The 56684-nt window shown below is 54.5% G+C and carries 53 protein-coding genes and 10 pseudogenes (2 of these 63 cut by a window edge); 28 read left to right on the top strand and 35 right to left on the bottom strand.

Annotation, left to right across the window (positions count from 1 at the left end):
- From AC6I8M_RS13720 to AC6I8M_RS13695, 6 genes and pseudogenes are all read right to left on the bottom strand, one after another.
- Positions 1-1537 (bottom strand): annotated as a pseudogene (locus AC6I8M_RS13720) (Na/Pi cotransporter family protein) (it extends 90 nt beyond the left edge of the window).
- Positions 1538-1645: 108 nt separating this feature from the next.
- Positions 1646-2641, bottom strand: a pseudogene (locus AC6I8M_RS13715) (ABC transporter ATP-binding protein).
- A 2-nt stretch (positions 2642-2643) separates the two neighbouring features.
- Positions 2644-3429, bottom strand: coding sequence for an ABC transporter permease (locus tag AC6I8M_RS13710; RefSeq protein WP_010616621.1), 786 nt, complete (start codon positions 3427-3429; stop codon positions 2644-2646).
- A gap of 1 nt (position 3430) precedes the next feature.
- A pseudogene (locus AC6I8M_RS13705) lies at positions 3431-4272 on the bottom strand (ABC transporter permease).
- On the bottom strand, positions 4272-5084 hold the full coding sequence (locus AC6I8M_RS13700; protein WP_010616620.1) for an alkaline phosphatase family protein: 813 nt from the start codon (positions 5082-5084) through the stop codon (positions 4272-4274). The pseudogene AC6I8M_RS13705 and the gene AC6I8M_RS13700 overlap by 1 nt, the downstream one beginning before the upstream one ends.
- Before the next feature lie 153 nt (positions 5085-5237).
- Positions 5238-6261, bottom strand: a pseudogene (locus AC6I8M_RS13695) (ABC transporter substrate-binding protein).
- Positions 6262-6523: 262 nt separating this feature from the next.
- Between AC6I8M_RS13695 and AC6I8M_RS13690 the strand changes: the two are divergent.
- From AC6I8M_RS13690 to ubiA, 4 genes and pseudogenes are all read left to right on the top strand, one after another.
- Positions 6524-7223: pseudogene (locus tag AC6I8M_RS13690) on the top strand (UTRA domain-containing protein).
- 70 nt (positions 7224-7293) lie between these two features.
- Positions 7294-7704 (top strand): phosphate-starvation-inducible protein PsiE, encoded by a 411-nt coding sequence (gene psiE / locus AC6I8M_RS13685; RefSeq protein WP_010616618.1) that lies wholly within the window; start codon positions 7294-7296, stop codon positions 7702-7704.
- Between the two features lie 92 nt (positions 7705-7796).
- Complete coding sequence (ubiC, locus tag AC6I8M_RS13680; RefSeq protein ID WP_010616617.1) at positions 7797-8315, top strand: chorismate lyase; 519 nt, start codon at positions 7797-7799, stop codon at positions 8313-8315.
- A 24-nt stretch (positions 8316-8339) separates the two neighbouring features.
- Positions 8340-9206: a 4-hydroxybenzoate octaprenyltransferase gene (gene ubiA, locus AC6I8M_RS13675; RefSeq protein WP_010616616.1), complete on the top strand. Its 867-nt coding sequence runs from the start codon at positions 8340-8342 to the stop codon at positions 9204-9206.
- Positions 9207-9341: 135 nt separating this feature from the next.
- Here the strand turns inward: ubiA and plsB are convergent, their stop codons facing one another.
- Complete coding sequence (gene plsB, locus AC6I8M_RS13670; RefSeq protein WP_010616614.1) at positions 9342-11765, bottom strand: glycerol-3-phosphate 1-O-acyltransferase PlsB; 2424 nt, start codon at positions 11763-11765, stop codon at positions 9342-9344.
- Between the two features lie 104 nt (positions 11766-11869).
- Between plsB and AC6I8M_RS13665 the strand changes: the two genes are divergently transcribed.
- The 4 genes and pseudogenes from AC6I8M_RS13665 (at position 11870) to AC6I8M_RS13650 (ending at position 14782) form a co-directional block, all read left to right on the top strand.
- Positions 11870-12238, top strand: a complete 369-nt coding sequence (locus tag AC6I8M_RS13665) for a diacylglycerol kinase (RefSeq protein WP_010616613.1) — start codon at positions 11870-11872, stop codon at positions 12236-12238.
- Between the two features lie 105 nt (positions 12239-12343).
- Positions 12344-12958, top strand: a complete 615-nt coding sequence (gene lexA, locus AC6I8M_RS13660) for a transcriptional repressor LexA (RefSeq protein ID WP_010616612.1) — start codon at positions 12344-12346, stop codon at positions 12956-12958.
- Between the two features lie 128 nt (positions 12959-13086).
- Positions 13087-14410 (top strand): annotated as a pseudogene (gene dinF, locus AC6I8M_RS13655) (MATE family efflux transporter DinF).
- A 159-nt stretch (positions 14411-14569) separates the two neighbouring features.
- Positions 14570-14782, top strand: coding sequence for a CsbD family protein (locus tag AC6I8M_RS13650; protein ID WP_010616611.1), 213 nt, complete (start codon positions 14570-14572; stop codon positions 14780-14782).
- Positions 14783-14852: 70 nt separating this feature from the next.
- Here AC6I8M_RS13650 and zur read toward each other — a convergent pair whose 3' ends face one another.
- A complete protein-coding gene (gene zur, locus AC6I8M_RS13645) occupies positions 14853-15374 on the bottom strand; it encodes a zinc uptake transcriptional repressor Zur (protein WP_010616610.1) in 522 nt (173 codons plus the stop codon).
- Between the two features lie 448 nt (positions 15375-15822).
- Here zur and AC6I8M_RS13640 point away from each other — a divergent pair.
- The 4 genes and pseudogenes from AC6I8M_RS13640 to istB all read left to right on the top strand — a co-directional run bounded on the left by AC6I8M_RS13640 (position 15823) and on the right by istB (position 19545).
- Positions 15823-17083 (top strand): annotated as a pseudogene (locus tag AC6I8M_RS13640) (conjugal transfer protein TraF).
- Positions 17084-17394: 311 nt separating this feature from the next.
- A complete protein-coding gene (locus AC6I8M_RS13635) occupies positions 17395-17619 on the top strand; it encodes a DinI-like family protein (protein ID WP_498013460.1) in 225 nt (74 codons plus the stop codon).
- 124 nt (positions 17620-17743) lie between these two features.
- The gene (gene istA, locus AC6I8M_RS13630) at positions 17744-18772 is read left to right on the top strand and encodes an IS21 family transposase (RefSeq protein ID WP_498013459.1); all 1029 of its coding nucleotides are present in this window, start codon (positions 17744-17746) and stop codon (positions 18770-18772) included.
- The gene (gene istB / locus AC6I8M_RS13625; RefSeq protein ID WP_498013458.1) at positions 18769-19545 is read left to right on the top strand and encodes an IS21-like element helper ATPase IstB; all 777 of its coding nucleotides are present in this window, start codon (positions 18769-18771) and stop codon (positions 19543-19545) included. Before istA ends, istB begins: the two co-directional genes overlap by 4 nt.
- Positions 19546-19584: 39 nt before the next feature.
- On the opposite strand, the gene AC6I8M_RS13620 is transcribed toward istB, so the two are convergent.
- From AC6I8M_RS13620 to AC6I8M_RS13505, 24 genes are all read right to left on the bottom strand, one after another.
- Positions 19585-19836 (bottom strand): hypothetical protein, encoded by a 252-nt coding sequence (locus tag AC6I8M_RS13620; RefSeq protein ID WP_498013457.1) that lies wholly within the window; start codon positions 19834-19836, stop codon positions 19585-19587.
- Entirely contained in the window at positions 19833-20204 is a 372-nt protein-coding gene (locus AC6I8M_RS13615; RefSeq protein WP_498013456.1) for a hypothetical protein, read from the bottom strand. Before AC6I8M_RS13615 ends, AC6I8M_RS13620 begins: the two co-directional genes overlap by 4 nt.
- A complete protein-coding gene (locus tag AC6I8M_RS13610) occupies positions 20201-20731 on the bottom strand; it encodes a lysozyme (protein WP_498013455.1) in 531 nt (176 codons plus the stop codon). Before AC6I8M_RS13610 ends, AC6I8M_RS13615 begins: the two co-directional genes overlap by 4 nt.
- Complete coding sequence (locus tag AC6I8M_RS13605; protein WP_498013454.1) at positions 20728-20973, bottom strand: hypothetical protein; 246 nt, start codon at positions 20971-20973, stop codon at positions 20728-20730. The genes AC6I8M_RS13610 and AC6I8M_RS13605 overlap by 4 nt, the downstream gene beginning before the upstream one ends.
- Before the next feature lie 138 nt (positions 20974-21111).
- Positions 21112-21753, bottom strand: a complete 642-nt coding sequence (locus tag AC6I8M_RS13600) for a tail fiber assembly protein (protein ID WP_498013453.1) — start codon at positions 21751-21753, stop codon at positions 21112-21114.
- On the bottom strand, positions 21753-23273 hold the full coding sequence (locus tag AC6I8M_RS13595; RefSeq protein ID WP_498013452.1) for a tail fiber protein: 1521 nt from the start codon (positions 23271-23273) through the stop codon (positions 21753-21755). Before AC6I8M_RS13595 ends, AC6I8M_RS13600 begins: the two co-directional genes overlap by 1 nt.
- A 9-nt stretch (positions 23274-23282) precedes the next feature.
- Positions 23283-24893, bottom strand: coding sequence for a phage terminase large subunit (terL, locus tag AC6I8M_RS13590; protein WP_498013451.1), 1611 nt, complete (start codon positions 24891-24893; stop codon positions 23283-23285).
- A complete protein-coding gene (locus AC6I8M_RS13585) occupies positions 24890-25228 on the bottom strand; it encodes a hypothetical protein (RefSeq protein WP_498013450.1) in 339 nt (112 codons plus the stop codon). The genes terL and AC6I8M_RS13585 overlap by 4 nt, the downstream gene beginning before the upstream one ends.
- Positions 25229-25413: 185 nt before the next feature.
- Positions 25414-25737 (bottom strand): hypothetical protein, encoded by a 324-nt coding sequence (locus AC6I8M_RS13580; RefSeq protein ID WP_498013449.1) that lies wholly within the window; start codon positions 25735-25737, stop codon positions 25414-25416.
- Between the two features lie 76 nt (positions 25738-25813).
- Positions 25814-28291, bottom strand: a complete 2478-nt coding sequence (locus AC6I8M_RS13575) for a hypothetical protein (protein ID WP_498013448.1) — start codon at positions 28289-28291, stop codon at positions 25814-25816.
- A complete protein-coding gene (locus tag AC6I8M_RS13570) occupies positions 28288-29571 on the bottom strand; it encodes a hypothetical protein (protein WP_498013447.1) in 1284 nt (427 codons plus the stop codon). Before AC6I8M_RS13570 ends, AC6I8M_RS13575 begins: the two co-directional genes overlap by 4 nt.
- Positions 29571-31703, bottom strand: coding sequence for a hypothetical protein (locus AC6I8M_RS13565; RefSeq protein WP_498013446.1), 2133 nt, complete (start codon positions 31701-31703; stop codon positions 29571-29573). The genes AC6I8M_RS13570 and AC6I8M_RS13565 overlap by 1 nt, the downstream gene beginning before the upstream one ends.
- A complete protein-coding gene (locus tag AC6I8M_RS13560; protein ID WP_498013445.1) occupies positions 31703-32233 on the bottom strand; it encodes a hypothetical protein in 531 nt (176 codons plus the stop codon). Before AC6I8M_RS13560 ends, AC6I8M_RS13565 begins: the two co-directional genes overlap by 1 nt.
- Before the next feature lie 2 nt (positions 32234-32235).
- The gene (locus tag AC6I8M_RS13555) at positions 32236-32682 is read right to left on the bottom strand and encodes a GNAT family N-acetyltransferase (RefSeq protein WP_498013444.1); all 447 of its coding nucleotides are present in this window, start codon (positions 32680-32682) and stop codon (positions 32236-32238) included.
- A gap of 2 nt (positions 32683-32684) precedes the next feature.
- On the bottom strand, positions 32685-34661 hold the full coding sequence (locus tag AC6I8M_RS13550; RefSeq protein WP_498013443.1) for a phage tail protein: 1977 nt from the start codon (positions 34659-34661) through the stop codon (positions 32685-32687).
- A gap of 2 nt (positions 34662-34663) precedes the next feature.
- Positions 34664-35227, bottom strand: coding sequence for a phage connector family protein (locus tag AC6I8M_RS13545; protein ID WP_498013442.1), 564 nt, complete (start codon positions 35225-35227; stop codon positions 34664-34666).
- Between the two features lie 56 nt (positions 35228-35283).
- Complete coding sequence (locus tag AC6I8M_RS13540) at positions 35284-36189, bottom strand: phage capsid protein (protein ID WP_498013441.1); 906 nt, start codon at positions 36187-36189, stop codon at positions 35284-35286.
- Positions 36190-36396: 207 nt separating this feature from the next.
- Entirely contained in the window at positions 36397-37227 is an 831-nt protein-coding gene (locus tag AC6I8M_RS13535; protein WP_498013440.1) for a hypothetical protein, read from the bottom strand.
- Positions 37214-37447 (bottom strand): Bbp19 family protein, encoded by a 234-nt coding sequence (locus AC6I8M_RS13530; RefSeq protein WP_498013439.1) that lies wholly within the window; start codon positions 37445-37447, stop codon positions 37214-37216. Before AC6I8M_RS13530 ends, AC6I8M_RS13535 begins: the two co-directional genes overlap by 14 nt.
- Complete coding sequence (locus AC6I8M_RS13525) at positions 37444-39075, bottom strand: portal protein (RefSeq protein WP_498013818.1); 1632 nt, start codon at positions 39073-39075, stop codon at positions 37444-37446. Before AC6I8M_RS13525 ends, AC6I8M_RS13530 begins: the two co-directional genes overlap by 4 nt.
- A 235-nt stretch (positions 39076-39310) precedes the next feature.
- Positions 39311-39733, bottom strand: coding sequence for a hypothetical protein (locus AC6I8M_RS13520; RefSeq protein WP_498013438.1), 423 nt, complete (start codon positions 39731-39733; stop codon positions 39311-39313).
- 270 nt (positions 39734-40003) lie between these two features.
- Positions 40004-40243, bottom strand: coding sequence for a helix-turn-helix domain-containing protein (locus AC6I8M_RS13515; RefSeq protein ID WP_498013437.1), 240 nt, complete (start codon positions 40241-40243; stop codon positions 40004-40006).
- A 527-nt stretch (positions 40244-40770) separates the two neighbouring features.
- A complete protein-coding gene (locus AC6I8M_RS13510; RefSeq protein WP_498013436.1) occupies positions 40771-43062 on the bottom strand; it encodes a VapE domain-containing protein in 2292 nt (763 codons plus the stop codon).
- Positions 43063-43065: 3 nt separating this feature from the next.
- The gene (locus AC6I8M_RS13505) at positions 43066-43320 is read right to left on the bottom strand and encodes a helix-turn-helix domain-containing protein (RefSeq protein ID WP_498013435.1); all 255 of its coding nucleotides are present in this window, start codon (positions 43318-43320) and stop codon (positions 43066-43068) included.
- A gap of 98 nt (positions 43321-43418) precedes the next feature.
- Here AC6I8M_RS13505 and AC6I8M_RS13500 point away from each other — a divergent pair, with 98 nt between their 5' ends.
- The 11 genes and pseudogenes from AC6I8M_RS13500 (at position 43419) to AC6I8M_RS13450 (ending at position 50260) form a co-directional block, all read left to right on the top strand.
- Complete coding sequence (locus AC6I8M_RS13500; RefSeq protein WP_498013434.1) at positions 43419-43871, top strand: helix-turn-helix domain-containing protein; 453 nt, start codon at positions 43419-43421, stop codon at positions 43869-43871.
- Between the two features lie 435 nt (positions 43872-44306).
- Positions 44307-44606: pseudogene (locus AC6I8M_RS13495) on the top strand (KilA-N domain-containing protein); the annotation flags it as partial.
- A 168-nt stretch (positions 44607-44774) separates the two neighbouring features.
- Positions 44775-45080 carry a phage antirepressor KilAC domain-containing protein gene (locus AC6I8M_RS13490; RefSeq protein WP_498013433.1) on the top strand — a complete coding sequence of 102 codons (306 nt, stop codon included), beginning with the start codon at positions 44775-44777 and terminating at the stop codon, positions 45078-45080.
- A gap of 4 nt (positions 45081-45084) precedes the next feature.
- Positions 45085-45228, top strand: coding sequence for a hypothetical protein (locus AC6I8M_RS13485; RefSeq protein ID WP_498013432.1), 144 nt, complete (start codon positions 45085-45087; stop codon positions 45226-45228).
- A gap of 8 nt (positions 45229-45236) precedes the next feature.
- Positions 45237-45581 carry a hypothetical protein gene (locus AC6I8M_RS13480; RefSeq protein WP_498013431.1) on the top strand — a complete coding sequence of 115 codons (345 nt, stop codon included), beginning with the start codon at positions 45237-45239 and terminating at the stop codon, positions 45579-45581.
- Positions 45582-45584: 3 nt separating this feature from the next.
- Positions 45585-46826, top strand: a complete 1242-nt coding sequence (locus AC6I8M_RS13475) for a DUF2800 domain-containing protein (protein ID WP_498013430.1) — start codon at positions 45585-45587, stop codon at positions 46824-46826.
- 17 nt (positions 46827-46843) lie between these two features.
- Positions 46844-47392 (top strand): DUF2815 family protein, encoded by a 549-nt coding sequence (locus AC6I8M_RS13470; protein ID WP_498013429.1) that lies wholly within the window; start codon positions 46844-46846, stop codon positions 47390-47392.
- Positions 47393-47471: 79 nt separating this feature from the next.
- Positions 47472-49538 (top strand): DNA polymerase family A protein, encoded by a 2067-nt coding sequence (locus AC6I8M_RS13465; protein WP_498013428.1) that lies wholly within the window; start codon positions 47472-47474, stop codon positions 49536-49538.
- A gap of 5 nt (positions 49539-49543) precedes the next feature.
- Complete coding sequence (locus tag AC6I8M_RS13460) at positions 49544-49774, top strand: ANR family transcriptional regulator (RefSeq protein WP_498013427.1); 231 nt, start codon at positions 49544-49546, stop codon at positions 49772-49774.
- Positions 49758-50027, top strand: a complete 270-nt coding sequence (locus AC6I8M_RS13455; protein WP_498013426.1) for a PDDEXK family nuclease — start codon at positions 49758-49760, stop codon at positions 50025-50027. Before AC6I8M_RS13460 ends, AC6I8M_RS13455 begins: the two co-directional genes overlap by 17 nt.
- On the top strand, positions 50024-50260 hold the full coding sequence (locus AC6I8M_RS13450) for a hypothetical protein (protein ID WP_498013425.1): 237 nt from the start codon (positions 50024-50026) through the stop codon (positions 50258-50260). Before AC6I8M_RS13455 ends, AC6I8M_RS13450 begins: the two co-directional genes overlap by 4 nt.
- Before the next feature lie 3 nt (positions 50261-50263).
- Here AC6I8M_RS13450 and AC6I8M_RS13445 read toward each other — a convergent pair whose 3' ends face one another.
- The gene (locus AC6I8M_RS13445) at positions 50264-50647 is read right to left on the bottom strand and encodes a coiled-coil domain-containing protein (RefSeq protein WP_498013424.1); all 384 of its coding nucleotides are present in this window, start codon (positions 50645-50647) and stop codon (positions 50264-50266) included.
- A 110-nt stretch (positions 50648-50757) separates the two neighbouring features.
- On the opposite strand from AC6I8M_RS13445, the gene AC6I8M_RS13440 reads away from it, so the two are divergent.
- The 3 genes from AC6I8M_RS13440 to AC6I8M_RS13430 are packed head-to-tail and all read left to right on the top strand — an operon-like array spanning position 50758 to position 53179.
- The gene (locus AC6I8M_RS13440; RefSeq protein ID WP_498013423.1) at positions 50758-51525 is read left to right on the top strand and encodes a BRO-N domain-containing protein; all 768 of its coding nucleotides are present in this window, start codon (positions 50758-50760) and stop codon (positions 51523-51525) included.
- Between the two features lie 8 nt (positions 51526-51533).
- On the top strand, positions 51534-52928 hold the full coding sequence (locus tag AC6I8M_RS13435) for an SNF2-related protein (RefSeq protein WP_498013422.1): 1395 nt from the start codon (positions 51534-51536) through the stop codon (positions 52926-52928).
- Complete coding sequence (locus AC6I8M_RS13430) at positions 52925-53179, top strand: pyocin activator PrtN family protein (protein ID WP_498013421.1); 255 nt, start codon at positions 52925-52927, stop codon at positions 53177-53179. Before AC6I8M_RS13435 ends, AC6I8M_RS13430 begins: the two co-directional genes overlap by 4 nt.
- On the opposite strand, the gene AC6I8M_RS13425 is transcribed toward AC6I8M_RS13430, so the two are convergent.
- Positions 53174-54262, bottom strand: a complete 1089-nt coding sequence (locus AC6I8M_RS13425; RefSeq protein WP_498013420.1) for a tyrosine-type recombinase/integrase — start codon at positions 54260-54262, stop codon at positions 53174-53176. The genes AC6I8M_RS13430 and AC6I8M_RS13425 overlap by 6 nt on opposite strands.
- Before the next feature lie 89 nt (positions 54263-54351).
- Between AC6I8M_RS13425 and dusA the strand changes: the two genes are divergently transcribed.
- The gene (gene dusA, locus AC6I8M_RS13420; RefSeq protein WP_498013419.1) at positions 54352-55401 is read left to right on the top strand and encodes a tRNA dihydrouridine(20/20a) synthase DusA; all 1050 of its coding nucleotides are present in this window, start codon (positions 54352-54354) and stop codon (positions 55399-55401) included.
- A 208-nt stretch (positions 55402-55609) separates the two neighbouring features.
- Positions 55610-55876: pseudogene (gene pspG, locus AC6I8M_RS13415) on the top strand (envelope stress response protein PspG).
- A 192-nt stretch (positions 55877-56068) separates the two neighbouring features.
- Here pspG and AC6I8M_RS13410 read toward each other — a convergent pair.
- Positions 56069-56684, bottom strand: a pseudogene (locus AC6I8M_RS13410) (quinone oxidoreductase) (it continues 368 nt past the right edge of the window).

Genomic DNA, 56684 nt, shown 5'->3' with positions numbered 1-56684 from the left:
CAAACCTAAATGCAGCGAACTAGTTTCGATGCTTTGCACATTCTGCCGGTGCAGGCGCTCGACGTGGGCGTGGGAATAACGGCGAATCAGGATGCGGAAACGGTGCTTGGCACGACGCAGGCGCTTGGCGCTGGTGACGTCGTGCGACAAAAACACCGACAGGCTCAGGCGCAGGTTGCTTAACACCTGCTCCTGCAGCGAATTCAGCTCTTCCAGCCCTTCCTGCGAAAACGCCCGGCGCGCCTGCAGCGATTTGTCCGCCACGTCGGCGCTCATGCGTTCGATAATGTCGCCTGCCTGCTCCAGATTCAGCGCCATCTCAATCACCTCGGCCCAGCGGCGTGAATCCTCTTCCGCCAGATCCTCCTTCGGCATGCGCGCCAGATAGAGCTTAATGGCGGTGTACAGCACATCCACATCATCATCCAGCCGCCGCACCGCGCGCTCCTCGCGCAGCTCGCCCATTACCACCTTGTTGAAGCTCTCCAGCATCTGCTCCACCACATCACCAATGCGCAGCGTCTCCCGCGCCGCGTTGGCCAGCGCCAGCGCCGGCGTATCCAGCGCGCTGCTGTCGAGGTGTTTAGGTTTGAGATGAGTCTGGTTTTCCGCATCGTCGGCGATCATGCGGCGGCACAGACGCGCCATCGGCTCGGCAAACGGCACCATCACCAGACAGCGCACCAGGTTGTAGAACACGTGGAAGAAGATCACCATCTTTTCGTCGTTAACCGGCAGCTTATCCAGCAGGTCAGCGATGTAATCGACAAACGGCAAAATGACGATGCTGCCAATCAGCTTGAACAACAGGCTGCCGAGCGCCACCCGCTTGCCGGCAGCATTCGATCCGCTGGCGTTGATCATCGCCAGCAAGCCGCTGCTGAGGTTAGCGCCAATCACCAGACACAGCGCCACTTTGAACGAGATAACGCCGGTGGCGGTCAGCGTGGCGGTAATCAGCACTGCGGCCAGGCTTGGAGTAGCTGATGATGGCGAATACCGCGCCAATCAGCGCATCCAGCATGATATCGCCGGTCAGCGTGGAGAACAGCACCTGTACGCCGGCGGCCTGCGTGATGGGTTTGGCGGCGGCGACAATTAACTGCAGCGCCAGCAGAATCAGCCCGAGGCCGATGGCTGCGCGTCCGATCTGGCCGGCGCGCGTCTGTTTGCGGCTGAGGAAAAACACCACGCCAAAAAAGATAAACAGCGGCGACAGCCAGGAGAGATCGAAGGTCAGGATGCGCGCCATGATGGCGGTACCGACGTCGGCACCCAGCACCACCACCAGCGCGGGCGTCAGGCTGACCAGATTCTGTGCCACAAACGAGGTGACTAATAACGTGGTGGCGTTACTGCTCTGCACCAGCGCGGTAACGCCAATACCGGCAAGAAAAGCCATCGGCTTTTTTTCCACGCTGCGGCTTAACACGCGACGCAGATCGGCACCGTACACGCGCATCACGCCGGTGCGGACAATGTGGGTGCCCCATACCAGCAGGGCGACGGCGGAGAGAAGGTTAAGCAGGGTTAGCACGAATAAAGGCTCCTATGCGCCAGGCAGAAAACAGGCGGCTGCCTGCCTGGCGATAAGCACAGCCGATAAATATCTGCGTCGCGCTGCGTTGCCAATTTTTCGTTTAATTTAAGCGACTTGGCGCAACGTCGACATCTCTAACTGTAGTCCAATCTGCATGCCGGCGAGGTGTAAATCTGCCACGCTGCGGTTGAGCACATCCACCGACAACTCGACCTGATTCGCCAGCACGCGATAGCGGATCACGTTCCCGAGCAGGCTATGGCTGAGAATGGTGGCCGCGATGCCTGCCTGCGGTGCGCACAGCTGGATGGATTCCGGACGAATCGCCACCTAGCTGCTGAACGGCTGGCCGGTCAGCTGCGTTGCCTGTTCGGCGCTCAGCAGGTTGTAGTTGCCAATAAAGCCCGCGGCGAACAGATCCACCGGCTGGGTATAAAGCGTTTCCGCGTTGCCGTTTTGCACAATGCGACCGCGGTTCATCAGCACAATACGGTCCGACAGCGTCAGCGCCTCTTCCTGATCGTGGGTGACAAAAATGGTGGTCAGCTTCAGCTCCTGCTGAATGTGGCGAATCTGCTCGCGCAGATGGCGGCGAATGCGGGCGTCCAGCGCCGACAGCGGTTCATCCAGCAGCAGCAGCAGGCGCGGCCGCGTCACCAGCGAACGCGCCAGCGCCACGCGCTGACACTGACCACCCGACAGCTGGTGCGGATAGCGGCGCGCGAAGTCGGTCAGCTCCACCAGCGCCAGCGCTTCCATCACGCGTTGCTGAATCTCGCCGGCGGGCAGTTTCTGCATCTTCAGGCCAAACGCGACGTTCTTCTCTACCGTCATTTTGGGAAACAGCGCATAGCTCTGGAACACCATGCCAATGGTGCGCTTTTGTGGCGGCAGCGGCACCAGATCCTGGCCCTGCAGCAGAATGGTGCCGCTGTCGACATCGGTCAGGCCGGCGATGCAGCGCAGCAGCGTTGACTTGCCGCAGCCGCTCGGGCCGAGCAGGGTGACAAACTCACCTTCGTCGGCGCTGAAATCAATGTTTTCAAAAATGGTGGTGGGGCCATAACTTTTATTCAGTTGGGTAACGTTCAGGTAACTCATGGTCAGCCTCGTTCAGGATTGAGGGCATTGGCCAGCCAAGTGACCAGCAGGACAACCGCAAAATAAGAGATCACCAGCGCGCTGGTGAAATGCCCGCTGCCGTTGCGCATGTTGTAGAGGTAAACCTGCAGCGTTTCATAGCGGGTGCCGACCAGCAGGTTAGCAAAGACAAACTCACCAATCAGAAAGGAGAAGGAGAGCAGCATGGCAATGAACACCCCTTTGCGCAGATTTGCCAGCACCACAAACAGGGCTGCCTGCCAAGTGCTGGCGCCCAGCAGATGGGCCGCGTCAATCAGCTCTTTCAGGTTGATGGCCTGCATGTTGTTGGCAATGGCGCGGTAGATAAACGGCAACGCAATGGTGAAGTAACAGCCGATGAGAATCCACGGCGTGCCGGTCAGCATCAGCGGGGCCGAGGAGTAGAGCTGCAGCAGCCCGAACGACGAGACCACCGGCGGCACGGCGAACGGCATCAGAATCAGCACGTTCATCACCGCGTCCAGTTTTGGATAGTAGTAAGCGATTACAAACATCGCAGGCAGCACCAGCAGCAGGGAGAACAGTAGCGCACCCACGCAGATCAGCAGCGAATGACCGAGCGCGGTGAGGAAGCGCGGATCGCTCCACAGCTGAGTCAGCCACTTCAGGGTAAAGCCCTGCGGCAGAATGGTATCGCTCCACTCGCTGGAGATGCCGTACAGCAGCGTCGCCAGCAGCGGTGCGGCGAGCACGATCAGCAGCAGCCAGACAATCAGGCGATGGTAGAGTTTTTCGACGCGAGACATGTCAGGACTCCTGTACGCGGGCATGCAGATAGCTGCGACGCACCAGATACTGCTGCACCACGGTAATCAGCGCCGTAATCAGCACCAGCAACATCGCCAGCGCGCCGCCGGTATTGGGATCGAGCGAGATATCGCCTGACACCAGCGCGGCGATGCGCACCGGCACCACGTTGAAGTTGCCGGTGGTCAGCGCGTAAATGGTGGCGTAGGCGCCCAGCGCGTTGGCCAGTAAAATCACGAAGGTGCCGAGCAGCGCCGGAAACAGAATCGGCAGGCCAATATGCCACCAGTAGCGCCAGCGGCTGGCGCCGAGCAGTGCCGCCGACTCTTCCCAGTCTTTCCGTAGCCCGTCAAACGCCGGGTAGAGTAGCAGAATACCGAGCGGAATCTGGAACCAGGTGTAAACCAGCACCATGCCGTCGCGCGAAAACAGCTTAAAGCTGTCCAGCCAGCCGTAGTGGCGCAGCAGCAGCGTCAGGCAGCCGTTCAGTCCGAGCAGGATAAGGCCAGCGGCACGCCGGCGAAGTTGCTGGTCATATTGGTGAACGATAGTAAAAAGCGCTGAAAACGCCCAGTGCCGAGCTTGTGCAGCGAATAGCCCGCCATCAGCGCGATCAGCAGGCCGTAAACGCTCGACCACAGCGAAATATCTAGCGACAGGCGAAAGGCCTGCAGGTAGAACGGTGAAGTTAGGATATCGCTGTAGTTATCGATGCCACAGCGCTCGTTGATATCGCTCCAGAAGCTGTTGATGGCAATCCACAGCAGCGGCGCGAGCTGGAAGGCGATCCAGAACAGCACGAACGGCAGCAGCAACAGCGAGGCCAGGGTTTTGCCCTTCATCAGCGCGGCTCCGCCAGCAGACCGCGACACAGCGGTTTGTCGTGCGCGACGCCGAGCAGGGTGCAGACGGTGCCGCACAGGTCGGTTTGCTGCGGTTCAAGGTCAGGCTGCAGCGAGAAGCCGCGGCCAAAAACAAACAGCGGCACCTGCGTCTCTTCCGGCAGAATACCGCCGTGCGAGCGATCGTCGTTCATGCCGTGATCGGCGGTGACAATCACCTGATAACCGGCGGCCAGCCAGCCGGGCATCCACTGCGACAGATAGCCATCCGCCATACGCGCCCGGTTACGGTACTGCGGTGATGACAGGCTGTGCTTGTGCCCGGCATCGTCAATGTTCATTGGGTGAATCAGCAGGAAATCGGGATCGTGCTGCAGGCGCAGGCTTTCGGCATCCTCGAACAGATGCGAGTCGGGGTAACCATCGTCCCAGTAGAAATGGCCGTACTGGATCGGCAGGTTGGGCGCGTTAGTGTGGCGATCGCGCGCGGCATTGAACGACGAGCGGTTATACAGTTTGCTCACCCAGTGATAAGCGGCAGCGGCGGTAGTGAGTCCGGCGTCGCGCGCGTAGTGGAAGATGCTGCGCTGATTGTTCAGGCGATTGACGCCGTTGTGAATGATGCCGCTGCGCACCGGCGGAATGCCGGTCAGAATGCATTCGTAGAGCGGACGCGATAGCGACGGCAGTTCGCAGGTCAGCGTGTAATAGTAGTGGCCGTTGCCCTGTTTGCATTCGGCAAACAGATAGCCCATGGCGTGCTGCGCCACCTGATTGCTCAGCCCATCGAGTACCACCAGGATTGTTTTCATCCCCGCTCCCTCAGGTGCGCATGAAAGCGCACCCTGTAAAAATTGGTGATATGTACCGGTGCAATGTATTGCGCATTGCCGGAAAAAGGATGCGCGATAAATCGCGCCGCTACGGTATGTGCGATTTGCAATGCGATTTGCAAAATGTCTGCGTTACTGCTTCATGTTAATAACCACATTCTCCTGCCACAGGCGCGGCAGCAGTTTTGAGGTCTTATCCCAGGCAGCCTGATCTTTGATCGGACGGGCATTTTTATATTCCGACTGCGGCAGCAGTTTGGCCTGCACGTCCGCCGGCAGCGTTAAATGTTCGGCGCGAATCGGGCGCGCATAGCCTTTCGCTAGGTTGATCTGGCCTTCATCCGACAGAATGTATTCACGCGCCAGCTTCGCCGCGTTCGGGTGTCGGGCGTATTTGTTGATAATGGTGGTGTAGCCAGAGGTCACGGACCCGTCCGACGGAATCACCACTTCGTAGCGATTTTTATCAATCTGGTCGCGGTAGTTCAGGCCGTTGAAGTCCCACACCACGGCGACCTGAATCTCACCTTTTTCGATGTTAGCGATCACCGGATCGGTCACGCCAAGGCGGCCCTGTTTCGCCAGCTCGCCAAAGAAGGCCAGCGCCGGCTTGATGTTCTTCTCGTCACCGCCCAGCGCATAGCTGGCGGCGAGTACGCCGTTTGCCGCCTGAGCAGCAGTGCCGACGTCGCCGATAGTGACCACATACTTACCTTTTTTCAGATCGGCCCAGCTGTGCGGTGCGTCTTTCACCTGCTGCTTGTCGATCAGGAAAGCGATGGATGCCGGTGTAGGTCAGCATCCAGTTGCCATCGGCGTCTTTCGCCCACGTCGGAATCTGATCCCAGTGAGTCGGTTTGTAGGGTTGCGCCACGCCTTTGGCGACGGCAATCGGACCGAAGGCGGCGCCCACGTCGCCGATATCGGCGCTGGCGTTATCCTGCTCGGCGGCAAACTTCGCCAGCTCCTGCGCCGAAGACATATCGGTATCGCTGTGCTTCAGACCGTATTTGGTGCTGAGATCGTTCTAGGTATCTTTCCAGTTAGCCCTGGTGTCAGGCATACCGACGCTGTTAACCTGGCCTTCGGCGCGCGCGGCTTTTTCCAGCGCGGCAAGATCGTTATCGGCGGCATGCGCGGCAGGCAGCGCAAGCAGAACGGCACTGGCTACTACAGAGAGATAAACGCTTTCATTTCGATTGCTCCGGGTGTAAGTTGTGGGTCGTAGTGGTCTAGTCCAGCAAGAACCGAGCCAATGTAGCCCGGATAGATGAAGGTTTTATGACCGGGGTGTTGAAATGGGATGTGGCGCGTCGTTCCACATGCGGTTACAGCGCGCTAAAGCGTGGGATGTGCCTTGTCACATTGTAGTCATCGAACTGTCATAGTGCAGATTTGCCCCAAAATGAGGCTGAAAAATGTCGTCGAAAACCGCAGATGTGATCGCCGCCGGACTATGCGAACGGATTGAAAACGGAGAGTTTGTCACCAGACGATTACCGGCCGAGCGCGCGTTAAGCGAACAATATTCCACCACGCGCATCACGCTTCGTGAAGCGCTTGGCCTGCTGGAAGCGCAGGGCGTCATCTACCGCGAACTGCGGCGCGGCTGGTTTATCGCGCCGCCGCGCCTCATCTATAATCCGGCACATCACAGCCACTTTCACGCCATGGCGCTGCAGCAGGGGCGCATTGACAGCACTGAGGTGATGGAGGCGCGTGAGGTGCCGGCGCAGCTGGCAATTGCGCGTCATCTGCAACTGCTGGAAGACGATCAGGTGTACCACATTCGCCGCCTGCGCCGCATTGATGGCCGCGCGGTGCTGTGCGTCGAACATTACCTCAATCCGGCCTTCTTTCCCGGTCTGCTGCGTGAAGATCTCACCTGCTCGCTGACCGGATCTGTATGACCAGCGCTACGGCATTCACTACGGTGGCGCACGGTTTACCATTGTGCCCGGTCCGCTTCCGACGCGGGCGGCGCCCGCACTGAACGTGGCGAGCGGTACGCCCGGCCTGCTGATTACGCGTATCAACCGTGACCAGCATAAGCGGGTGATTGACTGCGACTGCGAGTACTGGCGTTATGACGCGCTGTGCGTTGATGTTGAGGTGTGATGTATTGTGATATAGTTCACATTACAGCATGATAGCGCCAGAAGAATCTCATCATCTGAGGCGCAAAATAATGACAACAAAACCAGCGGCGGGGCAGCTTATTGCTTCGGTATTACAGTGGGTACTGAACATTGGCCTGGTGATTCTGGCCGTTATTCTGGTGGTGTTTCTCGGTAAAGAGACCATTCACCTAGCGAATGTGCTGTTCAGCACCGGTGAGCAGGCGTCCTCGTATCTGCTGATCGAAGGCATTGTGATCTACTTTCTCTATTTCGAGTTTATCGCGCTGATTGTGAAGTACTTTCAGTCCGGCTATCACTTTCCGCTGCGCTACTTTGTCTATATCGGTATCACGGCGATTATTCGTCTGATCATTGTCGACCATAAAAATCCTTTCGATACGTTGTGCTATTCGGCGGCCATTTTGATTCTGGTAGTGACGCTATGGCTGGCTAACAGTAACCGCCTGAAACGCGAGTAATTCCTCCCGCTATGCCAGCGTGGCACAAGCAGATGTGTCACGCTGAGCGCGGTGCGCTACACTAGGGCAACTTTTTTACCGGAGATGTCCTGATGTCGCATGACGCGCTGCGCCAGTTACGCGCACTGCACTGGCTGCCAGCCTCTTCCCCGTTACTTTCACCGCCGCTGCTTGACTGGCTGCTGGAAGAAGACTCGATGACGCGCCGCTTTGAGCAGCACTGCCAGCAGGTTACCGTACAACTGCTGCGGGAAGCGTTCATTACCGCCGATGAGATGCCGCAGGAAGCGGCGTTTTTGCCTGCCGACACGCGCTTCTGGCTGCGTGAAATCGTGCTGTGCGGTGACAATGAACCCTGGCTGATTGGCCGAACCGTGGTGCCGGAGAGCACGCTGAACGGGCCGGAACAGATGCTGCAAAATCTTGGCACGCGGCCACTGGGACGCTACCTGTTTTCCTCCTCGACGCTGAGTCGGGACTTTATCGATCCGGGCCAGATTGATGACCTGTGGGGACGCCGTTCGCGGCTGCGCCTGTCCGGCAAACCGCTGCTGTTAACTGAACTGTTTTTACCGGCGTCGCCGCTGTACCGCGCGCTGAAGCAAGGATAACGCCCCGTGCAAAAGACTTTAACCATGAGCAAATGGCAGGCCTATAGTCGCCTGATGCGTATTGATAAACCGATTGGCACGCTGCTGCTGCTGTGGCCGACGCTGTGGGCGCTGTGGCTATCCGGCATGGCGATTCCGCCGCTGTCGGTGCTGGTGGTGTTCGTACTGGGGGTGTTTGTGATGCGCGCGGCGGGTTGCGTGATTAACGATTATGCCGACCGTAACGTCGACGGCCACGTGAAACGCACCGCCGCGCGGCCCTTAGCCAGCGGTGCAGTGACGGAGAAAGAGGCAAAGCTGCTGTTCGCTGGCCTCGGTCTGCTGGCGTTCCTGCTGGTGCTGACCATGAACCGCATGACCATTCTGCTGTCATTTGGCGGGCTGGCGCTGGCGTGGGTTTATCCCTTTATGAAGCGCTATACCCATCTGCCGCAGGTGGTGCTGGGGGCGGCGTTTGGCTGGGCGATTCCGATGGGCTGGGCGGCGGTTAGTGAGTCCTTACCCTTTGTCTGCTGGCTGGTGTTTTTCGCCAATATTTGCTGGACGGTGGCCTATGACACCCAGTACGCCATGGTTGACCGCGACGACGATCTGAAGATTGGCGTGAAATCGACGGCGATTCTGTTTGGGCGTTACGACAAGCTGATTATCGGGCTGTTACAGCTGGCCGCGCTGGGCCTGATGGCGCTGGTGGGCATTTTACTGCATCTGAATGGTGCGTTTTACTGGTCGCCGCTGCTGGCGGGCGGGCTGTTTGTGCATCAGCAGAAACTGATTGCCGGGCGTGAACGTGAGCTGTGCTTCCAGGCATTCCTCAACAACAACTACGTTGGCCTGGTGCTGTTTATTGGCGTGCTGCTTAATACCCAGCCGTTTGTTGCGCTGTTCTGATGGCGTGGTGATTAACCCCGGCGGCGTGTCGGTTGCCGCAGTGGGAAGCGCGTTCTTTTCGCGCCTGAATTCTGACAACGAAAACCGCGGCGCAATCTGGCGTGTGACAGATGCGCCGCGGTTTTCAGTCGCCCATTAGTCGTGCGCCACGGCACTCTCAATGGTCAGACGGACATCGCTGGTGACCAGTTCGGCCAGCATCTGCCACATCATATTGGTACGTTCAGCATCCGCATCACCGGAATCACTGATATAGCCTTCATCACGCAGCGACAGCACCAGCGCGGTAAAGACCGCCTTGTCGAAGAACTCCGGCGCATTGATACCGTGCAGCACTGACAGACGCTGAGCCAGCGTGCGGCTCTCTTTCTCCAGCGTGCCACGGTTAATGGTCAGCTTGGCGCTGAGAATGGCGAAGGTAATGGCGAAACGCTGCAGCGTTTCACGAATCCCAGCCGCCAGCAGCTGCAGCGTACGGTAACGCGCCGCGCTCATTTTCAGCTGACCTTCCTGTACGGTGATCAGTCCCTGCCGCGCCATTTCGGCGCAGAGCGCATTCAGCAAGGCCGGCAGTTCGGCACTGTCCCAGCGCAGGAACAGTTCGCTCTTCAGCATCGGATAGACCAGGCTGACCTGACGCAGCAGCTCCGCCTCGCTGATCTCCCGATGCTGCTGCACGATAGCGGCAATCAGCGACGGCATCACCAGCATATGGTGGATGTTGTTGCGATAGTAGGTCATCAGCACCGCCTGCTCGCGCGGCAGAATGATGATCTCGCCAATACTGTCCTGCTCGGTCTCGAACTTGTTCATGCCCATGGCGTGATCGAGCAGCGCTTCAGCGCTGAGATCCGGCACGGTTGACTCGGGTGAGTACGGCACATTGCGCAGTAGCTGGGTGTAGCACTCCAGCTGTTCCGTCAGCTGTTCACGCGTCAGCGAACGCTGGCGCGATGCCAGCAGCGCGGTCACGCACAGGTTCATGGCGTTGGCCGCGCCGGCTTCGTTGATGCGTACCATCAGACGTGCCGCGATATCGTTCACCACCGGCGTCATCCACGCCGGACGCTGAGGATCGATAGGGTCAATCGCTTCGCGCCACTCCGGTACCTGTTTGTTGAGATAGTTAACCAGCGACAGCGGCTCACCGAAGTTCACATAGCCCTGACCGAGATTGCGCAGCTTGCGCAGGCCGCGCACCATCTGCATGAAGCCCTCTTTCTCTTTTGCGGCACCGCGCAGCTCTTTGGCATAAGTGCCGACTTCCATCACGTGCTCATAACCGATGTAGATCGGCACAAAGGTGATAGGACGGCTGCCGCCGCGCAGCAGCGCCTGTAAAGTCATCGACAGCGTGCCGGTTTTCGGGTCGAGCAGACGGCCAGTACGCGAGCGCCCGCCTTCAACAAAATACTCAACCGAATAGCCGCGGCTGAACAGCTTGCCCAGATACTCGCGGAACACCGTGGAGTAGAGCTTGTTACCTTTAAAGGAGCGACGAATAAAGAAGGCGCCGAGGCGACGGAAAATCGGTCCGGCTGGCCAGAAGTTGAGATTGATACCGGCAGCAATGTGCGGCGGCACCAGGCCCTGATGATAGAGCACGTAGGACAGCAGCAGATAATCCATGTGGCTGCGGTGGCAGGGCACGTAAACAATTTCGTGACCATCCTGCGCCAGCTGACGCACGCGTTCGCCGCCGTGCACATTGATGCCCTGATAGAGCCGACTCCACAGCCAGCCCATCACACGGTCAGTGACGCGGATCGCTTCGTACGAGAAATCCGCCGCCACTTCTTCCATCATTTCGATGGCGTTCTGCTGCGCTTTTTCATGCGAAATCTTCTTGCTGCGCGCTTCGTCTTCAACCGCTTTCTCAATCGCTTTGGACTGTAGCAGCTTGTTGAACAGATCCTGGCGTGCCGGCAGACGCGGGCCGACGGCTGCCAGCCGCTGTCGGGCAAAATGAATGCGCGCGACACGTGCCAGCTTCTGCGCGATCGACTGATCGGTACCGTGTTCGGTGGCCATCTGACGCAGTGAAACCGTGGGCGAGAAGCGGACAAAGCTGTCGCGACCATGCCACAGGATGGCAAAGAACTTCTGTATGCCGTTAAGAATACGCAGATGTGGCGTCGGTTCGCCCTGAATTTCACGGCCTGGCGCACGGCCAAACATCACGGAAACCGGCAGCATCTGTACGTCCAGCGCCGCATTGTTGCGGTGCAGGTCAAGGTAGTCATGGAACAGCTTGACCGACTCCGGGTTCGCCACGAAATAGGGGAAGACGCGCGGCCCATCGTGAATAAATACGTGGCGCGGCAGCAGGGTGCCGTCAATCTCCAGCGGCGCCAGCGGATCCGGCAGATCGTGCTTCAGGCACTGTGCGCGTAGCGTGAGGAGGTCCGCCTTTGAATCATAAGGCAAAACATACATCACCGGACGGGTCGGATCGATACCGTGTTCCGAGATCGGATCGGTCGGAATGACCTTACTTTTTACCAAAATAGAGAGTGGTAAATTCAACAATTTGTAATAGAGTTTACGCCAACCTGACATAGACAACTTGAAGCCTCTTGTTAGCAAAGTGCGGCGAAGATCTGTGGCTGTGCCACCTCGCGCGCCCAAACATTGACGTCAAAAACAGTTAAGGGTTCCACAACATGGCAAATAACGTCACCGGTTTCCTGAGAATCATTAAAGCCGCCGGTTATTCCTGGCAGGGGCTGCGCGCCGCCTGGCAGCATGAAGCCGCTTTTCGCCAGGAAGCGATTGCCGCACTGGTCGCGGTTGCCATTGCCTGCTGGCTGGATGTCGATGCCATCACGCGTGTGTTGCTGATTGGCTCGGTGGTGCTGGTGGTCATTGTTGAGATCTTTAATAGTGCCATCGAAGCCGTGGTGGACCGTATCGGTCAGGAGCGCCATCCGCTGGCGGGACGCGCCAAAGATATGGACTCGGCGGCGGTACTGCTGGCTATCTTACTGGCTCTGTTTGTCTGGATCGCGCTGCTTTGGTCGCATTTGCGATAAACATTCCACATTCATCAAGCCGCTGATTTTTCCCTCTGTTTCGGTTTTCATTTCGCCAATACCTGTATATACTCACAGAGGCTGTATAAACAACCAAGGAGCGGGATGAAAGCGTTAACCAGCAGGCAGCAACAGATTTATGACCTGATTCGCGACCATATTAATCAGACCGGCATGCCGCCAACGCGTGCTGAAATTGCTTCGCAATTGGGCTTCCGCTCGCCTAACGCTGCTGAAGAGCACCTGAAAGCGCTGGCGCGTAAAGGTGTCATTGAAATCGTCTCCGGTGCATCGCGCGGTATCCGCCTGCTGATGGAAGAGGAGGCGAGTGAAGGGCTGCCGCTGATCGGTCGCGTCGCCGCCGGTGAACCGCTGCTGGCGCAGGAACATATCGAAGCCCACTATCAGGTCGACGCCAACCTGTTCAAACCCTCTGCCGATTTCCTGCTGCGTGTTAGCGGTATGTCGATGACAGACATCGGCATTATGGACGGCGATCTGCTCGCGGTGCATAAAACGCAGGAAGTGCGCAATGGCCAAGTGGTGGTTGCGCGTATCGATGATGAAGTCACGGTGAAACGCTGGAAGAAGCAGGGCGCGATTGTGCAGCTGCTGCCGGAAAACAATGATTTCCAGCCGATTGTCGTGGATACCCGTGAACAGTCGCTAACCGTGGAAGGGCTGGCCGTAGGCATCGTGCGCAACGGCCAGTGGCTCTGAAACCCGGTTGATCTCCCCCGCTGCGGCGGCGCACGCGCGCTGGCCGCAGTCTGCTTTAATCATACTTTTGTTCCCGGCCCGTAAGGCGCTCGCTCAGGCCGACCACCGTAACCCTCGGGATGGGGCTGATGCAGCTATTTTCCTCTTCTGATAAAGCGCTGTGGCGACTGGCGTTGCCAATGATCCTCTCTAATATCACCGTGCCGCTGCTCGGCGTGGTCGATACCGCCGTGATTGGCCATCTTGATAGCCCGATCTACCTCGGCGGCGTGGCGGTGGGCACCACGGCAACCAGCTTCATCTTTATGCTGCTGCTGTTTCTGCGCATGAGCACCACCGGTTTAACCGCGCAGGCGTTCGGGGCCGGCGATAAACAGGCACTGGCGCGCGCTGATGCAGCCGCTGCTGATCGCCCTCGCCGCTGGATTGCTGCTGGCGCTGCTGCGTTCTCCTGCCAGTAGCCTGGCGGCAACACTGATGGGCGGCAGCGCGGAAGTCCAGCAGCAGGCGCAGATCTTCATTGAAATCCGCTGGCTTAGCGCTCCAGCTACGCTGGCTAACCTGGTGATTCTCGGCTGGCTGCTGGGCGTGCAGTATGCGCGTGCGCCGATGGTTCTGCTGATTGTCGGAAACCTGGTCAACATCCTGCTCGATCTGCTGCTGGTGCTGAAATTGCACTGGGGCGTTGCCGGTGCCGCCGCAGCCACGGCGCTGGCCGAATACGTGACGCTGGCAGTGGGATTATGGATGGTGGCGCGCGTGCTGAAACTGCGCGGCATCGATTTCAACCTGCTGAAAAACAGCTGGCGTGGTGACGCGGCGCGGTTATTTCGCCTTAATCGCGACATCATGCTGCGCTTGCTCATGCTGCAGATCTGCTTCGCCTCGCTCACCCTGCTGGGCGCACGCATCGGACCGGATGTGGTCGCGGTCAATGCGGTGCTGTTGATGTTTCTGACGTTTACTGCCTATGCGCTGGACGGCTTTGCTTATGCGGTGGAAGCCTGTTCGGGTGAAGCGGTAGGGGCAAAAGATCGCAGCCGGCTGCTGCTGATCTGGCATGCCGCCTGTCGCCAGGCGGGTATCGTTGCGCTGCTGTTTGCGGTTATTTATGCGCTCAGCGGGCCGCACATTGTTGCGCTGCTTACCTCGCTGCAGCCGCTGCGTGAGATGGCTGATCGCTTTCTGCTGTGGCAGGTGATTTTACCGCTGGTGGGCGTCTGGTGTTATCTGCTGGACGGCATGTTCATCGGCGCGACGCGCGGCCGCGAAATGCGTAACAGCATGATCATGGCTGCAGCAGGTTTCGGCATCACTTTGCTAACGCTGCCGTGGTTAGGGAATCACGGTTTATGGCTGGCGATCACGGTGTTTCTGGCGCTGCGCGGCCTGACGCTGGGATGGATGTGGCGCCGCCACTGGCAGCGTGACAGCTGGTTCAGCCTGCCATAAGCGCAGCGCAGGCGCCAGAATAATCTGTAATTCCGTGCACAATCCGAAGCGGCTACTATAATTATCTCAAACGGCGCAGATAAGTAGCGCGTTATATGGTTATTTCCGGCATTACATGAGAAATACACCATCTCACTCAGGAAGACGTGGAGGATTGTTATGAACAAAGACGAAGCGAGCGGAAACTGGAAGCAGTTTAAAGGGAAGTTTAAAAAGAAATGGGGCAAGTTGACCGATGACGATTTGACCGTGATCGAAGGGAAACGCGATCAGCTGGTGGGTAAAATCCAGGAACGTTACGGTTACGCCAAAGATGAAGCTGAACGTGAATTGAAAGACTGGGAAAGTCAAAACAAAGATTACCGCTGGTAAGTCTCCCGCTTTTAGGATGATGCTCCTACCCGCTGATCGTTACGATCGGCTTGGCACACGGAAGTGCCAGTTACCCTTTACGCACCTTCTTCTTACTTTCCACTTCATGATCGTGATGACAGCTACCCTGCTGCGTGCAGGCAGCCACTTCGGCACAGTTTTCACACAGGCCGTGCGCCTCAATAACGCTATGACGTAAGGTAAAACCTGCCTGATCGGCCAACCCGGCAATGATTTTTTCCACGCCGTGCGCGTGCTTCTCACTGACGGCGGCACAGTTGTCGCACACCAGCATTACCGACGTGTGCGCCGGCTCGTCGAAATGGTGGCACACCACATAACTGTTATTTGATTCCACCCGATGAATAAATCCCTGCTCCAGCAGGAAATCCAGTGCGCGATAAATAGTCGGTGGTTTTGCCTGGGGTTCACTGATGCGCAGCTGGTCCAGCAAATCGTAAGCGCTAATGGAACCGTTCTGCTCCGCCATCAGGCGCAGCACTTCTGCGCGCTGCGTAGTGAGGCGCACGCCACGGTCAAGGCACAAAGATTCAGCCTGCGTAAGCAGTTGTTCGGGCGTGAGGTTCGGCATAAGCATTCTCCAGGTGATGGGTGATGTTATTTTATCACACAAACTTTTACGCTGCTGCCATTGCTTTTTTACCTTATATCATCCAGGAAATGTCTGGCTTTCAGCCACTTATCTGCCGCGTTGCGTCCTTGTACATCCTTCTGTTAAGCCATGCTTTTCCTTCCTAAGTTTTTTCTCACAGGTTAATCCATCTTTTTGCTTTGCAACTCACTGACTTAGTGGCTATGGTTCAAAAGGTTTTAAGTAATTTCTGGCATCAATTTAGCTGACGTTCATATTTCTGCATAAAACAACAGCAGAATGGTGCGGGCGTGACCAATTCTGCGAATAGCAATTCTAATTCCTTTCAATTCACAGCAATAAAGCGTTAGCCAGAGTTCAGAATAGGGCTAATAAACTATTCCGTCGTAGAGACAGTCAACGACAATTAAAAGGTGATGGCAGACTCATGGTGAAGACATTATTCAGACGCAAAAGAATTGCTTATGTTGTTGTTTTTAATGCGTTATTTGTTACCACGTCAGCATTTGCTGCTGGCACCTGGTACGATGCGCGTAACGATGCCATGGGGGGAACCGGTGTCGCTTCCTCAACCTAGAGCTCGGCAGTGCTGGCTAACCCGGCATTGATGACCAAAGCGCAGCCTGAAGATAACGTCAGCATCATTTTTCCTTCAGCCGGTGTGCAGATTACTGACAAAGACAAATTAGTGGATCGCGTTGACGAAATTACTGATACGGTGGACCGCTATCGTGACGTGATCAACAACATCACGCTGCCTGAGATCATCAATGGCGCGCCTCAGGTCAGAGCGGCGGCAGGTGATATGGCCAATCAGCTGCGCGATCTGCGCGGTGATAAAGCGAATGGCACCGCAGGCGTGGCGTTAGCCGTCAGCATTCCCAATGAGACCCTTCCTTTCGCCTTCATCACCAAAGCCTACGGCACGGCACACATCCGCGCTAACGTGGTACAGAGCGATATTGATTATCTGGATCAGGTCGCAAATGGACGCATTCCCTTGCCGGGCGACCAAAATAATCTGCGCTCCAGTGCCAACGGCCTGGCTGCCCTTATCACTGATTACGGCGTCGCAATGGCGCACGAGTTCACCATTGCCGGTCACCCGGTCTCAGTTGGCGTCACGCCGAAGCTGCAGAAAACCTGGCTGTATAACTACACCGCCAGCGTTTATAACTACGACAAGAATGATATTAACGACAGCCGCTATCGCAGCACCGATATCGGTTTCAACGTCGATGCCGGTATCGCTACCGACTTCGCGGAGAACTGGACCTTCGGCGTTACCGGGCAGAACCTGGTCTCGCGCGATATCGACACCAAAGAGGTTAACGGCTATCGCGATACTTATCAGATTCGCCCACTGGTAACCACCGGCCTGGCGTGGAATCGCGGACCATTTACCCTGACCGGCGATGTTGATCTGACGGAAACCAAACGCTTTAAATCGCAGGAGAGCAGTCAGTACGCTGGCGTGGGTGGTGAATATCGCGTGCTGCACTGGCTGGCGCTGCGTGCCGGTTATCGCGCGGATATGACGCGCGGATATGAAGTCGAACGACACCGATGTGTTTACGGCCGGTCTTGGTGTGTCGCCGTTCAACAACGCGGTGCATCTGGACCTGGCTGGTTCGGTCGGCAAAGACAATACTTGGGGCGCCATGGTGCAGCTCGGGTTTAACTTCTGACCAGACGATGACGGGCGGCTGTGTCGCCCGTCACAGCTGTGATATCATTGCGCAGTTTCTCATCACTTAACTGCGGATTTACTGCGTTTCATGACCGATACATTCTCTTCGCAACGTTTCTCCATCGCGCCGATGCCACATAGATGACATACATCAATAATAACAGCAAATTGAAAACATTATGGTGTGCTATTGGTGTCCCCGCAGCAAAGCACACCACGTTCATACGTCCCGCTTTTTCTACCAACCGCTCTTGATGACTGGTTTTTTATACAGTATAAATATCTCATTATCTTAATGAGGATCTCGCCATGAAAGTCGAAGTCACGATCGCTAAAGAGAAGAGGTTACCCAACGGTGCCGCTGAAGCGCTACAAAAGGAATTTGGCCGCAGACTGGATGCCAGGTATCCCGGTTGTCAGTTAACAGTACGCAGAGCGGGAAGTGATGGATTAACGGTATTTGGTGGGGATCGGGATGAAGTGAGTGAACTGCTACAGGAGACGTGGGAATCCGCGGATGATTGGTTTCATTGATTGTCATTTACACGCATAAATCGCCGCCTCTAATTCCTTTGTCGCTACCGATGTAAAACTGGCCCACCTGCCGATGTAAATCTGACCCACCCAGGGTAAAAATGGCAGTTTTAAGGCACTGCCAATGATGACATTGGAGACCAGAGTGGAGATGAGTGTTTTACACCGTCAGGGCATGTCCATCCGCGCTATCGCGCGGCAGCTTTCATGCTCTCGCGAGACCGTTCGCCGATATATTCGTAGCCCGCTGCCCGTAGCGGATATGCGGTATAAGCCTCGCGCACCCAGACCCTGCAAGCTTGACCCGTTCAAGCCGTATATCCTTGAGCGCGTGGCCGCTGCCAGGCCCCACTGGATACCCGCCAGTGTGCTGCTGCGCGAGATCCGTCAGCGTGGTTACGATGGCGGTTACAGCATGCTGACCGCATTCCTGCACCCCATGAAGCAGCCCATCACTGAACAGGTAACGCGCTTCGAGACCGAGCCTGGCTTTCAGATGCAGGTTGATTTCACCATCATCAGGCTCGGTCATAACCCATTGCTGGCCTTCGTCGCCACGTTGGGCTGGAGCCGCGCGACTTTCGTCAAGTTCTACAGCAACCAGGGCTCCGCTGCCTGGTGTGACGGCATTGAGTCTGCGCTCAGGTTCTTCGGCGGGACGCCGCATCAGCTGCTGTTCGACAACGCCAAGACCATCATCATTGAACGCGATGTCTACGGCCCCGGCAAGCATCGCTGGAACCCGCAGTTGATGCATGTCGCTGAGAAGTATGCCTTTACCCCCAAGGTCTGTCGCCCCTATCGCGCCAGGACCAAGGGCAAGGTTGAGCGGTTTAACCATTACCTCAAGAACAGCTTTATCGTGCCCCTTACCGCGACCTTCCGGCAGGCCGGGCTGGTACTGGATGTACCCGCCGCCAACGCACGCATTGGCGAGTGGCTGGTCACCGTTGCGAACACGCGAGTTCATGGCACCACAGGCGTACCGCCTGAACAGCGCATGCCGCGCGAACGCGCAGCACTACTGCCGTTACCGAAGGTGACGTTGGCATTGCCAGCCCCACTCCCGACGGTCAACCAGCGTCCGGTGCCGACCGAGAGCCTGCAACATCCTCTGGCAACGTACCAGGCCTTGCTGGAGATGCAACCATGAACCTTCAGCATGATCGTATTGCAGCGCTGTGCGAAAAACTCAAGCTCGACCGGCTGCCGGCAGAGTGGCCAGGTGTAGCACAGACGACTATCGACAACGGCGGTACGCATGCCGACTTCCTGGAAGCCGTTTTGCAGCTACAGCACGACGGCCTGAACGAACGGCGTCGCCAGACCATTTTACGGTTATCAGGCCTGCCAGTGATAAAAACACTGGAGCAGTTCGATTACGCCTATGCCAGCGGCGTTCCGCGAAGTCAGCTCCAGGAGTTGGCGGGGCTGGCGTTTATCGAGCGTCAGGAGAACGTCGTCCTGCTCGGGCCATCTGGTGTCGGCAAGACGCACCTTGCGACCGCCATTGGCTATAAAGCCGCGATGGCGGGTTTAAGCCTTCGGTTCATCACTGCAGCCGACATGATGCTGCAACTGATGGCGTCACACCGTCAGGGTGACCTGAACCGCGTCGTAGGTAAGCCTAAGTTGTTGATCATCGATGAAGTGGGATATCTGCCGTTCGGTAAAATGGAAGCGAACCTGTTCTTCCCGGTTGTCGCTAAACGGTATGAGTCAGGCAGCGTCATCTTGACCAGCAACCTGCCGTTTACGCAGTGGTCCGGAACCTTTGGAGATGACGAGACGCTGACGGCGGCGATGCTGGATCGGCTGCTTCACCATGCGCATATCGCGCAAATCAGCGGCCAAAGCTATCGACTGAAAGATAAGCTGAAAAGCGGTCAGCTCCAGAGGAAAACTAAAGCAGCAACGCTCGAGTAATTCAAAGGGGGTGGGTCAGTTTTACTTTGGCAGGGTGGGTCAGAATTCGATCGGTATTGACACCTTCTCGTAGCCTATACGCTGGTGACGTTCTGCACGTAGCGCCCGCATCTGCTGATCAATGGGTGCACCTATTTTTAACTGGTCAACAGCAAAAGCGGGTTTTGATACCTCGGCAGTTTTGCACGGTACCGGCACGGGTACTTTCACTTCGACATAAACAGGATCCGGGCGCGGCGTTTCACCACATCCGGCCAGCAGAAAAATTCCCACCAGCATTACGCGCTTCATTTCGAGCGCTCCCGCCGTAGCTCGTCATTAAATGCCGCTGATGCAGCCGCGCATGCCTCACCCTGGGTTTGTTCAGACAGAACGGTATTGGCGGCGGCATAGTCCGCCTGTGCCGATTTGCGGGCCTCCTCCTGCTTTGCTTTCGCGCTGGCTTCTCGCAGGTCAGCCAAAAGTTTTAACGCCGCCACACCGTTATTCTGGGCTGAGATTGCCGCATCCTGCTGGCGTTTCTCTGTTTTGCAGGTAGTCAGTAACCTATTGAGTTTATCAATGGTGGGTTGGTAATGGTGCGCCGCCAGCCAGACACCTGTGCCGACGAGGGTCGCCAGCGCCAGCAGGAAAACAATAACTCGTACGGCTGCATTCATTTATCCAGCCCCCAGCAGGTTAACTCAGATTCCTGCTCGCGCCGTTCAATCTGTCCATAGCAGTTATTGGAACGCACCCGGCAATCTTTGCCACCGTCCCAAATCCAGCGCTTAATCTCTTTACAGGCACCCATCACATCGCCTGCATTCAATTTGCGGTAGAACGTTGAGGTGAAGCAATTAGCCGGGCCGATATTCCACGGACAAAATGAGGCAATGCCGACTTTCTGAGGGTCGTTGAGCGGCACGCTAACGTTGCGCTCCACCCAGTCGAGCGCCTTTTTCTGCTCTGCGGCATCAATTTTTGCGCACTGCTCAGCGGTCAGCTTCATGCCCTTCACTACCGGCCTGCCATCTGCCCGCGTTACACCACCGCAAATCGTCCATACACCACCACCATCCGGGTATGCCATTAAATGGTTGCCCTCTTTTTCATCAAGAAACCGGTCAAGAATAACCGATGCGGGAGCGCCAGCCAGTATGAGCCCGAGAATGACGGCACTTAGCCGCGTCTTTAAGGCGCTCATTTCTGCTCTCTTAATGTTTTTTGCAGGTGAGTAATTATTTCGACAAGCACGTCAGGATCTACGTTGCGCTTACCCTCGGCTATTTGTTCCAGAATGTCAGTTTGTCGCCGGGCTTCCGATGCGAGCGCCTTGTTTTTTCTGTCGTTTGAGAGGCAGGTGTAGACAGTGAAGATTGCAGTAAAAACTGCACCGACGGCAAAGATAATATCCTGTAGTGACAGCGCCGCCAGTACGCCCGTCAACCCGCTCCAAAAGTATGACCCTTTGTCATTCATTCGCATACGCATCCCGTGTCAGTTGGTAATGCGTATGCTCTTCGGTTGTGCGTTCGGTTTCCTGACTAAAGGCTGATTGCTGATGAGGCCGTTGCAGTGGCTGAATCACGCGCTGCCTGATTCGGGCGCTTCCGGCCAGTCGATATCCGGTGCTTTGCTGATATCCACACGGCTAAGCAGCACGCGGTAGGTTTTCCACCCGGTGAGTAATGCCGTCTCTTCTTCTGTTGCGATATACAGATCAACCGCATCGCTCAGCGTTCGAATACGCGCATTCGCCACGGTAAGACGTGAGCTTAACTCCTGTTGTGCCGCCTGCTGTGCAGCCTGTAATTCTGCTGTGTGCTGGGCCGCTTTGTCTGTTACCCATTGCTTGCCGTTCCAGGTATCAAATTTCGTTGCCGGAGCCAGTAGCGTTACCTCTTCGGGTAGCTCACCCATCGCCGTGACAGTCGAGGCTTCCCGTGTCACGGTGTTGTAAACGGTTTGACCCCGATAATCGGGGACATGCTCCCACGACCTGCCATCCGCCGTGCGACGCAGTGCCTGGCCGTCCGGCGGTAACTCTGGCTTATCGGGGTAACTGTGGGCGGGGAGACCTACGCCCGGCATGAGGTATTCCATGGTGGCGCAATAGTATTCCCCCGTGTCTTGATCGACATGATAGACAATGATCCAGCCAGCCTTTTTGCTGAGTCCGTCTTCGCCTAATTCGGCAGTTTCAATATCTGTTGAATATTTGCTCATTATACTGCTCTCACAATGTAGTTAAAGGCGATGTTGCGCGGGCGGGTTTCGTTAGCGGTTCGCGTCTGGCGCGATGAATCAAATACCCCGCGTGCGCCACCTCTGTGGCGTGTTGATGCCGCGTCATAATTGACCTTCGCGGTTCTGTCGATGTATAAGGCCCCGGAGGGGGGATAATCGATATCTCCACCCGCCGTCATATCGTCCATAGCCCATTTTGCCGTTATCGGTTGCATCGCATCATCCTGCGCCGAGAGAAGTGCACGCCCGGTATCAACCTTCCTTCCATCATCCCAGCCGCGGATAAATTCGCCGCGCAGGTCTGGCAGGTTGCCGCTGGGGTAGAAAGAGGCTAAAACCGGATAGGCTGTTTTGTTAAATGCCTGCCCGTTGCATCTCAGCCACCCGGAAGGGGGAACTTCGCCCGGGAACGGCAGCGGAATACCCGCCAGTTCATCGGCGGTGCAAACCTGCGCCCAGGCAGACCAGGGCGCACCCCCCACATCCCGACGGCTGCGAATATAAACCGGGGCTTGAGCACCAGTGATACTGGTACCGCTCCAGCCCATCAGCAATTCACCCTCCCCGCCAGACGATGCGCCTTTGAGATGAATGACATTACCGTAAGGGGTCGGATAACCATTGTTGTAGGCCTCATACATCTGGATACCGGACGCACCCTGATCGTTGCCACTTAATGCCGGAACCCGGCCACGGGATACCAGCGTATTGACAGCGCCGCCGATATCTAATTTGTTTTCAACCGCTTTACGTATGGCGCTTAACGCCTGCTGTACCGTTTCGCTTTTACCGTCAGGCTGTTGACTGCCGATCTTCGTCGCACCATCGGATTTCGCCAGTTCGGTCAGCACATCGGCGGCAGTTCCGGCAGGCGGTAGTGCCGCAATGGGTGCCCCCAGTGCATCAAAGGAAAGCAGCTTACCGGCACGTGTGGCCGCATCAGGTATAGGGGAAATGACCGCTTCAGGCACGCGCAGGGCGCGATGGTTTGTCGCGTTGTTTAACGTTTCAATGTGCTGATTGGTTTTTTTATCCAGCGTATTTGCATAGCCTTTTGTGGCCGCATCCTGATCATTTACCGGGTCGGCAAGACTGGCAATGCGGTACCCCTTTGCACTGAACGGGCCACCAGAAACAGGCCGTAACAATGCAAAGCCGAGTGAAACAAAGCTTTGCTTTATCGCCATCCACAGGCGATCAAAATCGAGGTTAACGGTATCTGCCAGTAAATCGCCATTATCCTGGTATTCCGTCAGGCGCACCGGCGCGACAACACGCTCAATCATGACGATAACGTTATTTGCCGGGGGAGTTAAAAATGTGACCTCGCCGCCGTTAACGTTGTCAATCCCTGTCACGGTAAACCCTGTGGAAACCACCTCACCATCCAGAGAAACGGTTAAATCTCCTGCATTGATCAGATAAAATTCATAAGGAAAAACAGTGGTTACACCGTTTGCGGTATAGATGTTGTAGGGGGTTTGATCAGGGACTGCCATACCTTCGCCTTAATAGTCAGTATCGACCATGATTTCACCATCGTAGGGGTGCCAATTATCCCGACGGGTGGCGTTCGGTTTCCCGACCAATTTACCGATACGCACCGGCGTTTGACTAATTGCCCCCGCGCCTGAGTCGATATAGTCATCAGGCTGATCGGCAACCGCTGGATTGAAATCGCGCATCTGGTCATACATGGGGCCGTCCAGCACATCGCTGTGAGCCCACAGGAAACGAGAGGAAAGCGGAGCCTCGAACGCATCGAGAATACGCTTTTGTTTGTTGGTGACGCTAAATGCTTCCTGAACGCCGCACCCGCTACCCTTCAATGCCTGACGTAGCAGTTTTCCGGCAAAGCTGCCGGGGCCGTTCACTTCCACCACCACGCGGGGTATCTGGTACCTGATGACCAGGTCGCGTATCTGCACCACCTGGCCGCCAGTGATTTTGTCATTATCATCGAATTTTGCCAGATCTCCGGTCAGCGCCTGGCACACCTGCCAATACAAATGCCCGCGCGCGTCGGTCAGCATCAACGAAAAGGCACTGGCATCTGCCTTAACTTTTCCTGTGGCCACGTCCCACCAGGCGACCGCGCCGACGATTTGCACGCCACCCAGCCACATAGCGCAAACGCCATTTGCATGGCGGATTTCAGGATGCACAGCGTATTCACGGATGCGATCAGGATTGAGCCGTACATCACCCACCGGCTTACTGTGAAGCTGATACTGGCTGTCCCATTCGTTGATGGTGCGCGTTTCGCGGCGACGGCGTAGCATTTCGTCACGGGTAAACCGTTCCGGCCACGCACACCCGGCGTAACAGTCGATCAGCATGTCCGGCGCTTCGGCAAAAACGATACCGTCAGCGCTCAACAGATAATCGCTCCCCTCCACCAGCAGTCGCGCCCCGTGGTAAATCCCGGCAAAAACAAATTCCGGCCGGAACGGTAACGCGTATTCCTTGTGCCTGGCGTCCTTTTCCTCGAGACGGTATTCATGCTGAAACAGCCTGATGGTAAGACAGTCAGCGCCCAATTTTTCCACCTCGTCATAAAGGCTGTCATGGGTGTGTGGGGTACCGACATACAGCTTGCGTCCGCCCGGTACCAGAATATGCGTTTGCTCCCCGAGCCGAGACCGCAATTTTTCGCGCGCTTCCGGCGTCTGGATATTTTTCGGGACTTCCACGTCATCGTTCTGGCACTCGTCGGCGCGGGCAGAGGTGACGTTAGAAAGAATGCCCCTGGCGTACATGCTGGCGTTTCGCCTGTCCAGCGCGCTGTTTACCCACCACTGTTCTACGGTGCCTTGTCCGTCCGGCAGCATGCCGCGCGTCAAAGGATGGTTTCGGATGACGTTCTGTGTGTCGCGGCTGGTTTTATACGCGGTACCATCGGATTCCGACTGGTGCAAAATACGGTAGGTGTGGTCACGGTAATACCGCCAGGCGTTATACACGGCGAGGAGGGTCGATTTACCAAAGCCACGAAAGCAGCGGAGCACCGCCAAATCGCCGCGATGCTCCAGCCAGTTAACGGCACGGTAATGACATTCCGGCACCGCCCACTTCATGCGCTCCGCCCACATGATGAAGAAGGCGACAAAGGACATCATTTTTTCCCTTTCTGTAACCGCTCAATGATGGCCGCTGCTTCCCGTTCAGCGGCTGCGACCCTCTGCCCTAAACCAAAATCATCATCGTCTTCCCCCTCGGCTGTCGGGGTACCGCCGCGCGTATGCATGCCGATAAGGGTATGCACCTTGGTTAACAGCGTCAGTGTGGCCGCCGCGTTCTTCTTGAACCAGTAGCGATCGCCACGCTCCTGTTTGGTGTGCTTGTCGATGGCTTTGCCCGCGCCGGGCCAGTTATCGGGATCGGCTTCAGTCAGCACGGTATCGGTGAGCTTGTCGCTCAGAACGGAAAGGCGGGTTTTGTGATCGTTATGCATAAGAAATAGCCCCATGATAAACATGAGGCTACGATGCTATGGGTGAGCGTTCGGTTTTCTGACTATTGCGGTCGTTGCTGCCTTCTTCTGAACTTGAAGACCTAAGCCCGAATTTGGGCTTAGGTCAAGACAGTTTCTACTTGTAGAAACCAGGAAGCACCCGAAACACCAAATAACCTTCCTTGTCAGTACGCCCAAGCCAGTACCGTGCACAGTATGACCGCTATTCCTTGTAGTGACTGAGTTGCATAGAGTACATACACCATTCCTTTTCGAGCCAAGATAGCGGACAACGTACCCGATGCTAGGGATACAACAACAAAGGCCAGAATAGTCCACCAACCTAAAGATAAGGCCGCTCTCCAAATTAAAGCTATGCATAACGGAATGCTAAGGATGCTTAAAACCTCAGCAGCGAGACTTACAGACTGATGTTTTGTTGTTTGCGCCAGCAATGTACTTACTGAAATTCCTATAAGTGCAGTAATTAATCCCAAATCGCTATACATAGCTATTCCTTTTATCGAGAAAATGGGTTACCCGCTAAATGCTCTACTAAAATCGGGCATTCTATCCGGCATTGTTTCACCGGGTGTCCACCAAAATTTTTTGGTCATATTCTTTTTGCGCACGTTGGCGCATTCTGCGTAGATAGCCAGGGGAAAAATACTCCTGAATATCGTGGAAAATCATATGATCTAGTGCTGCTTTTGCATACCAAAGATTTGCACCCGGCGTATGGCTTTTTGCAAAGCGAACCCAACCAGCGCCAACATGAACATCATCCCCAGCAGCAGCTTTATGAACTGCACCTAAAGTCAGGTTATAAAGTGCTTCAACATCCCCGGCAACAGGGCCCTCGATTGAAGCAATAACACTACTACCGTATTGCGTTTGGTTTGCTAAAAGGAAATCCCCGTAAAGGCCAAGAGCTCCACCTTTTAAAAATGCTTGCCCCCAAAACTCGGGTGATGATATGTCGCGCGGATCTCGACCGCTAGCAATTTCGTTAAGCTGAACAGCCATAGCCCCCAGCAAGGTAGAAGAGACGAGAAGCGCCGCCGCATACGTTGCCTTACCCGCCCCCTCTTGCGCCATCGCCCGGCGTACATGGCGCATAACAACAGTAACGGGAAAGCTTTTAAATTGCAGAGCCGAACGCCACAATTCACCATCCCACGTACCACGTTCCGTACCTCTGTACATGAAAACACGTTCCCTCGCACCAGGTTCAATGGTGCCCATGCCAGCTTCGTCCTGCACGACGCCGAGTAGTTTTGTTGCTGCATCATCACGTAGACGAGCGGGCGTGGTAGCAAATTGTTTTGCCAGTGGATCGAGTTGCTTATCTGTAAGAGCCAGAATTTCGTTGTGGGTTAAAACAGTATCACCCAAACCACTCAAATCAGTCACATCCGCTTTGCGCCACACAGCCCAATCAGCCGCGGTTACCCCGGCATTTTGCAATCGCTGCCTATCCCCTGCCTCTAATTTATCTAATGAGGCATGCTTACGCGTCAACGAACCAATCGCATCAAACATCACAGCCCCTAATCCTTGGTTACTGGCTGCACTTAAGGCATTAAGACCGGATGCACGCATAACCAATCCCGCCACTTTTCGGGCAGCGGATGACACCCTGCCAGACGTATCAGTTAATGTACCCAGGGAATCATCTGCAAAACGTGATAGGGAGTTTAGGTAATAGTTGATCCCAAGCCCAGCCCGTCGCGCTGCGGCCCTAGCCTCAGAATTTGCTGGATTGAGAAGCTTTAATTCATTCTCAAAAACCTGCACCACTGGAAGATTATTTATCTTGGCAGTAATCATGAGATTACCCTGATCACCAACCGCTGCCAGCGTGGCAGAGCCCAAACGGGAAGCAACATTAATGTTTCGGTAGGTATCAAATGCATTTTTCAGCAATACAGATTCTGGGATGTCTTGCTGCCCGGCAACATCTTTATATAGTCGCTCCGCTCGTTTTGCTGCGCGTTCAGTTCGTTTTGCATGTGCGGGATCTGCATCTATCATGGATTGACGCGCCATATCCAGTTGAGTACGAAACTGCAAATCAGAATTAGGGCCAAGTGTTTCAATCAACGCTATATCCCGAGACAACCTTTCGACATGCCCAACCAATAGCGATAAGAGATCTTTGTCGCCATACTTTTGCTGCGCCATCATAAAACTGTCCGCATCCTTGTAGTGGATGCTTCTTGACTCACTTCCGTGATTCGCGCGCAAGCTATTGCCAGCAAAGCGCCCAGGCTCAACCTTATTCACCCCACCCGTAGCAATCGTCCGTGCCGCATGAGAAAGAAATTCTCGTAACTGAGCTTCCGTCATCAGTGTACCGTCTTCATTCAGATATGTGCGACGATCTACCCAATTTACATGGTCATCAATCCACGCTTGTTTGTTTTTCGCCACCCTTAGCTGAGAGTGATTACGCGGCATAGCCCATGACTCCAGACGCCCAATTGCCCCGCCAGCGTTATTAAAACGTTGGCGCAGATATTCTGTTACGTCATGAAATTCTTTTGCTGCCGCTTTTGCTGCTGCATTTCCACTACTTTCACCATGTAGCTCTCTTATTACCGCCCTATTCTGTTCAGGATCTGCCAGCAAGCTAAATAATTTTCCTTTAGTAGTTTCCACCAAGGTCAACATTCGAGATAACGCCATATCCCTGATTGCTTTAGCTTGAGACTCCACGGATAAAACCCCACTGCGTTGATCGGAATCAAACGCAATAAGTCGGTCAAGTGCACGGATAGGAGTATCACCAGAGCTTTCCACATAATTTTTAACGCGGTCATGGGCCAGAATAGTTAGCGCAGTGCGCCATTTTTTTAATTTTGCCTCACGAGTTATGTCGTCTGCTGCTGATTTCCCCGCCTCCCTTAACCGATCCGCCCGAGACATTGACATCCACCCTGGGTTATTTTTCGCAAGGCGTTTGTGATGCTGATTGATACGATTTTCTATGCCGCGCACCTCTGCCTGATTAAGAGGGCGACCAATTGCATTAACAACCGCCTGAATACATTCTGCTCTCATTGATTACCATGCCTTAGTTCACATTCAATTGCAGCCATAACCCCCCGCGCATCCTGCTCAGCACGAGTAATTAACGCATCATCATCTCTTAGCATTTCCGTTGCGGAACGCTGGAAATTATTCCCCAAATCGTCTTCAACACGCACAGCAATGTCACCACGGCGGGCTAATACCTGGTTTGCGTTATCGATATCTCTCAGTAACGGATCAACATCCTGTGTTACCGTTTCAGATACTGTGTCTGGTTTATAAGTCACATCCACCTGGGGGTTATTTGGTCGCGCGGGGGAGTCATCAGGCGTAATGTTGGGTAGCTCTCGACCAATAAAGCTGGCGTCAAAAACCCCCTCAATACCTGATACATCAACTGGTTCACCTCGATTAAGCTGCTCGGATGCAGTGTCCAACGCGCGCTGGTGTGCAAGATTAGAGGCCATATCGGCAGGTAATCCAGGGGCTGTATCTTCCCTGAAGTATTGCGCATTTCTTGCCGTTAATGCCGCATCAACCGCCGCTGGCGTTGCTGGCGCTCCCGCGTGGGCCAAGCCGCCAAACGCAGCCCCTAGCACCGTATCTGCGATTAACGCGGTAGCGTCCCAGACCTTGTATTGGCGAGCCATATCCTGATAGCCGCGATCTTCCAGATAAGAGCCAGTAGCCCCCCTTTGCGCTATACCAAGAGTGGCATTACTCACAGCCCCAGATGCAAGCCTGGATAACAACGTTTTTGCATAAGGCGCGGCTGGCATAGCGGCACCCACACCAAGAGTTACCCCTTCAATAACTGCGCGCCCTGCTGCGGTTTCATCATCTAATCCCTTGCGACGACCTTCATCATCAAGAAAAATAGCTTCTGTTCCACCAGCCAATACCGCCCCACCAGCGACCCCGCCAGACAAAACCCCAACACCAGCCCTCGACATTACATCCCCCAACCCATTTAATATCTGACCAGTTACCGTTGTGACGGTAGGGTCTGGGGTTTGCAATTCGATATTTTTACGTACGATCCCAAGCTGCTCGTCAAGGTACCCTTGGATGTCTGTACCCGCGTACTCATCTACCCTTTTAGCGATAGGCGAAAGCAATTCTGTCGCGGGAGCACCAATTGCATAAGACAGCTTATTTAGTCCCCGATCAACACCGCGAATAGGTTCGACGATTAAATCACTAACAGAAAAAACACCGGGATTTATCTGCTTTTCAGATATGTGATTGAAACGTAAGATATCATCAACAAACTGTCGATTTTCATTTTCATCAAAAGAAAAGATATCCATTATTCACCCCCTCCATAAAGAGAGAATGCTTCTGTTTTTAGATAATCAGGAACACCAAAATTAGCGGGGTTGTCGCCAAATTTTATATCTTTTATTTTTTGGTTAATAACAGCGGCTTCGGCATTGTTAATGCCATCAATAGTGGCTTTTGAAAGATTAACAGTTAACGGGCGACCCTTCTTGTCGATCAATGCATCAATACCCTGACTGACTATATAATCACCATCACTACCAGCAGGGACTAAATTGAACAAGCTGGCTTGCTTAGCCCTCGACACATCCATCCCCTGACGCTCCAACGCCTGATAAAGCAACGCAGGATAGCGATATTTAAAATCGCTGGTACTTACACCGACAGGAACAAAAACTTTTTGTCCACCGAGTGTAATCGCTTCTCCTATCGTTTTGTTTAAAGCATCTTGTACCTGGGAACGGGTAACATCCGTTGAGTAATTTCCTTTTTGTGTGGCATCACCGACGCCATAGGCAAAGGTTAGGGTTAAGGCGTTTTGTCGCGCTTGCGGCCTACCGGCAAACGCATCACCGACGATAGAATCAAACTCCGCTTCCCAAGTTTTTTTAGCCTCATCCCAACTCGACATATCCCCCTTCTGCCCTTTAATTTGATCATACCCTTGGAGAACCTTATTTGTGCTTTCCATGCTTGGTAAAGATCCAGCTAATGCCGCTGTAGGCGTTTCTGGGTATATTTGCTGCATCAGTGCCTTATAGTCACGATCATTCGGCACCATGTTACGCAAACGCGTTAATATTTCAGATTTTTGCCCGCTGGTTTTGTCTTTTAACATTCCAGCCAGATAAGTGGCCTCCTGAGGCAATAAAACTTTATGGGGAACTTTAAAGCCCACAGTTGAGCTAATGGCATCCAACGTGGCGGAACGTTCCTGCAATTGCTGTGAGAAACGCTGACTTATATCCGCCCCATCCATAGCGCTCATCGCTGCGGCGGTTGTCGGATTTAGGGCGATCATGTCGAGCGGCGTAATCGCATCCCCCGTGCGGTTTTGGTTGAACAGCAATGGGGTTTCCATTAACTGCTTATTGGTCTTCTGGACGGCCGTAGTTAACCGCTGAGCCAGTCGCCACTGTCGCATATCTCCGCCATTCGCGTTCAGGTCGGCATAGAGATTGTTCACGTAATTTTGCGAAGCGACCGGACCGGAAGAAATAACCTTCCGAATGGTGTCTTGATCGGAAAGTAAATCCTTTACCTCCGCCTCCACGCTGGTTCCCCTTGTGGCGGCAATCACGCTTTCCTGCTGCTCTGCGGTGGTGGGTAAATCTGAATATACCTGCTGAGCAAAAGAATTATACGTTCTGGCCGCTAATGCCTCGCGCTTTGCCTCTGCCGCTGCTGCCTTTGCCCCTAACCGCGACTGATAGTCCATAGCCTGATTCAGCAACGCCTTGCGCTTGTCTGGATCAAGCTTATCCAGGTAAAAACCCTTTTCAGAGGTAAGCTGATGGGTTAAGTCAGACAAGGCTGCGCCGTTATCTCTCGCCTCCATTACTCGCTGCTGCGCCTGGTTGAACCAGTTTCGATCAACCCAGCTTTGGCGCACCTTGGCCCACTGCGCACCATAACCAATCCGCCCCTGTTCCTCGTACGCAGCAGACATGGCGTTGATTTTTTCGATATCTGCGCCGGGATAATTAGCCAACCTGCCCAGCTTATCCAGCCCGCTGTCGACCTGATCACGCGCTTCTATTTTCAGTGCTGCGTGCGCGTAGCCCTGCGCCGTGGTGAGTCCGTCAGATTCGTAGCGCTTTAGCCCGCCCTCTGCAACCTGTGTTTCTGCCATACCCAGCCCGGCGAATTGCGGCTTTTCCAGCTTTCCCACCGCGTCGTGATAGACATTCTCTACCTGATCCGCACGCAGTGTGCCGTCCTCAACACCACGGCGTATCGATTCGATAATGTCCTTCAGCCTGATTTGATAATCGAGCATGGCGTCGCCAGCACGCGCGCGCACGACCGCGTTAATCTCTTGCTTTACATCACCGGCCAGCCCAGCCACGGCTTGCCCGATAGCCCCCGTACCGCTCACATTGACGCGCGTTGGCTGAGGTGTGGGAACCGCATTACCAAAATGACCCGTTGGGATACGCATTACTTAATCCCCATGTTGCCGAACAGGTTGTTTGTTGATGCGCCGGTTTTGCTTGCTGGCTTATCTTGCGCGGTCTTCCAGCCAGAATACGCTTTCGCGCCAGATGACAGTAACGAACTCCCCGCACGGATATACCCCGACGTGGCAGCATTGCGACCGCTAATCCTGTCGGCCTGACCTTGTGCCCGATAGCGTGAAGCGGCGTTTTGGCCGTTTAAAATGCTCATCGTGGCGTCTTCTTCCGCATCACCCACAATCCCCGATGTAATGCGCAGTGCGGTACCCGATCCCGTTTCAACGCCTGAGGCGGCATACGCTGCGTTGGCCTGTGCTGCCTGTGCCGCACCCGCTTTTCGGAGGCGTTCGGCCTCTACCCGTGCCGCCGATTTTGCGGCCTCCGCGTCGGCCTCTGCCTGGCTGGCCTGATAATCCGCCATGCTTTTTTGCTGCATACCACTCGCTACCGCCCCCCCCGCGGCAAGAACGGACGAGCCTATAGCGGCAATGGCTAATGTAACCGGATCACACATGGTTAAACCTCCATCGAATACAACAGGCCAGCGCGTACCAGCCCCAGCCGTTGGTACAGTTCGCCGGTACGCGCTTCATGAATACCCGTGGTGATACCCATACGGATTTCCCGCACGCCGTTTTCTTTCGCCCAGGCGATAAACGCTTTCACCAGTCGGTATCCGGCGGTGGCGCCACGCCGTTCAGCGTCGATAAAAACGCCGTATTCAAACGCCATACGGTCGGTAGAAAACCACTGTTCAGCGATGCCGCCCCCCATCCAGCCGATAATCTGCCCGTCGTGCTCCGCGACCAGCACCACACCAAAATGGGAATCAATGAGCTGCTCCGCCAGTGCGCGGCATTTTTCCGCACTGAACGAAAAATTGCGGTACCGCGATTCCTGGTGCAGGCGCATACCCAGCAGTACCAGCGCCGGAATATCCTCTTTTGTTGCCGGTCGGATCATGGTTAGCCCCCGTTACTGGTGAAAGTGGTCATCACTGCCAGCAGGTGAAACGGCAGTGGCTGCAATTGCTGAATGCGTAATGTGTCTTCGCCTTTTTCCCAGCCGAGTTTTCCCCACGCGTGATCGCCGGTAAAAAGCGGTGCGGGCTGGTTGAGAATTTTCGGGCCAAAACGACGAAAAGGAATGGGTTGCCCGTTGCAGGTGGCGCCGGTGGTGTCGAGAAAACGCATGGTGACTTCGCTGGTGCGTTTCCTGGCGTTCTGTACGGTACCTTCGCTGGTAGAGACTTCCTGTGTCAGCGTTTCTATCGTGGTGTTAAAATGCAGCCCGATGGCGACGCTTTTCGCGGTGCGGGTCAGCGTGACAGCGCCGCCGGTGACTACCTGTGAGGGCATGACGTTGCCGTCTGCGACGATATCAACGGTTTTTCCTTCCAGGTGGTTTAAGCCGCTCCATGCTTTTACGCCCGCTTCGCTGGTGCCGGTAACCGCCGCATCACTGTGCAACGCATCCACCAGTAATTCAACGTAACGCACCGTTTGGCCGTTAATCTCACGTTTAACGATGGTATAGACCGCATCGCCCGAATCGGTAGGAATAGAAGATACCGACTCAAAAGCCCCCTCGGTGACATGCCGCGACCAGGCGATCACATCCTGCGAACGGTCGAGCACCATCGAACACAGGGTGCCGTCTGCGCGTATCAGCCAGGCGATAGAATCCGGCTGCTGCTGGTAGGCCATTTCCACAATGCCCGGTTCCGTGATGTGCTCAGACAGCACAGACAGGTCATTAGCGGAATAGGCGACGTAGCTGTCGGGGTCATAAGCGACCGCAAACAGTTTGCGCCCGGCGCGCTGGATAAAAAGGATTTCGGTACCCACGCGTACCGGGCGGATCGTATTGCAACCGTAGGTGCTGGGATTTTTTACGGATATATTGGTCGGCGTGATTGCGGCATCCGAGCCGCCGGTTAACGTAAACTCGCCACCGTAGGTCAGCGCAATAAGCGTATTCATCTGTGCTAAATGCACGACAGGGTTTAGCTGGTCAGAGGACACCGTAAACGACATGGCACCGTCGTCCTTGTTGCCCGGCTCGAAAGAGAGATAAGAACCCGTTTCGCTAAACCACACAGTTTGCGGGTACGACGGAGAACCGGCCAGTACCAGCCGTTGCTGGTAGAACGTCACGGCACCCGGATAGCCCAACTCTTTCGACCACACGCTGTCCTCGCGCGTCCATGCCCCCGGTGAGGCTGCCTGCGTAGCGGAAAGGTCGGAACGAATAACGCCTGCGGCTTTCTGTGCGTTGGTGATGGTGTTGATCAGCACCAGGCCGCTATTGATACGCACGTACGACCCGACATCAGCAGCCACCCAGCCGGTACCTGTAAAACGTTTGCCCGCTTCATCATCCCATAGCGTCAGCGTGATGGCAGAGCCAACAAACGCTTTTACCGACGGCTTGCACCATTTTTCCGGTGTGTCGCGGATTTCATCAAACGGCATCACCACAAATTCAGCAGCAGCCAGCCTCCAGTCGGTTTGCGCCCGGCGCTGTAACCGTTGCGGCGGGATATCCTGGTGAACCAGAAACATCGTGTCCGCCCCCTGCACGAATTTCACTTCGGACAGCATGCTTTCAGTGAACGGGCTTTCGATTTCATAAGGGGTTAAATCATCCCTGACCACCTGCGCGCCGTTCTGGAAAAAGCGCACATAGCGGTCGCCGAATTCCAGTTCGTACGCCTGCGAGCGGTTAAACACGAAAGGGATCAGGCGGGATTTTTTATCAGCGTATTTCGTGGCCGCAATAAACCGCGTACCGGGGCGGCGCTTAACGCCACCGTGAACCATACACACCGCGTTCTCTACCTGTTTCGCTCCGTTGGCATAACGCGCAATATCAACACGCCCCATTAAGCGCGGGGAAATTTCACCGGCGGTAAAATTGGTTTTTATCAGGTTGGCGCGCATGGTTAAAACCTCGACGTGAGCAACGGATAACCGCCAAGCGCTTCTGGCGGATCTTCCTGCCCGTCAATGGCCCTGGCCTGACGCAGCAGATAGGCGGCTTCCTGGGTCAGCGCATCGCGCAGGCTGGCGGATGCTGTTACCGCATAGGCTATCTTTGCTGCCATAAACGCTTCTGCCAGCGCCACCAGCGCCGGATCCCACGTTGATTCATCCTCGTTGCGGAAGAGGTAGCGCAGTTTCAGCGCGTTAATACTGGCGAAGATTTTCCGCCCCTCTACGCGATACGGGATATCGTCTGACGCATCGCCCACAGACAGGACGCGCAGCACGTCACCCGGCAGCGGAAACTGATACGCAAAGCCAAAAGCAGGGGCGGTACTGGAAGGGGAGAGCACCACGCGCTTAACGGCGCAGTTCCACGGGTGTTTACGCAATAAATCTTCGCGGACGGTGGGGTAAACGTTGGCACACAGGCGCGCGCTGTCGGAGTCCTGTTTAAAATCGTTAATGGGATTCTGCCCGAGGATAAGCAGCGCGTTAGAACAGATAGAAACACTGGAAGCCATAGCGGTACCTTTAACAAAAAGGCCGGGGTGTTACCCCCGGCAATACCCACGCGGCGTTACGCTACAAAACCAATCGCCACCACTTTCTTCTCGCTGGCGCGACCTGCACCGTAAGACGCATCCACGGAAATCTGGATGGTGTTGTTTTTGTCACGGCGCGGGCCGATATCGACGTTATATTCCGCGCCGGTACCGAAATGCACGGCAGACTTCGCCCAGGCCACCGTGGTTTTAGTGGTCACGTTTTTCTCCGTTACTGAATCCAGCGCTTCATAAGCGATCCACTGGAAGCCCAGCCAGTGGTTAGACACCGACCCTTCCTGCAACATCTTGACCGCCATAAAGTCGGCGCTGGTCAGTGTGGTGTCGCTCAGGATTTGCGTCAGCATGTCGGCGTTGTAAGCGATGTAAAGCTGTTCGCCGTTCTGCTCGTCACATTCGTTGCGGCGGAACATCGCCTTGGCGGCGATCAGTTTGGCTTTGGTCAAGCCCGTGCCACCCGCTACAATTTTCTGGGACGCAGGAAGCGCCACGTTGGTGTAAGCGCCGTTGTTTTCCGTCTTGCGCGCTACCGCATCCAGCAATGCACGGTAAATCACCGTATCCTTGCGGCGGTTGGTGGCGGCCAGCGTCAATTGCAGATAGGGCCCCTGAGGATCAGCAATCAGCTTGCGCAGGTCGCGCTTTTCGACAGGCACGAACACACCGTAATCCGCCATCAGCGCATTACGGGTACCGGCTTCCGGCACATCCCACACCGTGTCACCGAAACGCGTGGTGATCGCGTTCATTTCGATGGTGCCCATATCGTTGATGGTGAACGACGCACCGGTGATCTGCCCGCGATCCTGTACCGCTGCCTGTAGGCGGGAATCTTTTTGCTGTGAGGCAATCTCAAAAGAATCATGAAACTGCGTTACAAAGGCGGCGGTGATCATATTTTTGTTGGCATCAAAAGCCATAATGCGCACTCCAGTTCTGTTTCGCCTGCGGGGTGTCGGTTTCCCGGCCCAATACACCGACTGCCTGGCGCTTACAGACGGCGGGAAATCAGGTATCCGGCTACCACGCCGGGCTGGTGGAGTGATTTTGCGCAAGGTGTGCGTTCGGTTTCCCGACCAAATAAAAAAGCCAGCGCTCAGGCTGGCGTGGTGTGACATGTCACAGCATTACGCTACCGGTGTGTTGCCGTAGGTTTTCGCGTAGTACGCCTGGACACGCGCAGAGATTTTTTCATGATCGGCATGTTCCGGATCCATATAGGCATCCGACTTCATCAAATCACGAATGGTCTGTTGCTCTTCCAGATTGATATCGCTGCCAGCGGGGGAATCTTCCTGCATTTCTCCGCCGATTTTTGCCAGCAGGCGGATGACCATCGGGTTGTTGCCGACTTCGTCAATGCGGCCTTTGTCGGCATCATCCGCCAGAGCATTAAACGCCCGGTACGCCAGCCCGATGTTTTTGTTAAATTCCGCATCGGTTTTCCATACCTCGCGTAATGCTGTACTGGCGGTTTCCTGATCCAGTTGCGCGGCACCGCCCACCAGTTCCGGCGCACGCTGCATATATTCATTGAGCACAAAACTTAACTGGTCATTGGTCAGCCCCCTGGCATGGGCCGATTTTAAAAAGCCCTGCATTTGGGGATCGGCTTTAAAATCGTCCCAGTTGAAGCCCCCGGCATCTACCTCAGGCGCATATTCATCAGGCGTTTTTGGTGGCGCGTCCCCGCGGCCAAGGCGCTTTTCCAGATGCGTATGCGCATCCGCCAGTTTGCGGGCAGAGCTTTCAATATTGAGGGTGCCGTCTTCGCCCACCACGCGGTATTTTTCCGGCAGCCAGTCTGTCGCGCCCGGCTGCTGTGCTGCGCCAGTATTGAGCAAAGCGCCGCCACCTTCGCCACCCGCATTACCACCGCCGCCGTTACCACCATCGCCACCCCCTGAGCCTTCGCCTTCACTCGCCTGATTCATGAACGGGAATTTAAGCTTCCACATCGTCGTTTACTCCGTCTGCTTCGTTAAGCCTGCGTAAAATGAAATCGAGCACATCACGTCGCCCGGCGTTAAAACATGTCTGGCGATCCCCCTCAGAGCCCCCCCTGACGTACACGGCACCCCCAAAGCGCCGCGTTAATTCTTCCAGCACCTGCGGGCCGCCCGGCGTTTCTTCAAAAAGGCGTCGGTAGTCCTCAGGGCGAACGGGCTTATTGATCATCGTACTCCCCCGGCCATCTGCTGAACCAATGCGGTACCGACTTCCCTGCCTGCCGAGGTCGCCGCTTCCTGCCCTGCCTGCATCAGCATGTGTTGCTGTGCTGCCTGCTGCTGTACTTGCCTGCGTTGTTCACGTAAACGGGCCACATCGTCGGCACTGCGAATCACTTTGGCGGGAACACCCAGCGCCTCGGACACAACACGGGCCGCTGAGTCGGTATCCAGTAAGTCGGTAACCTCGGGATCAATCTGTGCCAGTTGCGCGATGTTGGCCCCGGCACGCTCAATGGCGGTCACGTCCTCCAGCTTCTGCGCACGGGCCAGCGGGGAAATGTAGTGCACGTTGAAATTGGCAGAGTCCATGCCCTCGGGCGCGGCGGGGAAAATGCCTGCGCGGTACGCAATGCCGAAACAGCGCTGAACCAGGATTTGCAGGTATTCAGCCTGAAAGCGTCCGTACACCGGGCCGAGTAATTGGCGGATGAGCGCAACCCGTACATGTACCTCGGTGGCGGTCATGGCGGGGCCGTCCTGCGGCTGTAGCTGGTCGGCCATCAGGATCTTGCGGATTTGCGCCCGTAGTTTTTCTTCGGACGTAAACGCAACGTTAAAATCGGCCCCCGTCAGCAACGGTTTCATGCTCTCCACACTGTTCGCCACGATAATGCGGCGTGGACCCACCTTGACGGTGCGCGGGTTAATCACGCCGTCGTCTTCCACAATCCACATGCCGGAAATGGCCAGGTCAGCGGCGGCTTTCTCCATGCGCTTAATTTCGTTCAGTTCTTTGCAGTCGGGCAGCGCGTCATAAACAGGGCCGACACCGTAGGCACTGGCGGGGATTTTCATCCAGCGCGGAACGGCAACGGGGAATTCGTGATAGCCAGACTCGCGCGCGGTGCGCTTGCCCTGCACCTCGATGTGATAGGAGGCAAAGCGCATGTTTTTTGCGAGGCGCGCATTGACCACACAGGTATCACGCGGAAAAATGGCGTGAATAAAATCAAATTTCGCGTCAGGTTTTTTCCTGGCCTCGTCGCGGATTTTGTCGCTGACATTTTTGTCGCCAAATTCTTTTACCGCCTGCTCTGCGGTTAACGGGTAGCAGCGATAAACGGTGTCAACGATGCCATCACGGCGAGACGATGAGACATAGCACTGCGACAGCGGCCACTGCTGGAAGGTAAAGCCGCCCTGCTCCCTGTCCTCATCGATGTAAAGGGCGAACCAGCCAGCAATAACCACATCCAGACAGGCTTCGTAGGCTTCCGCGTCAAAATTGGCCGCGTGAATGTTTTCCCATATCAGCGTTGCACAGGCAGAGAGCCACGTTTTTTGCTCGTCGGTGAGGCTTTCACTGTTTAAATCCATCCACTGCGCGTTTGCGGGCGTCATACCGGACATTAGCGCCGACGCAAGAATGCGCGTGCTGTCCGTTGCGGTACCGTCCAGCAACTGCGCCACCCTGGATTTAGCGCGGCTGGCGTCCAGAACATCGGAAGAAAAGCCAGCCCCGCGCAACGGGTAGGTGAAATCAAAGCACGCGCGCCAGGCCGATTCATTTGACTGGCGTAATGCTTTCAGTGAATCCGCACGACGGATTATTTTGCTGGCGGTTTCGTTGACCACGTTACGCCCCCAGGCTGGTTTTACCGCGTGCACCAGACGCAAGCAGCGACGTGCCGGAATCCGTTGCCCCTTCTGAACCCGTGGTAAGCAGGGACGAGCCTTTTTTGCGTTTACGGCGCGCTGCTGAATCCGCGTTTGCTGCCCTGGCGGCGGCGTCTGCTGCTTTGGCGGCTTCCGCTTCCGGGTCGTACCGCACAACGGTGGGTGAACCTCCTCCACACATGACGGATCCTCCTTAGCCGGGAACGTGCCAGCCCCTGTCAGTCAGTACGGGGGCTTTATGCGGCTTGCGCTGCCCGTCCTCGCTGGTGACTGCGGTACGGGGGGTTTGCGTGGTGGCCTGTTTAACCAGGTCGATAAAATCGAGGTTGTTCGTTAACGGCTGATCCATGAGGTCGGTAAAACCGAGCGTTTCGAACCGGGTGAGGGTTTGAAATGCAGCGGCGTTCAGTCCAGAAAGTGCAGCGTTGCGGGCTGCAATTTCCTCTGTAGCAATACCGCTCCCGCCATCTGCGCCCGCATCAGTTGTGGTATCGGCAATAACCGTTGCGCCAGCACTAGCGGCGTGCAGTTGTTCAGGGGGGTTAGCCGTACCCTCCCCCTCCGATGACGTAATGATTTCGCCCGGAACTTCGATTTGCTTTTTAGGTCGACCCATGTTGCTTACTCCGTTGGCATGTGGAGCTTACAGCATGCGTAAAGGCCTGTTCGGTTTCCCGACTAAAATAATCGATTCGGGGGGCTATTTAACATAATGGCCGTTTTGCGCACCGACGAAATGGCGCTCAAACCTAAAACAGGGTGAAGGGCGCAAAAGATCGTGTTTACTGCGCCGGAATGGGGGCCTTTTGAAAACAACATTTTCGTAACAAATGGCGGGTATCGCCGTTCGCCAGGATCATGCAACGAACCGTGTATTTTTGACACTTTAGCGCTTGCGGTACCGGCTTTGAAAAAAACGGGTGTAAGGGATTTCTTGCGGCGCTCTGTTTGTGACCAGTTCCCACAAGCGGATCAGCGCCTCCCCATCGTCGTAGCGCGGTACCGCTCCCGCTTTCCAGCCATACAGCGCTGACTTGGATACGTGGACGGTTTTCGCTATCTGTTGCTGCGTCATGCCCGCACGTTCGATATCGATGATGACTTTAAACCAGTCGATTTGCATCATGCGAACTCCTCAGGACAAAACGCGCGCACGCGCGAGGGTACAGAGGGACAAAACGCACTGGTTCCCGTGCACGCCGCGAGCAGTATTCTTCCCTCGCAGCACCGCGGCACCAACGTTCCAGCACCTCCTGCATATCTCTGCACATAATCTTCGACCTCAACACCGTTCAACAAAAATTTATTTCAGGCAAACATCTAACCTGCACAACCTCAGAAACAAGGTTGGTTACTGGTTTAATTTAATTTTTTCAATTAGTTAACTAACCAGCCAACCTATTTTGAAAAAAAAAATTCTTCCAATGCGTGCGCGTATGCGCGTGTATGTTTATATAAACTGGTTAGATAGGTTAGCTGGTTAGTTAATTTTATGTTTAATCTATCTTTTTTTTTAACCAACCTACTTTTTGAGGTTAGTTAAGGTTGGTTAAAACTTGCATTTTTCTGCGAACTCGTAATTATTTACGTTTTCCCAGCCTCTCGGCTTACCTGCTAAATTTTGCAAACTTGTACATTTCTGCAAATTCGTAATTATTTGCACTTTTCCCAGTGGTAAGGATTACCCGCTAAATTTTGCAACCGACGTTTTTTATACCCAAGATCCTTCATAATTTTGGCAACCCGCATTTCGTCACCCCGCTTGACATACGTTGCTTTAAAGCCAATGGCGTCGATGAGAATATCTTTTGATGTCAGCGGCACTCGCTCACGATTCAATTTAATATCATCACCTGTGAGTTCCACTGTCTCTTGCTCCAGCCATTCAGCGACACTGGTCGTCCAGACTTCATCCTTGACCTCATAGTCGCCGAGAATGGATTTGGCGAGCGTTTCGGCGCGCTCCCAGGCGATACCCTCACGCTTAAATATCGCAACCGCTTCAGCCCATAACTGGATTTTTTCATCAGCAATACCCTGAGCGATAAACTTACTATCGGTTTCATCAGGGATCGTCATGGGCAACCAACGGCGGTTACCTTCAGTATCTGTCAGTGGCGTATCAGAGTTAGAAGTACCGATGAAGCCACAACGACGTAGTAAAGTGACATAATGCTCACGAAACAGACCACGGTTACGATCGGCACGGGTGGAAATGGTCACCCTGACATCACCAATACCCCGCTTATCCATTCCGCGCATCTCGCCAAGTTCAATGACGTTATGCCCGCGCATTTCACGGATGCGTTCTTCCCCCTTTTTGCCGAAGTCAAGCTCCATGTAATGGTCGGGGGTGGGGGCCATTGCACGGATCCCTTCTGATTTATTCTTTCCCTGTTGACTGACGAGGATCACCGCCATATCACCTTTAATACCCGGCTCAAGAGCACGACCGGCAAGCAACGTCCACCAGTAGCGACCGACAGAACGGGTGTAGGCACTCTCTTTTATTCCCCAGTGGCGAATAAAAAATGTATCGATACGCGGTACACCATCCCAGGCTGGCAGTGTGTTTACCCACGCTTTCAGAGAGTCAAACCTGTTTTCCCAGGCGATTAGACGAACTGCACGTTTAACGGCTGCTTCTTCGAATTTCTTGAAGCCCAGACTTTCGAGAGTTGTATGTAGTTTGGTGTAATACTCATCCCGCAGTTGTATGTTCTTACCCTTCGGGGTAGTCAGTATTATCTCATCGCGGAATTCGTCGAGGCGGATCTGTACACCACAGAGATCTGGCCGTCGCAGCGCCAGCAGCACGTTAGAAATAACACCTTCAATTTTATCGTTTTTATCGCGAGTAAATTTGGGCCATGGCAAATACTCCGCAACCTCGTCACCCTTTTCAGTAACGTCCTCAAACTCCTCTACGCTGGCGACAGAAACCCGCTGGCGACCCGCAGCGGGATTGGCAACACCTGATTTCTGAGCATAGGCGAAAATGGCCTGATACCCGGTGCGGTCTGCTTTGAGTTTATTGTCGTCCCAGCGGGTTTCAGCTACAGCAATATCTTCCTGACTACCGCCGCCCGCGGTTGACCAGTCAACCCACAGCTGCCGCGCAGCATTTTCCCAGTCGGTACCTTTAAACCACGCGAGACGACAGCCCATTGACGCCCAGGCGTTATGTCTGCCACATTTGGGATGGGCGTCGGCCAGTACAGCCGGATGCCACATAACTTCGCGCAGGTCGTCAAAGGTCTGTTGGGTAACGTTATTCAGATCAACGAGACGCGATAAGTCATCGTCAGAATGCTCGGATACGGGGCGGATCGGTAAATCACCCGCCCTTGCCAGCAGGATATCGACGGTAACAGGCGTGCCGCTGAAACGTTCGAATATCGCGTTTTCGTCGGGTCCGTAGAGCATATGGTCAGGGTTATAGACGGAACGGTCCCAGCGGACAGGGTAGTCATCCAGCAGACTGATGCAGTCCATCAGCCAGTTTTCTACCGCCGGCCCAAGGATTTTATACTCCTCCGGGGTGACCGAACGGTCCAGCTCCATGCAAATGCGCCAGCGCTGCTCACCCTTTACGGTGGGGTGCAGATGGCTGGGTGTTGAGTACGTGAAGCATGAGAAACGGTCCAGTGCGTCGCGCAACGCCCGCCATGCTTCTTCATCGCAGCCGTCCATATCAAGGAACAGCACATCGCGATCACCCGCATTGAGCGCATAACGGCCAACGGCAGCATCCTTCATTGAATGCCAGATATAGGGCAGGCGTGCTTTTTTGGCGTACATCTGCGCCCGGGTGTCTTCCAGCGAGATGCCGATGGCCTTGCGAAGATCTTCAAGCGTGTCACTAAAACGCCTGAAGTTTTCGCACACCCCCGGCTTGGGCCGGACATCGCTGGCGTGCAGACCCGTTGAATAACGTATGGGCATGGGTCATTTGGCCTTGGTAGTGGATGTGGCGGGGGATTTGGGGGGTAGCCCATCCGCCGCGTTAGGGTAATCTTCACTATTTAAATCATGAGGAGTTACGAGCCATTTAGTGGCCCGGGACCAGTCAATAGCTCTACTACCGCGCGGTTTATATTTACCGGCTATTACTTGGCTGATAAAACCTTGAGATACACCAACCATTGCCGCAAAGGACGATTGGCTAATGTTTTCATGCAAAAGATATTCTTTAAGTTTCATACGTCCTCCAATAATCAATTTTATATTAGCGATACTGATTATCTTGGTCAATAGCGATACTGTTTGCGCCTTATTAGCAACGCAAATAAGGTATATGTATGAGACAAGTGACTGACCAAGATAAACAGACCGCTACCCGCTTGAAGCGGATATGGGATGAAAAGAAGAAAGCTCTAGGCCTTACGCAAGAGAAGGCTGCGGATGCGCTCGGCTTCAACACACAGGGGGCTGTTAGCCAATACCTTAACGGAAAAGTACCATTGAATACTGACACGGTAATCAAGTTTGCTAAGCTTCTTCGTGTCACACCTGAAGAGATAAAACCAGAATTAGCAGATCTTCTTTGTTATGTCAGAGAAACAAGCAACGACTCGCTTAATCGAGCTCCCGAATTGTTCATATCTCCAAAAGAGATGGCTATATTAAAGCTTATAAATCAACTTCCTGAATCAGAAAGAACTCAACTGCACGAAGCTCTTGAAGATCGGAAACGGTATTATGACCGTTTATTTGAAGAAATTGCTCAAGCTCGAGGGCTAAAAGTTAGTTAGGTAACTTTATCCGATAAATCCCTTCCAAGCCGGTAGCCACCGGCTTTTTTTTATACACACCATTACTAAAAAACCATTCATATCAAACTGCTAATAAAATCCGCCCCAATAAATCAGCTTTACTATTGACATTAAAATCAGTAAAGCTAATATTTAAGCCATGCACCACCCGCTCTTTAACAATCTGGACAGGGCAGTCACACCCCGCAATTCAGTGGCCCGCTGAATGTCTTGGCTAACCCGTTGAAACCGGAATGCGAGACTGGAACGTGATGAGGTACATGTGTTTTGCCGCACGTACCCGAAGCAAACGTGAATTTATCAAGCGTCGGCCCTGGTCGCGGGCGCTTTATTAAGTTCGCTGAAATGAAAAACGCGCGGGTAGTTGGTGCTACCCGCGCGTCAGAACAACAGCCAGGCTGAGGAGGCCTAACGATAAATACACTAACAAAACATAACGCACCTGTCATCGCCGGTGTTGAAATTACTACCGATGCTGAAGGTCGCTTCAACCTTAACGCACTGCATAAAGCAAGCGGTGGGGATAACGGTAAACGCCCCTCCCTTTGGCTGGCCAATAAGCAGGTTCAGGAGCTTATCGGAGAACTTGAAGCTAACTTACTGAAAAATAAACAGAGCAAGAATTCCTGCCCTGCTCATAAAACAGTCAATGTTATTAATGGCGGCACTTCACCCGGCACCTTCGCCCACGAACTGCTGGCCATCTCCTATGCCGGGTGGATTAGTCCGGCATTTCAGTTACAGGTCAACCAGACCTTTCTCGACTACCGTACCGGCAGACTGACAAAACCCGATATCAATTCCATCACCCGTAAAGACATTGCGTATTTACTCATCGCCTCCGAAGAGGAGAACGAACGCCTGCGTCTGGAGAATGATCAGATGAAACCGGATGTCGAGGCACTACAGCGGATCGCTAAATCGGAGGGTTGCGTATGTATTACCGATGCGGCCAAGGATTTGCAAATGCGACCCAAAGACCTTTTTTCATACCTCAGTGCTCATCGGTGGATCTACAGACGCCCCGGGGGTAAGAGCTGGCTGGCGTACCAGAACAAAATTCAGACGGGCGTCCTGATGCACAAAGTTCACGTAGTCACCCAAAGCGATGGCACCGAGAAAATGAGGGAACAGGTACTTGTTACACCGAAAGGCCTGACCGCACTTTCCCAACTTCAGGGGGATTAACCCGATGCAACAACCGAAAAAAGTTAAAACCGCCCCGTTAGCCACTGCCCCCGTAAATAATACCGTTCGCCGTCTGCACTACCTGCGCAAACGCGATGAACTGGAACGAAACCCCAACGCCCACTTCCCGATCACCCTTTATATCTGAGGTACTCCATGAGCCTTGAACTTGCCCTGAAAGAAAATACTGAGGCGATACACCAGCTCATTGCAGCCATGCAGAGCGGTAACACCTTGACCCCCGTTGCCTCCCCACAACCGAAAACAGACAGTGCCAGCGTCAAAAAAGCGGAACAGGAAACAAAACCAGCGCCTGATGATACTTCAGAAGACATTTTTGAGCAGGCCAGAAACCTGATTATGAAACTGTCAACAGGCGGCTATCGTAATGAAGCGGTGGAAATTCTGAACAAATTCGGCGCTCAGAAGCTGGGGCAGGTGCCCCAGGAAAATCTGGCAGACGTTGTGATGCTGGCAGAAGCCGCATTGCGGGGGGAGTAAGCCGTGCTAGATATTCACGCGAAACTTTCCCCCTCATCCGCTCACCGCTGGTTACATTGCAACGCGGCACTGGCAGCGGAGCAGTTTGAGCCGAACAAAACCACGAGTTATGCCGAAGAAGGCACAACAGCGCATCATCTGGCCGAAACGATCCTCCGTAACCGGCTGAAACCCCGGTCAAAAGCCAGTCCTGTCCCGCAGGTCAGCCAGGAAATGGTTGATAAGGTGGGAGAGTACGTTGAAGCGGTCTGGACGCTAGCGCAGCAACCCGGCGCGATACTCCTGGTCGAGCAGAAATGCGACTTCTCTCACATCGTTGGTATCCCCAATCAGTTTGGTACATCGGATGCGGTAATCATCACCGGCGACGAGTTGCAGATCCACGACCTCAAATACGGTTATGAGAAAGTGGATGCGTTCGAAAACCCCCAGCTCATGCTTTACGCCCTCGGGGCGCTGGAGCAGGTCAGTCTGATTGCCGACATAAACCGGGTAAGGATGTTTATTCACCAGCCCCGCATCAACCACGTCAGCGAGTACGAATGCAGCATACAAAATCTGGAGGAGTTCGGGCAGAACGTGAAAGCCATCGCTGCCGATGTGCTGCAACTGGCAGACGACGCCGGGAAAAACGGCCCGGATATTATCCCGGCTTCGGCCTATCACCCCGGAGAGAAAACCTGCCGCTGGTGTAAGCGGCGAGGCAAATGCCAGGCGCAGGCGGAGTATGTCGCGGCTGCGCTGATAAATGATTTCAGTGAAATAGCCGACCCGCCTTCTCTGGAAGACGCACTGACCACCGCCCGTCAGAAGCTGGCAGAGTCTGACGGAAAATGGCTGGGCGAAACACTCCCGCTGATTGACCACATCGAAAGCTGGTGTAAAAGCGTCCGCTCTGCGGCATTTAACCTGCTGCAAAATGGGCACCCCGTTCCCGGCTATAAACTGGTTCAGGGTAAACAGGGGAATCGCATCTGGAGTAGTGAAGAAGAGGCAATTTCCCTGCTTAAAGACCAGTTCCGGTATAAAAAGGAAGAAGTTTATACCTTCAAAGTTATCAGCCCGGCGCAGGCTGAGAAACTCATTAAAAAGGCCAACCCGCGCCGCTGGGCGAAGGTAGAAGCCATTATTACCCGCCCTGATGGCAAACCCGCCCTTGTGCCAGAGTCCGATCCCAAACCAGCGTTAAATATCAACCCTGTAAACGACTTTGACGATGTTGAAGCCGCTGAATCCCTCATTTGAATTAAAGGTAAGTATCCATGAAAGTAAAACTGAATAACGTGCGACTGGCATTTCCGGCATTATTTGAACCTAAAACTGTTAACGGTGAAGGTGAGCCACGTTTTAGCGCTGCATTTATTTTCCCACCCGACCATCCCTGCGTGAAAGAAATTGAAGCGGCTATCGCTCAGGCCGCTAAAGAAAAATGGGGGCCGAAAGCCGACAGCGTTCTTAAATCCTTACGCACCGGCCTGAAAGTCTGCCTGCACGATGGCGATGAAAAAGCAGAATACGAGGGCTATCCCGGTAATAAGTTTGTCTCTGCCAGTAATAAAGCCCGACCACTGGTTATCGACCGTGATCGTTCCGCGCTGACCGCCGCCGATGGCAAGCCGTATGCCGGTTGCCACGTTAACGCCACCATCGATATCTGGGCGATGGATAACAATTTTGGCAAGCGTATTAACGCGTCACTGGGCGGCGTCCAGTTCCTGCGCGATGGTGACGCCTTCGCTGGCGGCGGCGTGGCGACGCCGGATGACTTCGAGAATATGAGCGAAGGCGCTGACGCAGAAGCGTTGATTTAAACCCACTCACCACCCGGCACAAACGCCGGGTGTTTTGCAACAAGTAACCCTTTTCGCAAAGCACCCGCAAGGAATAGCTATGCAAAAACTCTGGTTAGACCTTGAAACCTATAGCGAAATTCCCATTAAAAACGGCACCCATGCTTACGCCGAAGGTGCTGAGGTCATGCTGTTTGCCTGGGCGATTGACGATGCGCCGGTGAATGTTTGGGACTTGACTTCCCGTGCGCCCATCCCCCTAAAATTAGCTTCTGCACTAAAAGACCCCGAAGTGCTTCTGTATGCTCACAATTCACATTTCGACCGCACAGTATTAAATCACGCCATGCCGGGGGTAGCAGCCGGTGGCGTTGAGCGCTGGCGCGATACAATGGTCAGGGCGCTGGCACACGGCCTGCCCGGATCGCTGGGCGATCTGTGTGACATTCTCAGTGTTTCGCAGGATAAAGCCAAGGATAAGGCCGGTAAGCAACTGATCCAGCTATTCTGCAAGCCTCGCCCGAAAAACAGCGCTATCCGCCGCGCTACCGCCAAAACACACCCTGTCGAGTGGCAGCGATTCGTTGAATACGCCGGGCTGGATATTGATGCCATGCGTGAGATCGACAAAAAGCTCCCTGCCTGGAATTACTCAGGCAATGAGCTGGCGCTCTGGCACCGTGATCAGCGTATCAATGATCGCGGCGTATTCATGGACGTGCAGCTTGCTGAGGCAGCGGTGACGGCGGTTGAGAGGGAACAGAAGGTTCTGGCCAGACGAACGCTGGAGCTCACGGACAACGCGGTGCAGGCGGCAACACAGCGTGACGCCATGCTGAAACACATAGCAGAAGCCTTTGGTATCGAACTGCCCGATATGCAGGCCAGCACCTTGCAGCGCCGGGTTAACGATCCTGATTTACCGTTTGAACTTCGTGAATTACTCGCTATCCGCCTACAGGCCAGCTCCACCAGCACCAGCAAATACAAAACCCTGATGAAAGGCGTCAGCCGTGACGGACGCCTGCGTGGAACGTTACAGTTTTGTGGGGCATCGCGTACCGGGCGGTGGGCCGGGCGATTATTTCAGCCCCAAAATTTACCCAGACCAATGCTAAAACAAGCCGACATTGACTGTGGTATTGAAGCACTGAAAGCCGGGTGCGCCGACCTGCTTTACGATGATGTGATGCAGTTGACCGGTTCAGCGTTGCGCGGCTGCATCATGGCCCCTGCGGGTAAAAAACTGGTGGTATCTGACCTTAGCAACATCGAGGGGCGCGTACTGGCATGGCTGGTCGGGGAGAAGTGGAAGCTACAGGCCTTTAGGGATTATGACGCGGGCGCTGGCCATGACCTGTACAAACTGGCCTATGCAAAATCTTTCGGTGTAGCCCCCGATGTGGTGGACAAAGATCAGCGTCAGGTCGGAAAAGTACAGGAACTGGCGCTGGGCTATGAAGGGGGCGTTGGCGCATTTCTGACATTCTCTCTGGCGTACAACATCGACCTCGAAGAAATGGCCTCTGCCGCTATCGACAACATCCCACGTAGCATTCTGGATGAAGCCGTTCGTGCATATGAATGGGCGGTAAAACAGAAGCGAACCTATGGACTGTCAAAACGCGCTTATGTTGTCTGCGACGCTTTTAAACGCCTCTGGCGCGAAGCCCACGCGGCAACATTCAGCTTCTGGAAGGAGATCGAGCAGGCCACCCGCCGCGCCATTGCCACACCCGGCATAACCCTTTCCTGCCGCAAATTAAAGCTTCGCCGCGACGGAAGCTGGCTACGTATTCAGCTTCCCTCTGGCCGGGCGGTCTGTTATCCCGGCGCACGTATCGACGACAGCGGCAAGATCAGCTACATGGGCATCAACACTTACAGCCGGAAATGGCAACGCCTGCAAACCTACGGCGGCAAGCTGACAGAGAACGTAACCCAGGCTACCGCCCGTGATGTGATGGCCGCGAATATGCCCGGTGTGGAGGACAACGGTTACGACATCATATTAACGGTGCATGACGAGATTTTAACGGAAGCACCAGACCATTCTGATTTTTCACACCTGCGCCTAAGCGATCTCCTCTCCACTAATCCCGCATGGGCTGAAGGATTGCCGCTGTCAGCGGGGGGCTTTGAGGCATATCGATATCGTAAGGAGTAACCCTTATGTCTTTTAGAAATTATGACAGCTCACCCTATTACCGTGCTGCGCGTGAGGCTGCGCAAACTGAACGCGAGGGTGATTACCGCCGCGCTGCCAAAATATGGGCGAAAGCAAACCGCGCTGCGCGTAACCCGATAAACCAGACGTGGAGCGAAAACCGCTCTGACTTTTGCCTGATGCAGGTCGGGCGGGAAAAACTGAAAGAGGCGGTTACCGATGGCCTACATCCGTGAATCCGCCATCGAAAAACACCTGATAGCGGAAGTGAAAAAGGCCGGCGGTATTGCTTATAAGTTCGTATCGCCGGGCAGGCGGGGCGTACCGGATCGGATTGTGCTTCTGCCTGATGGCAAGGTGCTGTTTGTGGAATGCAAATCACCAGGTAAAGCGCCACGCGCCGACCAGCTTCGGGAACACGACCGGCTGCGCGCTCTGGGTTTTACCGTGGTGGTACTGGACAGCAAAAATATGGAGGGTATTCAATGAAACTGGATAACGCACGGGTGCTGACCTTAAGACACCCCAATATGGGCGAGGTCGTCGCCATCACCAACGGCGGTGAGAGTATCGATGATGCCCGCTATCTGGTCAGCCTGGGCAGACAGCCTAACGAGGACTGGGAAACGCAGACGCTCAGGGCGGTGATTGGGTATATGGCGGAAGACAACAGGCGGCTGCGCAAACAGGTTAAGCGCCTGACGCAGGAGGGGGGTTACTGAAAATCAAAGCAGTTTAATTACCACCGTGACAATGGTCGATGCCAGACCGGCGATAGCAAGCATCACCGCACTCAGTTTTATCAATAATCCATTTGCAGTATGTTCAACATCCTTACGGAGTAAGGCTATCTGAGCTTCAGTTTTCTCGAAGCGAGCCTGCATCTGAGCTTCGTTCTTCTCGAAGCGAGCTTCCATGTCCTTACGGACATCGGCTATCTGAACCGTTAAATCCTTGCGCACGTCCTCAAGGTCGCGTTTGGTAGCAAGATCGGCGACTTCATGGGATTGACGCACGACAAGGGTTATAGCCTTGGCCTGCTCTCTATTAAGACCAGAGCTTTCCAGCTTCTCGACGAACTCTTGAGTATCAAATGCAACCTGGCCCATAGCGGATCCTCCTGTGTTAAGCCAAGTGTAAGCGATCTGAACGCCAATCTGCAAAATTTTACCCGTTAGCCCTCTGATAACCACATCCGTTTCATTATGGAGGAATTGCCATGACCAAAATTACCAAAACACAACTCATGCTTTTTAAGTCTGCTGATTCAGATATCGAGCTACAGGGTACTCTTTATCAAGGTAAGCCAGTGTTCTTCGCTGTCGAACTGGCGAAGGCTCTTGGCTATAAAAACCCACATGAGGCATTACAAGATAACTGCAAATCATTGATTAAACTTAATTCTAGCCAGGCGCTAGAATTGAATTTAGGCTTTTATCCGAAAGGAATTATTCTTGCGCCAGAGTCTGACCTGTACCGCCTGATACTGAAAAGCAAGCTCCCCTCAGCCGAACGCGTGCAGGACTGGGTATGCGAAGAAGTTTTGCCAGCATTGCGCCAGCAGGGCAGCTATCAGTTACCCGCCAATTCTCCCGTACCTCAGTCATTTGCCGAGGCGCTGAGGTTAGCCGCTGATATTGCCGAACAACGCGATGAAGCTATCCGCACCAAAGCGCAGATAAGTCAGAAACGCGAAGCCACTGCCTGCCAGCGTAATGCTGTTTACCAGCGCATCGCCAATAAGGCGATAAAAGAACGCGATGAAATGGCCGCGCTTTTAGGTGCCAGCAAGGAATATGCGTCAGTACGGTCAGTGTGGCGCGCCACCGGCACCTGGTACAACTATCGCTCCCTGGTTAAATGGCAGGACGAACATGACGCGATGGAATCCTACTACTGGGATGAGTCCACGGATGCACGAATTTTATGCTACCCCCGTGAAGCATGGCTGGAAGTCTACGGCGTGGATATAGCGAAATTATTCTGAGGCTGAAAATGGCGAAGCCATATACCCCAATGCCCTATCAGGAATTAATAACCAATTTTCTCATTGATAATCCACGCTGCAACATCTGGGCGGGAATGGGTATGGGAAAAACGGTTGCCACATTGACCACGCTGGAAGATCTCTTTATGTGCGGTGCCGAAACACAACCTGTGCTGGTTCTCGCCCCCCTGCGTGTGGCGCGGTCAACGTGGCCGGGTGAAGTCGATAAATGGAATCATCTTCGCAATATTGAGATGCAGCCGATTGTCGGCACCGTCAAGGAACGGCTGGCTGCGCTGCAAAACACCCATGCCAGCGTGTACACCACCAACTATGACAACCTGGTCTGGCTGGTTGAAACGCTGGGTGACCGCTGGCCATTCGGTACCGTAGTGGCAGACGAGAGCACCCGGTTAAAGTCATTCCGTTTACGGCAAGGCGGCAAACGTGCAGCGGCGCTGGCGAAAGTCGCGCATAAACACGTACACCGCTGGATAAACCTCACCGGTACACCTGCACCGAATGGCCTGATCGACCTGTGGGGCCAGGCATGGTTTGTTGATCAGGGCCAGCGTCTGGGTCGTACATTCGGCGCATTCACTTCCCGCTGGTTCAACAACATTCAGTTTCCCGGCCAGCAGTGGTCAAAGCTGGAACCCTTTCCCCATTCGCAGGATGAGATACAGGCAGCGCTACGTGATGTAACTATCTCGCTGGATGCCGCTGACTGGTTCGATATTGAGGAACCGATCCACAACGTGATCCGCGTGGAGATGCCGCCCAAGGCACGCCAGCAGTATCAGGAAATGGAAAAGCAGATGTTTCTGGCACTGGATGGCGACAGTATCGAGGCACCGAACGCCGCCGCTAAAACGGTGAAGTGTTTGCAAATTGCCAGCGGTGCTGTCTATACCGACGACAAAGGTACCTGGTCAGAAATCCACGACGCAAAATTACAGGCGCTGGAAAGCGTAATTGCCGAATCTGGCGGTATGCCGGTGCTGGTTGCCTACCACTTTAAAAGTGACTTAGCCCGTTTACTGAAAGCCTTTCCAAAGGGGAAACAGCTTGATTCCGATCCGCAGACGCTGCGCGACTGGAACGCGGGAAAAATTCCGGTGTTGTTTGCCCACCCGGCCAGCGCAGGCCACGGCCTCAACTTACAGGATGGCGGTAACATACTGGTGTTTTTCTCTCACTGGTGGGATCTGGAACAGTACCAGCAAATTATCGAACGTATAGGGCCAACGCGCCAGATACAGGCGGGGCATAACCGTCCGGTCTGGATACACCACATTATTGCCGCCGATACCGCAGACGAACTGGTCATGCAGCGGCGCGATTCAAAACGCAACGTGCAGGATATCCTGCTGGAAGCCATGAAGAAAAGAGGTTTGAAATGAATACTATGTTTTTGCTGATGGCTGAATTCAACACTGCAACCATTCCACTTTCTGATATCTCTGAGCGTTTTTTGGGGATGAAACCAGCGACAGCCGAAAGTAAAGCAGGGGCCGGTAAACTTCCGATTCCTACGTTTCGCATCGGGGACACTCAAAAGGCTCCGCGCATGGTGCATGTTAAAGACTTGGCCGATTTTATTGACCAGCGCCGTATCGCGGCGGCAAAAGAATTAAAACATTGTTCATCATGAACGTTGTTTTGATAGCTCATCAAAGCGCTGATGCAGGCTATTGGGGTACAGCTCCCTGTAGACCTGCCACAGCACATTCAAAGAACGGTGCCCAGTTACCTGAGCAACCTCCTCTATACTAAACCCTGCCTCAAAAAGCCGACTAGCCCCTTCCCGCCTCAGGTCGTGGTAGCGAAGGTCTTCGATCCCCAAAGCAGAACGCACCCGCTGAAACCCCGCAGTGACAGATTTCGCATTGTAGGGAAAAATCAGTTCTGATTTCTTCGGTTGTCGCTGAACGATCCCCCAGGCATTTCCCAATAACGGAACCATCATGTGATTACCGTCTTTCTTGCGCGGGTCTTTCCTATCACGGACTAGAACCGCCTTTTGTTTCTCATCAATATCATCCCACCGAATACGGCATACCTCGCCAATTCGCATACACGATAATATAGAAAAATTGAGTATATCTATGAACGGAATCGCCGCAGATCGGTGATCTTGGCGTGCCCGTAGTCCTTCCTCAAGTCGTGCCAATTCATCACCAACAGGACGACGACTTCGCCGCTGCGATTTACCAACCACTCCCATATTAACCAGCAGCGCACGTGCTTCAGCGACTGGATTCTCAGCGTATTCGATACTAAAAATAGGTTTGGCAGAAGCCAGAACGGATGATAGATAGCTCAAATCATGAGAAACCGTTGCAGGTCCAGCCCCTGCGCCAGCACGCAAGCGCCCATGCTCAACCACATCATTTACGGACAGGTCTGCCAGTTTTATCTCTGCAATATCACAGTCCACCAGCATGTTGAGAACATAGCGCTTTGTTCGTCCAGCTTTACCGCCTAAGTCCGGATCATTGATGTACTTCATCAGTAGTTGCCGTACGCTTATTTGGCTTGCATCTGAGTCGGACGGGACACCACGTTCTTCAAGTTCAGCTACGCGACGCGTACCCCATGTTTTCGCCAACGCTAATTTTCCAAACGTTTTACTTTCGCGGTAAAGGTGTTTACCCTGCTCCTTCACGCCCACTATGCAGCGGTATCTGACTGACCCATCTGCGCGAGGGCGTTTAGCAATCGTAAAGTAGGCCATTTCGTTATTTTCTCCGCATATCAGGACACCAAAACATGGCGTCCCTAATGGTGTCCTGTGAATGCAAAAATATAACGAAACCGATAGAAATGCACGAGAATATGACAGAAGTAAAAACATCTATAAACAGCGCAGTACCTGATAAAGCCAGCAATTACAACCTCAATCGCTTCTCCATCGCCCCAATGCTGGACTGGACCGACCGTCACTGTCGCTATTTTCACCGTCAGCTGGGCGGCGACACGCTGCTGTACACCGAAATGGTGACCACCGGCGCTATCATCCACGGCAAAGGCGACTATCTGGCCTATAGCGAGGCGGAGCATCCGCTGGCGCTGCAGCTGGGCGGTAGCGATCCGGCCGCGCTGGCAACCTGTGCAAAGCTGGCAGAAGCGCGCGGATACGATGAGATCAACCTGAACGTCGGTTGCCCGTCCGATCGCGTACAGAACGGCCGTTTTGGCGCGTGCCTGATGGGGGAGGCGGCGCTGGTCGCGGACTGTATCAAAGCGATGCGCGATGTGGTCAGCATTCCGGTCACGGTGAAAACCCGCATCGGTATTGACGATCAGGACAGTTATGCCTTCCTGTGCGATTTTGTCGGCACCGTGGCGCAGCAGGGCGGTTGTGATACGTTCATTATTCATGCGCGTAAAGCGTGGCTGTCGGGCCTCAGCCCGAAAGAGAACAGTGAAATTCCACCGCTCGACTATCCGCGTGTTTACCAGCTGAAGCGGGATTTCCCGGCGCTGACCGTCGCGATCAACGGCGGCATCAAGACGCTTGATGAGGCCAAAGCGCATCTGCAACACCTTGATGGCGTGATGATGGGACGCGAAGCCTATCAAAATCCCGGCATTCTGGCGCAGGTTGATCGCCAGCTGTTTGGCCGCGAGACACCGGTGGCCGATCCGGTCGCCGTGGTGCGTTCCATGTACCCTTACATCGAAGTCGAACTGGCACAGGGCACTTATCTGGGACACATTACGCGCCACATGCTGGGCCTGTTCCAGGGCATTCCCGGCGCGCGCCAGTGGCGCCGTCATCTGAGCGAAAATGCCCACAAACCGGGTGCCGACGTCCGCGTGCTGGAAGCGGCGCTGGCGCTGGTGGCTGACCGCACCGTGCAGGAAGCCTGAGCCCGCGGGCCGGCACGGTCAGGCTGGCTGGACGGTTTAAACCGCACGGTTTCATCGTGCGGTTTTTAATTCACCACCAGTTAGTCAATTTCACCAAATCAACTTCCCCTCTGTCCTGCATCAAAGGGATAATTCAATGGCTTAGCGATCGGCACGACCTGGCACGTATCTTGTAATACCTTCTGCATTACTGATACAGGAGGCGCTCGTGGAAATATTATTCGTTATCGGCTTTTTTATGATGCTGCTGCTAACTGGCGTATCGCTGCTGGGCGTGATCGCTGCGCTGGTGGTGGCCACCGTGGTGATGTTCCTGGACGGGCTGTTTGCGCTTGTTATAAAATTGTTGCCGTGGCTGGTGCTGGCGGTGGTCGCCGTGTGGCTGTATCGCGCGTTTACCACTCCGTAGGGAGAGGTGAAACTGAACCGGCTGAAAAGAAAAATCAGCGACTTAGAGAAGAGAAGCTGGCGCTAAATGCGGTTACGATCACAGAGTTGGTGATTGCTTAGTACGAATTCGCAATTAAACATATTTTTTACTTATGTTTTCTGTCAGGATAGGTAAAGAAATTCAGACGAATTCATCGCCGCTGTCCCTACACCAGCGCGAACTATAAAAAAAGAAAGAAAAGGGCTTCCTTCGGGAAGCCCTTCATCATTTCTGGTATCAGGCAATCAATAGGCTGGAACCCTGAGCGGCACGACTCTCCAGCACCTGATGCGCACGCACCGCATCGCTCAGGGCAAATTTCTGCTGCTCCGGCACGTTAAGCTGAATAGCGCGGCTGGCGATAAGCGAAAACAGTTCGCCGCTGGCGCGATCAAGTTCTTCACGGTTGGTGATATAGCCAAACAGGGAAGGGCGGGTGACGAACAGCCAGCCTTTCTTGTTGAGAATGCCGAGGTCAACGCCGGTCACCGGGCCGGATGCATTACCAAAGCTCACCATCAGGCCGTGGCGGCGCAGGCTGTCGAGGGACGGTTCCCAAGTATCTTTGCCCAGTGAGTCGTACACTACCGCCACTTTTTCACCGTTGGTCAGTTCGCTGACGCGCTGGGCGATATCCTCTTCGCGATAATTGATGGTGGCCTAGGCACCGGCATCTTTGGCGATCTGCGCTTTCTCCGCAGAACCGACGGTGCCAATCAAATGCGCGCCAAGCGCTTTCGCCCACTGGCAGGCAATCAGGCCCACGCCGCCCGCGGCGGCATGAAACAGGAAAATTTCATCGGCTTTTACTTTGTACGTCTGACGCAGCAGATACTGCACCGTCAGGCCCTTG

This window comes from Type-A symbiont of Plautia stali (assembly GCF_059731155.1).
Note: the sequence above shows the minus strand (reverse complement) of the source record. Positions and strands in the feature narration are given on the sequence as shown.

What these genes read in the sequence shown, in the direction of transcription:
- AC6I8M_RS13470 (WP_498013429.1), top strand. Translation starts at nt 46,844, where the DNA reads ATGAAAGTAAAACTGAATAACGTGCGACTGGCATTTCCGGCATTATTT.
- AC6I8M_RS13450 (WP_498013425.1), top strand. Translation starts at nt 50,024, where the DNA reads ATGAAACTGGATAACGCACGGGTGCTGACCTTAAGACACCCCAATATG.
- AC6I8M_RS13510 (WP_498013436.1), bottom strand. Translation starts at nt 43,062, where the DNA reads ATGCCCATACGTTATTCAACGGGTCTGCACGCCAGCGATGTCCGGCCC.
- AC6I8M_RS13650 (WP_010616611.1), top strand. Translation starts at nt 14,570, where the DNA reads ATGAACAAAGACGAAGCGAGCGGAAACTGGAAGCAGTTTAAAGGGAAG.
- AC6I8M_RS13515 (WP_498013437.1), bottom strand. Translation starts at nt 40,243, where the DNA reads ATGATGCAAATCGACTGGTTTAAAGTCATCATCGATATCGAACGTGCG.
- AC6I8M_RS13500 (WP_498013434.1), top strand. Translation starts at nt 43,419, where the DNA reads ATGAGACAAGTGACTGACCAAGATAAACAGACCGCTACCCGCTTGAAG.
- istB (WP_498013458.1), top strand. Translation starts at nt 18,769, where the DNA reads ATGAACCTTCAGCATGATCGTATTGCAGCGCTGTGCGAAAAACTCAAG.
- AC6I8M_RS13610 (WP_498013455.1), bottom strand. Translation starts at nt 20,731, where the DNA reads ATGAGCGCCTTAAAGACGCGGCTAAGTGCCGTCATTCTCGGGCTCATA.
- AC6I8M_RS13505 (WP_498013435.1), bottom strand. Translation starts at nt 43,320, where the DNA reads ATGAAACTTAAAGAATATCTTTTGCATGAAAACATTAGCCAATCGTCC.
- AC6I8M_RS13550 (WP_498013443.1), bottom strand. Translation starts at nt 34,661, where the DNA reads ATGCGCGCCAACCTGATAAAAACCAATTTTACCGCCGGTGAAATTTCC.
- AC6I8M_RS13535 (WP_498013440.1), bottom strand. Translation starts at nt 37,227, where the DNA reads ATGTGGAAGCTTAAATTCCCGTTCATGAATCAGGCGAGTGAAGGCGAA.
- AC6I8M_RS13575 (WP_498013448.1), bottom strand. Translation starts at nt 28,291, where the DNA reads ATGAGAGCAGAATGTATTCAGGCGGTTGTTAATGCAATTGGTCGCCCT.
- AC6I8M_RS13700 (WP_010616620.1), bottom strand. Translation starts at nt 5,084, where the DNA reads ATGAAAACAATCCTGGTGGTACTCGATGGGCTGAGCAATCAGGTGGCG.
- ubiA (WP_010616616.1), top strand. Translation starts at nt 8,340, where the DNA reads ATGAGCAAATGGCAGGCCTATAGTCGCCTGATGCGTATTGATAAACCG.
- dusA (WP_498013419.1), top strand. Translation starts at nt 54,352, where the DNA reads ATGCACGAGAATATGACAGAAGTAAAAACATCTATAAACAGCGCAGTA.
- AC6I8M_RS13490 (WP_498013433.1), top strand. Translation starts at nt 44,775, where the DNA reads ATGAAACCGGATGTCGAGGCACTACAGCGGATCGCTAAATCGGAGGGT.
- ubiC (WP_010616617.1), top strand. Translation starts at nt 7,797, where the DNA reads ATGTCGCATGACGCGCTGCGCCAGTTACGCGCACTGCACTGGCTGCCA.
- psiE (WP_010616618.1), top strand. Translation starts at nt 7,294, where the DNA reads ATGACAACAAAACCAGCGGCGGGGCAGCTTATTGCTTCGGTATTACAG.
- AC6I8M_RS13665 (WP_010616613.1), top strand. Translation starts at nt 11,870, where the DNA reads ATGGCAAATAACGTCACCGGTTTCCTGAGAATCATTAAAGCCGCCGGT.
- AC6I8M_RS13635 (WP_498013460.1), top strand. Translation starts at nt 17,395, where the DNA reads ATGAAAGTCGAAGTCACGATCGCTAAAGAGAAGAGGTTACCCAACGGT.
- AC6I8M_RS13595 (WP_498013452.1), bottom strand. Translation starts at nt 23,273, where the DNA reads ATGGCAGTCCCTGATCAAACCCCCTACAACATCTATACCGCAAACGGT.
- AC6I8M_RS13440 (WP_498013423.1), top strand. Translation starts at nt 50,758, where the DNA reads ATGACCAAAATTACCAAAACACAACTCATGCTTTTTAAGTCTGCTGAT.
- AC6I8M_RS13435 (WP_498013422.1), top strand. Translation starts at nt 51,534, where the DNA reads ATGGCGAAGCCATATACCCCAATGCCCTATCAGGAATTAATAACCAAT.
- AC6I8M_RS13580 (WP_498013449.1), bottom strand. Translation starts at nt 25,737, where the DNA reads ATGTATAGCGATTTGGGATTAATTACTGCACTTATAGGAATTTCAGTA.
- AC6I8M_RS13620 (WP_498013457.1), bottom strand. Translation starts at nt 19,836, where the DNA reads ATGAAGCGCGTAATGCTGGTGGGAATTTTTCTGCTGGCCGGATGTGGT.
- terL (WP_498013451.1), bottom strand. Translation starts at nt 24,893, where the DNA reads ATGATGTCCTTTGTCGCCTTCTTCATCATGTGGGCGGAGCGCATGAAG.
- AC6I8M_RS13460 (WP_498013427.1), top strand. Translation starts at nt 49,544, where the DNA reads ATGTCTTTTAGAAATTATGACAGCTCACCCTATTACCGTGCTGCGCGT.
- AC6I8M_RS13545 (WP_498013442.1), bottom strand. Translation starts at nt 35,227, where the DNA reads ATGGCTTCCAGTGTTTCTATCTGTTCTAACGCGCTGCTTATCCTCGGG.
- AC6I8M_RS13445 (WP_498013424.1), bottom strand. Translation starts at nt 50,647, where the DNA reads ATGGGCCAGGTTGCATTTGATACTCAAGAGTTCGTCGAGAAGCTGGAA.
- AC6I8M_RS13565 (WP_498013446.1), bottom strand. Translation starts at nt 31,703, where the DNA reads ATGCGTATCCCAACGGGTCATTTTGGTAATGCGGTTCCCACACCTCAG.
- zur (WP_010616610.1), bottom strand. Translation starts at nt 15,374, where the DNA reads ATGCCGAACCTCACGCCCGAACAACTGCTTACGCAGGCTGAATCTTTG.
- plsB (WP_010616614.1), bottom strand. Translation starts at nt 11,765, where the DNA reads ATGTCAGGTTGGCGTAAACTCTATTACAAATTGTTGAATTTACCACTC.
- istA (WP_498013459.1), top strand. Translation starts at nt 17,744, where the DNA reads ATGATGACATTGGAGACCAGAGTGGAGATGAGTGTTTTACACCGTCAG.
- AC6I8M_RS13425 (WP_498013420.1), bottom strand. Translation starts at nt 54,262, where the DNA reads ATGGCCTACTTTACGATTGCTAAACGCCCTCGCGCAGATGGGTCAGTC.
- lexA (WP_010616612.1), top strand. Translation starts at nt 12,344, where the DNA reads ATGAAAGCGTTAACCAGCAGGCAGCAACAGATTTATGACCTGATTCGC.
- AC6I8M_RS13480 (WP_498013431.1), top strand. Translation starts at nt 45,237, where the DNA reads ATGAGCCTTGAACTTGCCCTGAAAGAAAATACTGAGGCGATACACCAG.
- AC6I8M_RS13710 (WP_010616621.1), bottom strand. Translation starts at nt 3,429, where the DNA reads ATGTCTCGCGTCGAAAAACTCTACCATCGCCTGATTGTCTGGCTGCTG.
- AC6I8M_RS13615 (WP_498013456.1), bottom strand. Translation starts at nt 20,204, where the DNA reads ATGAATGCAGCCGTACGAGTTATTGTTTTCCTGCTGGCGCTGGCGACC.
- AC6I8M_RS13560 (WP_498013445.1), bottom strand. Translation starts at nt 32,233, where the DNA reads ATGTGTGATCCGGTTACATTAGCCATTGCCGCTATAGGCTCGTCCGTT.
- AC6I8M_RS13570 (WP_498013447.1), bottom strand. Translation starts at nt 29,571, where the DNA reads ATGGATATCTTTTCTTTTGATGAAAATGAAAATCGACAGTTTGTTGAT.
- AC6I8M_RS13600 (WP_498013453.1), bottom strand. Translation starts at nt 21,753, where the DNA reads ATGAGCAAATATTCAACAGATATTGAAACTGCCGAATTAGGCGAAGAC.
- AC6I8M_RS13430 (WP_498013421.1), top strand. Translation starts at nt 52,925, where the DNA reads ATGAATACTATGTTTTTGCTGATGGCTGAATTCAACACTGCAACCATT.
- AC6I8M_RS13530 (WP_498013439.1), bottom strand. Translation starts at nt 37,447, where the DNA reads ATGATCAATAAGCCCGTTCGCCCTGAGGACTACCGACGCCTTTTTGAA.
- AC6I8M_RS13585 (WP_498013450.1), bottom strand. Translation starts at nt 25,228, where the DNA reads ATGCATAACGATCACAAAACCCGCCTTTCCGTTCTGAGCGACAAGCTC.
- AC6I8M_RS13540 (WP_498013441.1), bottom strand. Translation starts at nt 36,189, where the DNA reads ATGGCTTTTGATGCCAACAAAAATATGATCACCGCCGCCTTTGTAACG.
- AC6I8M_RS13455 (WP_498013426.1), top strand. Translation starts at nt 49,758, where the DNA reads ATGGCCTACATCCGTGAATCCGCCATCGAAAAACACCTGATAGCGGAA.
- AC6I8M_RS13485 (WP_498013432.1), top strand. Translation starts at nt 45,085, where the DNA reads ATGCAACAACCGAAAAAAGTTAAAACCGCCCCGTTAGCCACTGCCCCC.
- AC6I8M_RS13520 (WP_498013438.1), bottom strand. Translation starts at nt 39,733, where the DNA reads ATGGGTCGACCTAAAAAGCAAATCGAAGTTCCGGGCGAAATCATTACG.
- AC6I8M_RS13555 (WP_498013444.1), bottom strand. Translation starts at nt 32,682, where the DNA reads ATGATCCGACCGGCAACAAAAGAGGATATTCCGGCGCTGGTACTGCTG.
- AC6I8M_RS13465 (WP_498013428.1), top strand. Translation starts at nt 47,472, where the DNA reads ATGCAAAAACTCTGGTTAGACCTTGAAACCTATAGCGAAATTCCCATT.